This window comes from Nostoc sp. ChiVER01 (genome assembly GCF_034531155.1).
Classification (GTDB): Bacteria; Cyanobacteriota; Cyanobacteriia; order Cyanobacteriales; family Nostocaceae; genus Nostoc.
In genome coordinates, this window is the sequence record NZ_JAVRBS010000001.1 from 462962 (window position 1) to 520632 (window position 57671).

Annotated in this window: 49 protein-coding genes and 4 pseudogenes; 31 read left to right on the forward strand and 22 right to left on the reverse strand. The window is 41.4% G+C overall.

Features of this window, described 5'->3' with window-relative positions; all coding sequences use genetic code 11:
• The coding region (locus tag RMY00_RS01770) for an NACHT domain-containing protein (RefSeq protein WP_322645910.1) at positions 1-3084 on the reverse strand (3084 nt) is incomplete at its 3' end.
• Positions 3085-3592: 508 nt separating this feature from the next.
• Here RMY00_RS01770 and RMY00_RS01775 point away from each other — a divergent pair.
• From RMY00_RS01775 to RMY00_RS01820, 10 genes and pseudogenes are all read left to right on the forward strand, one after another.
• The gene (locus RMY00_RS01775; protein WP_322645911.1) at positions 3593-3718 is read left to right on the forward strand and encodes a hypothetical protein; all 126 of its coding nucleotides are present in this window, start codon (positions 3593-3595) and stop codon (positions 3716-3718) included.
• Positions 3719-4098: 380 nt separating this feature from the next.
• Positions 4099-4959 (forward strand): phycobilisome linker polypeptide, encoded by an 861-nt coding sequence (locus RMY00_RS01780; protein ID WP_322645912.1) that lies wholly within the window; start codon positions 4099-4101, stop codon positions 4957-4959.
• Positions 4960-5000: 41 nt separating this feature from the next.
• A complete protein-coding gene (locus RMY00_RS01785; RefSeq protein WP_322645913.1) occupies positions 5001-5750 on the forward strand; it encodes a phycobilisome rod-core linker polypeptide in 750 nt (249 codons plus the stop codon).
• Positions 5751-5978: 228 nt separating this feature from the next.
• Positions 5979-6737 (forward strand): phycobilisome rod-core linker polypeptide, encoded by a 759-nt coding sequence (locus RMY00_RS01790; protein ID WP_322645914.1) that lies wholly within the window; start codon positions 5979-5981, stop codon positions 6735-6737.
• 118 nt (positions 6738-6855) lie between these two features.
• Positions 6856-7386: a phycobiliprotein lyase gene (locus tag RMY00_RS01795; protein WP_322645915.1), complete on the forward strand. Its 531-nt coding sequence runs from the start codon at positions 6856-6858 to the stop codon at positions 7384-7386.
• Between the two features lie 238 nt (positions 7387-7624).
• Positions 7625-8248 carry a chromophore lyase CpcT/CpeT gene (locus tag RMY00_RS01800; RefSeq protein WP_322645916.1) on the forward strand — a complete coding sequence of 208 codons (624 nt, stop codon included), beginning with the start codon at positions 7625-7627 and terminating at the stop codon, positions 8246-8248.
• Positions 8226-8588, forward strand: coding sequence for a CpeR family transcriptional regulator (locus RMY00_RS01805; RefSeq protein ID WP_322645917.1), 363 nt, complete (start codon positions 8226-8228; stop codon positions 8586-8588). Before RMY00_RS01800 ends, RMY00_RS01805 begins: the two co-directional genes overlap by 23 nt.
• Positions 8589-8907: 319 nt before the next feature.
• Complete coding sequence (locus RMY00_RS01810) at positions 8908-10035, forward strand: hypothetical protein (RefSeq protein WP_322645918.1); 1128 nt, start codon at positions 8908-8910, stop codon at positions 10033-10035.
• Positions 10036-10229: 194 nt separating this feature from the next.
• Entirely contained in the window at positions 10230-10736 is a 507-nt protein-coding gene (locus RMY00_RS01815) for a class I SAM-dependent methyltransferase (RefSeq protein ID WP_322646023.1), read from the forward strand.
• Positions 10732-10851: pseudogene (locus tag RMY00_RS01820) on the forward strand (transposase); the annotation flags it as partial. The gene RMY00_RS01815 and the pseudogene RMY00_RS01820, both read left to right, overlap by 5 nt.
• Positions 10852-10887: 36 nt before the next feature.
• Here RMY00_RS01820 and RMY00_RS01825 read toward each other — a convergent pair.
• The 3 genes from RMY00_RS01825 to RMY00_RS01835 all read right to left on the reverse strand — a co-directional run bounded on the left by RMY00_RS01825 (position 10888) and on the right by RMY00_RS01835 (position 13805).
• A complete protein-coding gene (locus RMY00_RS01825; protein WP_322645919.1) occupies positions 10888-12339 on the reverse strand; it encodes a lipopolysaccharide biosynthesis protein in 1452 nt (483 codons plus the stop codon).
• A 527-nt stretch (positions 12340-12866) separates the two neighbouring features.
• The gene (locus RMY00_RS01830; protein ID WP_322645920.1) at positions 12867-13271 is read right to left on the reverse strand and encodes a hypothetical protein; all 405 of its coding nucleotides are present in this window, start codon (positions 13269-13271) and stop codon (positions 12867-12869) included.
• A 126-nt stretch (positions 13272-13397) separates the two neighbouring features.
• A complete protein-coding gene (locus RMY00_RS01835; protein WP_322645921.1) occupies positions 13398-13805 on the reverse strand; it encodes a hypothetical protein in 408 nt (135 codons plus the stop codon).
• A gap of 469 nt (positions 13806-14274) precedes the next feature.
• Between RMY00_RS01835 and RMY00_RS01840 the strand changes: the two genes are divergently transcribed.
• The 3 genes and pseudogenes from RMY00_RS01840 to RMY00_RS01850 form a co-directional block, all read left to right on the forward strand.
• Complete coding sequence (locus tag RMY00_RS01840; protein WP_322645922.1) at positions 14275-15447, forward strand: GNAT family N-acetyltransferase; 1173 nt, start codon at positions 14275-14277, stop codon at positions 15445-15447.
• Between the two features lie 54 nt (positions 15448-15501).
• On the forward strand, positions 15502-15777 hold the full coding sequence (locus RMY00_RS01845) for a hypothetical protein (protein ID WP_322645923.1): 276 nt from the start codon (positions 15502-15504) through the stop codon (positions 15775-15777).
• 106 nt (positions 15778-15883) lie between these two features.
• Positions 15884-16135 (forward strand): annotated as a pseudogene (locus tag RMY00_RS01850) (IS5/IS1182 family transposase); the annotation flags it as partial.
• Here RMY00_RS01850 and RMY00_RS01855 read toward each other — a convergent pair.
• Together RMY00_RS01855 and RMY00_RS01860 are read right to left on the reverse strand one after the other, a co-directional pair.
• On the reverse strand, positions 16134-16610 hold the full coding sequence (locus RMY00_RS01855; protein ID WP_322645924.1) for a hypothetical protein: 477 nt from the start codon (positions 16608-16610) through the stop codon (positions 16134-16136). The pseudogene RMY00_RS01850 and the gene RMY00_RS01855 sit on opposite strands and share 2 nt — an antisense overlap.
• Positions 16611-16987: 377 nt before the next feature.
• On the reverse strand, positions 16988-18055 hold the full coding sequence (locus RMY00_RS01860; protein ID WP_322645925.1) for a GHMP kinase: 1068 nt from the start codon (positions 18053-18055) through the stop codon (positions 16988-16990).
• A 441-nt stretch (positions 18056-18496) separates the two neighbouring features.
• Here RMY00_RS01860 and RMY00_RS01865 point away from each other — a divergent pair, with 441 nt between their 5' ends.
• Positions 18497-19027: an isochorismatase family cysteine hydrolase gene (locus tag RMY00_RS01865; RefSeq protein ID WP_322645926.1), complete on the forward strand. Its 531-nt coding sequence runs from the start codon at positions 18497-18499 to the stop codon at positions 19025-19027.
• A gap of 190 nt (positions 19028-19217) precedes the next feature.
• Here the strand turns inward: RMY00_RS01865 and RMY00_RS01870 are convergent, their stop codons facing one another.
• The 4 genes from RMY00_RS01870 to RMY00_RS01885 all read right to left on the reverse strand — a co-directional run bounded on the left by RMY00_RS01870 (position 19218) and on the right by RMY00_RS01885 (position 24338).
• Entirely contained in the window at positions 19218-20414 is a 1197-nt protein-coding gene (locus tag RMY00_RS01870) for a DUF4159 domain-containing protein (protein ID WP_322645927.1), read from the reverse strand.
• A 172-nt stretch (positions 20415-20586) separates the two neighbouring features.
• A complete protein-coding gene (locus RMY00_RS01875) occupies positions 20587-21663 on the reverse strand; it encodes a phage tail protein (RefSeq protein ID WP_322645928.1) in 1077 nt (358 codons plus the stop codon).
• A gap of 51 nt (positions 21664-21714) precedes the next feature.
• The gene (locus RMY00_RS01880) at positions 21715-23919 is read right to left on the reverse strand and encodes a putative baseplate assembly protein (protein WP_322645929.1); all 2205 of its coding nucleotides are present in this window, start codon (positions 23917-23919) and stop codon (positions 21715-21717) included.
• Positions 23920-23921: 2 nt separating this feature from the next.
• Positions 23922-24338 carry a GPW/gp25 family protein gene (locus RMY00_RS01885; RefSeq protein WP_322645930.1) on the reverse strand — a complete coding sequence of 139 codons (417 nt, stop codon included), beginning with the start codon at positions 24336-24338 and terminating at the stop codon, positions 23922-23924.
• Positions 24339-24681: 343 nt separating this feature from the next.
• Between RMY00_RS01885 and RMY00_RS01890 the strand changes: the two genes are divergently transcribed.
• Together RMY00_RS01890 and RMY00_RS01895 are read left to right on the forward strand one after the other, a co-directional pair.
• Positions 24682-25332 carry a hypothetical protein gene (locus tag RMY00_RS01890; protein WP_322645931.1) on the forward strand — a complete coding sequence of 217 codons (651 nt, stop codon included), beginning with the start codon at positions 24682-24684 and terminating at the stop codon, positions 25330-25332.
• A 285-nt stretch (positions 25333-25617) separates the two neighbouring features.
• Positions 25618-25812, forward strand: a complete 195-nt coding sequence (locus RMY00_RS01895; RefSeq protein ID WP_322645932.1) for a hypothetical protein — start codon at positions 25618-25620, stop codon at positions 25810-25812.
• A 145-nt stretch (positions 25813-25957) separates the two neighbouring features.
• Here RMY00_RS01895 and RMY00_RS01900 read toward each other — a convergent pair whose 3' ends face one another.
• From RMY00_RS01900 to RMY00_RS01920, 5 genes are all read right to left on the reverse strand, one after another.
• Positions 25958-26146, reverse strand: coding sequence for a hypothetical protein (locus RMY00_RS01900; protein WP_322645933.1), 189 nt, complete (start codon positions 26144-26146; stop codon positions 25958-25960).
• A 99-nt stretch (positions 26147-26245) separates the two neighbouring features.
• A complete protein-coding gene (locus RMY00_RS01905) occupies positions 26246-26794 on the reverse strand; it encodes an FHA domain-containing protein (protein WP_322645934.1) in 549 nt (182 codons plus the stop codon).
• Positions 26795-26808: 14 nt separating this feature from the next.
• A complete protein-coding gene (locus RMY00_RS01910) occupies positions 26809-28935 on the reverse strand; it encodes a substrate-binding domain-containing protein (RefSeq protein ID WP_322645935.1) in 2127 nt (708 codons plus the stop codon).
• A gap of 366 nt (positions 28936-29301) precedes the next feature.
• Positions 29302-29991 carry a response regulator transcription factor gene (locus tag RMY00_RS01915; RefSeq protein WP_322645936.1) on the reverse strand — a complete coding sequence of 230 codons (690 nt, stop codon included), beginning with the start codon at positions 29989-29991 and terminating at the stop codon, positions 29302-29304.
• A complete protein-coding gene (locus tag RMY00_RS01920; RefSeq protein ID WP_322645937.1) occupies positions 29985-31169 on the reverse strand; it encodes a HAMP domain-containing sensor histidine kinase in 1185 nt (394 codons plus the stop codon). Before RMY00_RS01920 ends, RMY00_RS01915 begins: the two co-directional genes overlap by 7 nt.
• A 2325-nt stretch (positions 31170-33494) precedes the next feature.
• Between RMY00_RS01920 and RMY00_RS01925 the strand changes: the two genes are divergently transcribed.
• The 4 genes and pseudogenes from RMY00_RS01925 (at position 33495) to RMY00_RS01940 (ending at position 39068) form a co-directional block, all read left to right on the forward strand.
• Entirely contained in the window at positions 33495-33671 is a 177-nt protein-coding gene (locus RMY00_RS01925) for a hypothetical protein (protein WP_322645938.1), read from the forward strand.
• A gap of 318 nt (positions 33672-33989) precedes the next feature.
• Positions 33990-36197 (forward strand): hypothetical protein, encoded by a 2208-nt coding sequence (locus RMY00_RS01930; protein WP_322645939.1) that lies wholly within the window; start codon positions 33990-33992, stop codon positions 36195-36197.
• Between the two features lie 118 nt (positions 36198-36315).
• Positions 36316-36631 (forward strand): annotated as a pseudogene (locus RMY00_RS01935) (ShlB/FhaC/HecB family hemolysin secretion/activation protein); the annotation flags it as partial.
• A gap of 202 nt (positions 36632-36833) precedes the next feature.
• Entirely contained in the window at positions 36834-39068 is a 2235-nt protein-coding gene (locus tag RMY00_RS01940; RefSeq protein WP_322645940.1) for a hypothetical protein, read from the forward strand.
• 82 nt (positions 39069-39150) lie between these two features.
• Here RMY00_RS01940 and sugE read toward each other — a convergent pair whose 3' ends face one another.
• Both sugE and RMY00_RS01950 read right to left on the reverse strand, forming a co-directional pair.
• Positions 39151-39471, reverse strand: a complete 321-nt coding sequence (gene sugE, locus RMY00_RS01945) for a quaternary ammonium compound efflux SMR transporter SugE (RefSeq protein WP_322645941.1) — start codon at positions 39469-39471, stop codon at positions 39151-39153.
• Positions 39472-39794: 323 nt separating this feature from the next.
• Positions 39795-41783, reverse strand: a complete 1989-nt coding sequence (locus RMY00_RS01950) for a S8 family serine peptidase (protein WP_322645942.1) — start codon at positions 41781-41783, stop codon at positions 39795-39797.
• A gap of 602 nt (positions 41784-42385) precedes the next feature.
• Here RMY00_RS01950 and RMY00_RS01955 point away from each other — a divergent pair.
• Together RMY00_RS01955 and RMY00_RS01960 are read left to right on the forward strand one after the other, a co-directional pair.
• Positions 42386-42970: a hypothetical protein gene (locus RMY00_RS01955; RefSeq protein ID WP_322645943.1), complete on the forward strand. Its 585-nt coding sequence runs from the start codon at positions 42386-42388 to the stop codon at positions 42968-42970.
• Positions 42971-43143: 173 nt separating this feature from the next.
• Positions 43144-43503: a Rieske (2Fe-2S) protein gene (locus tag RMY00_RS01960; protein ID WP_322645944.1), complete on the forward strand. Its 360-nt coding sequence runs from the start codon at positions 43144-43146 to the stop codon at positions 43501-43503.
• Between the two features lie 231 nt (positions 43504-43734).
• On the opposite strand, the gene RMY00_RS01965 is transcribed toward RMY00_RS01960, so the two are convergent.
• Positions 43735-44268: an Hsp20/alpha crystallin family protein gene (locus RMY00_RS01965; RefSeq protein WP_322645945.1), complete on the reverse strand. Its 534-nt coding sequence runs from the start codon at positions 44266-44268 to the stop codon at positions 43735-43737.
• 546 nt (positions 44269-44814) lie between these two features.
• Here RMY00_RS01965 and RMY00_RS01970 point away from each other — a divergent pair.
• The 3 genes from RMY00_RS01970 (at position 44815) to RMY00_RS01980 (ending at position 48664) form a co-directional block, all read left to right on the forward strand.
• Positions 44815-45669 (forward strand): glycosyltransferase family 2 protein, encoded by an 855-nt coding sequence (locus tag RMY00_RS01970; protein ID WP_322645946.1) that lies wholly within the window; start codon positions 44815-44817, stop codon positions 45667-45669.
• 708 nt (positions 45670-46377) lie between these two features.
• Positions 46378-47796, forward strand: coding sequence for a sensor histidine kinase (locus tag RMY00_RS01975; RefSeq protein ID WP_322645947.1), 1419 nt, complete (start codon positions 46378-46380; stop codon positions 47794-47796).
• A 76-nt stretch (positions 47797-47872) separates the two neighbouring features.
• Positions 47873-48664 carry a response regulator gene (locus tag RMY00_RS01980; protein WP_322645948.1) on the forward strand — a complete coding sequence of 264 codons (792 nt, stop codon included), beginning with the start codon at positions 47873-47875 and terminating at the stop codon, positions 48662-48664.
• Between the two features lie 88 nt (positions 48665-48752).
• Here RMY00_RS01980 and RMY00_RS01985 read toward each other — a convergent pair whose 3' ends face one another.
• Positions 48753-49904, reverse strand: a complete 1152-nt coding sequence (locus RMY00_RS01985; RefSeq protein ID WP_322645949.1) for a S8 family peptidase — start codon at positions 49902-49904, stop codon at positions 48753-48755.
• Positions 49905-50156: 252 nt separating this feature from the next.
• Positions 50157-50543, reverse strand: coding sequence for a Nif11-like leader peptide family natural product precursor (locus RMY00_RS01990; RefSeq protein ID WP_322645950.1), 387 nt, complete (start codon positions 50541-50543; stop codon positions 50157-50159).
• A gap of 432 nt (positions 50544-50975) precedes the next feature.
• On the opposite strand from RMY00_RS01990, the gene RMY00_RS01995 reads away from it, so the two are divergent.
• The 6 genes from RMY00_RS01995 to RMY00_RS02020 all read left to right on the forward strand — a co-directional run bounded on the left by RMY00_RS01995 (position 50976) and on the right by RMY00_RS02020 (position 56776).
• On the forward strand, positions 50976-51182 hold the full coding sequence (locus tag RMY00_RS01995; protein ID WP_322645951.1) for a bacteriocin: 207 nt from the start codon (positions 50976-50978) through the stop codon (positions 51180-51182).
• Between the two features lie 240 nt (positions 51183-51422).
• Positions 51423-52991, forward strand: coding sequence for a cache domain-containing protein (locus RMY00_RS02000; protein ID WP_322645952.1), 1569 nt, complete (start codon positions 51423-51425; stop codon positions 52989-52991).
• Positions 52992-53176: 185 nt separating this feature from the next.
• Positions 53177-53989: a MinD/ParA family protein gene (locus tag RMY00_RS02005; RefSeq protein WP_322645953.1), complete on the forward strand. Its 813-nt coding sequence runs from the start codon at positions 53177-53179 to the stop codon at positions 53987-53989.
• Positions 53986-55194 carry a DUF7005 family protein gene (locus RMY00_RS02010; RefSeq protein WP_322645954.1) on the forward strand — a complete coding sequence of 403 codons (1209 nt, stop codon included), beginning with the start codon at positions 53986-53988 and terminating at the stop codon, positions 55192-55194. The genes RMY00_RS02005 and RMY00_RS02010 overlap by 4 nt, the downstream gene beginning before the upstream one ends.
• Before the next feature lie 3 nt (positions 55195-55197).
• Positions 55198-56280 (forward strand): cyclic nucleotide-binding domain-containing protein, encoded by a 1083-nt coding sequence (locus RMY00_RS02015; RefSeq protein ID WP_322645955.1) that lies wholly within the window; start codon positions 55198-55200, stop codon positions 56278-56280.
• 85 nt (positions 56281-56365) lie between these two features.
• Positions 56366-56776 carry a hypothetical protein gene (locus tag RMY00_RS02020; RefSeq protein WP_322645956.1) on the forward strand — a complete coding sequence of 137 codons (411 nt, stop codon included), beginning with the start codon at positions 56366-56368 and terminating at the stop codon, positions 56774-56776.
• A 10-nt stretch (positions 56777-56786) separates the two neighbouring features.
• Here RMY00_RS02020 and RMY00_RS02025 read toward each other — a convergent pair.
• A pseudogene (locus RMY00_RS02025) lies at positions 56787-57299 on the reverse strand (SDR family oxidoreductase).
• A 2-nt stretch (positions 57300-57301) separates the two neighbouring features.
• Entirely contained in the window at positions 57302-57469 is a 168-nt protein-coding gene (locus RMY00_RS02030) for a hypothetical protein (protein ID WP_322645957.1), read from the reverse strand.
• Between the last annotated feature and the right edge of the window lie 202 nt (positions 57470-57671).

Genomic DNA, 57671 nt, shown 5'->3' on the forward strand with positions numbered 1-57671 from the left:
AATTGCATCTCCCGTTAACTCTAATTGAGTAAGATTGCAGAGACTAGCTAAGGGGCTAAGGTCGCTAATTGCATCTCCCGTTAACTCTAATTGAGTAAGATTGCAGAGACTAGCTAAGGGGTTAAGGTCGCTAATTGCATCTCCTGTTAACACTAATTGAGTAAGATTGGAGAGACTAGCTAAGGGATTAAGGTCGCTAATTGCATCTCCCGTTAACACTAATCGAGTAAGATTGGAGAGACTAGCTAAGGGGCTAAGGTCGCTAATTGCATCTCCGATTAACACGAATTTAGTAAGATTGGAGAAACTAGCTAAGGGGCTAAGGTCGCTAATTGCATTTCCCCATAACCTTAAATCAGCAAGATTGAAGAGGCTAGTTAAGGGGCTAAGGTCGCTAACTGCATGTCCGATTAACAGTAATTCAGTAAGATTGAAGAGACTAGCTAAAGGGCTAAGGTCACTAATTACTATGCGGTTTAATTCTAATTGAGTAAGACCATGAATATTATTAGTTTCAAAAACTATTTCTAACTTAGTCAAATTCGCCAGATTTTTGAGAGGGCTAAAGTCTGCTAATAGTGGATTTCTTATGCTCAGAACAGAGATATTGTTAAGATACTCAAATCCCTCCCATGATTTTAAATTAAAAACGTATAATTCATTGAGATGAGATAATACAGTATGAGCATAACTACTCCGATCAAAGGCATCCCAAGCTTTGCATAATTCTTTAGTTAACTCATAACGAGTATTTGTTGCATAATCTACATAATCAGCCAACACCTGCATAGCAGTTGAACTACCAATCTTGGCTAATGCTGCGACACACCGAGCCATTTCTTCTGAAGAGTAGTTTGGTTTTGGGGCAAGCAAGCGTGCGATCGCATCCCCAGCTTTAGCAACCATTACCACCTCGTCATCATCTTTGGGAGGTAACAACGCCTCCGCTTTTTCAATTACTTTAGCACGCACTTCTGGATCGACCTCTACGGTTGTTTCTAAACACGCCACCGCTAACAAATGCAAATAATGGCGTTTCTCTGGCATTTTGTTACCCATTGCAAGCAACTTTTTTAGCAATTTTTTACGCTCTATGGGGCGAGCTAACCCTGCCGCCACAATAATTGCTTCCCGCCATTGGTCGTTATCAGCGCGCTCTAGTAGTACATTGAGGCTATCTTCATCAAGTGCTGCATTTGCTGCAAGAAACTCTTGAAAAGTGCGGTGTGCAAAATCAATTTTCCCTGTTACTGGTTGCCGTAAAAGTGCAGCTCTCTCCACAAACAGAGCGCGTATCTGTTGCCCAGTAACTTCTTTGGGAAAGTCCATCCTTGGTAGGCGACGCGAGAAATGTGCATCAGCTCGGTCTATTTCAACGTCAGAATAATTGTTTTCCATCATCCAATAGGCAAAAGATTGAATCAATGCCAATTTCTGACTATCAGATAAACCCCTGGGGTAAGAGTCATCAAGTTCGAGTCTTATTTTACGCCCGCGATCGCGGTTATTCAATAACATATCAATACATTGTTTGTAAAGATTGATACGTTCTGTAGGCAAATTTTCACGCCGTTCTCTATGCAGGGCACAAATCATCGCACATAGTAATGGTGTGGTTGCCAGTCGTCTCAATTCAGGACGTAGATGCAAGAGACGTTTGAGGTCATTAGCTGTACTGGACAAGTCAATCTGTTGATCTTCTGGGCGACAAGCATCAAGTAGGGCATTATGCCACTGAGTAACAAATTGCTCAATATCACTAGGACTCATAGGCTGTAGTGACAGATTGAGAAATCCTTCTTTCTCTGTCCACCTTTCCCACTCGTGCCACGTTTCTCCTTGGCTGTCCTTTAATCCAGTAGGACGTGATGTAACAATATAACGTGCATAAGGATAGGTTGCCATTAAGTCAGCAAGAGCATCAAGAAAATCTTGGCGCTTGTGCCGTGGTAGCTCATCCACCCCATCAATTAATACCAATGCATATCCATCCTTAAGGCATTGGTGTACCCAACCTTTGGGCATAGTATCGGTAATATTAGGTGCATGGAGTTTTGGAAACTCTTCTGGTGTGGGGAAATCTGTATCTACGAAAGACCTTAACCGAATAAAAAATGGTGTTAGCCAATTCCAAGACTCCAAGACAGATGGAAAGTCTTGTTTGGCAGCACGTACCGCTAGCCATTGAAGAAGTGTACTTTTGCCAGCACCAGCCTCACCCCGAATCACTATCTTTCGGCAGGCGACAAGCGTCTCATTTACCAGAGATGTCTGTAACCTTGTGGTTTTATCATCTTTTTGACTATGAACTGCTATTTCTTCCGTTAGGCTTCTACTAAAAATTTCTGCCTCTTGATTCTCTTCTTCTCGTCCATGCTGTGTTGCTGACAGAGTTATATAGGCTGTGCTGAGGCTTTGTTGAGTGGCTATGTCGTCCATTGGCCCCATACCAAACACCTCCAGCTTATCTAGTTTGCGGATGATAGCATCTCGATATTTTGTCTCAAAATCAGTTTTTTCTCGTTGAGACTGCTCCTTTAATGTTTGGTGATGTGTGATAATCTCTTCCAAGCGATGCAAAGTTTCTGTAGTCGCAGCAAGAGTAAAATTTTGCAGTTGTGGTGCTAGTTCTATGATGCCTTTGCTTACTTCTTCCAAAATCCGCTCATAGAGAGCAGTTTCATTGCGATCAAAGTGTTTGCAAGCCTTTGGATAAGCACTGCGGAGATTTGGCGTTAAGCGTTTTGCATCTAGATTAAAACTCATCAGCAACTCATTCGTTACCTCAGCCCGTTGCAATGTTTCCGCAATTTCCGTTTTAATCGCTGTGCGACTGTTTTCGCTCAGGTTTGCGGCTTCCAGGTCGAAAATAGGCTCTACCTGTTCTACTATCTGCTGGGCAATCTTTTCAGTAATTCTTTGTGTTTTTTCTTGGTCACTCGGATTAGTAATAAAATTTTTAATTTTGTCTACTATATTTTCTTTAACTGCCTTCTCAGATGAGAGATTTTGTAACCAAGTAGAAAATATGAACTTTGCAATAGCAGGGCAGACGATGGAAATAAGGGATTGCATTACAGCCATGAGTATGAGTCCAATGTATAATTCGTTATGTAATTCAATTTCTATACAAGTGATTAAACGTTTTCATTAAAAATTAAATATATATTGATTGGCAGAGATAATTTTATTGTCATGAGGATATTAACGTGATTAATTTACATATTAAACATTTATGCTTTGTAGTACCAAATAATTAGCTAAAAGCTATACAAACCCCGAATTTCTCAAAAGGCTTGAAGAAATAGGGGTCGACAACTGCCAAAATTCATATTGCAAAACAATTCCAGTAGTTCTAAGTATTTTTGTGGTCAACATTTACTTACTGCGAAACTTCGCGCATTTAACGTAGACCCAGCATCAGAAGAATTAGAAGAACTACAACGTGCAATTAGTAGTGCTTCCCCTTACCAGGAGATTTTTGCAACGGTTTATAAGTGTTTATCTCGACTACCTTAGTCATGACATTATTGCAAGAAAGCATCATGGAGATACTTATACAGTGAAAGCATTAATTGAACTGGCTGCCTAAGTGGATACCACCAACATCGGTAGTTGGACTGCTCTAGCGATCGCAGCAACCAGAGGCGATCTGGAAACTATGACAGATAATTTTATTGGAATAAATTTATTAATCCGCGCCGGGGCGACAGGGTGAACTATGGACAAGGGAGAAGAGTTTTCCCCTCTGCCCCCCGCACCCCGCCCCTCTGCCTCTTTTCCATGCCCAATGCCCTATCCCCATTAAAATCAAAATCGTTTGTGCAAACTGAGTGCAAATTTCTCTGATTACATTAAAATTTACAAATCTTGATGTTCATCGTTACGCGCTCATAAGAAAATGATCATAATAAAGCGAGATAAAACGCCTAAAAAGCTTGAGCATCTAGGAAATAACAACTTCCATGCTTAGAAAAGCTGGCAATTTGAGTTGCAACAAATTAATCCAGCAGTTTGATTGGACTGGGTGAGCAATCTGAAATTTATTTATAAATCGAAACAATTTTCTTAAACTTTCGTTAACAGGAGAAACAATTAATGCCATTTGGACCAGCTTCACGCCTGGGAGTAAGTTTATTTGATGAAACCCCTCCCGTTGAGTGGGTATCAGGTCGCTCACAAGAAGAAGCAGAAACAATCATTCGGGCAGTCTATCGGCAAGTATTAGGCAATGCCTATGTGATGGAAAGTGAGCGGCTCACTGTGCCCGAATCCCAATTTAAGCGAGGTGAATTGAGCGTCCGCGAGTTTGTTAGAGCAGTAGCTAAATCTGAACTCTATCGTTCTCGCTTTTTTACCAGTTGTGCCCGCTACCGGGCGATCGAACTCAACTTCCGCCATCTGCTGGGTCGTCCACCGCTAGATTTAGAAGAAATGCGGGTACACAGCACCATTCTTGATACTCAAGGGTTTGAAGCTGAGATTGATTCTTATCTCGATAGTGATGAGTATCAGTCTACCTTTGGTGAGAACATTGTGCCTTATATCCGAGGCTACAAAACCGAAGCTCTTCAAAGTATGGTGCAATTTACTCACACCTTCCAGTTGGTGCGGGGTGCTTCTAGCAGCAGCCTGAAGGGTGATCTGTCGGGCAAAGCTCCCAAGCTTAATTCCTTAGTAATTCAAAGCACGCCTACAGCAGTAATTTCACCTGCTAGTTCTGGGGCAACCTTCTCTCCACCTCCTACTGGTGCCCGTACTCGTCTTGGAGTCGATGCTAGTGCTGGTGGTAAAGTTTACCGCATTGAAGTCACAGGTTATCGTGCCAAAACCTTCAATAGTATTTCCAAGTTTCGCCGTTCCAACCAAGTCTTTCTGGTGCCTTACGAAAAGCTCTCTCAAGAGTATCAGCGCATTCACCAACAGGGCGGTGTGATAGCAAGTATCACTTCTGTATAAATTCGGGTGCAAACTTAAAAAATTAAGGAGCATAAATTTCAATGGCATCCCAGACAATTCTTGAACTTTGGCCCGCTAGTGACTTAGAGGAAGTTCAAACTATCATTCGTGCAGTTTACAAACAAGTTTTAGGCAACCCTCATGTCATGGATAGTGAGCGGTTGGTGACAGCAGAATCGCAATTGTGCGATCGCTCCATCACCGTGCGGGATTTTGTTCGCGCCGTCGCCAAGTCTGATTTTTATCGTACCCGCTACTTCGAGTCTTGCGCTCCCTACCGTTTTGTAGAACTTAACTTTCTGCACTTGCTTGGTCGCGCACCCCAGGATCAACGAGAAGTTTCCGAGCATATTGTTCGCACTGTCGCCGAAGGTTATGATGCTGAAATTGATTCCTACATCGATAGTAGTGAATATCAAGCAGCCTTTGGCGAAAACGTAGTACCCTACGATCGCGGTAAAAGCAGCGAAGCCAACTTCAAGCAAGTGGGCTACAATCGAATGTTTGCTATTGATAGAGGCCCTGCTCAAATTGATAGCTCAGTCAAATCTGCACAATTGGTCTATGCTATTGCTACCAACAGTGCCAATGCCATTAATGCCTCTTCGTCTACCGTCATTGGTTCTGGCACCGAAAAACGTTTCAAAATCGTAGTGACAGGTTCCAAATTCGACGGCCCCCGCCGCATCAGTACAACTGAGTACATTGTTCCAGCTAGTAAAATGACCCCGCAAATTCAGAGGATTCATCGTACTTCTGGCAAAATTGTCAGCATTACTGAAATCGCATAGCGTTTTCCAGGGTAGGCAACAATACTTCTCGGTTAATGGGAAAAGGGCAAAGGGAAAGGGGAAAGAAAAAAGCTTTAACCCTTACCCTTTTCCCCAAACCCCATTCCGAGTTAAAAATGCTTAACCGAAAAGTATTGGGGTGGGCAATGCCCACCAAGACAATTAACTTTTTTAATTTACAATTTTTCAAAAAATCACACGAAAATCTTAAATTTAGGAGGCATTAACATGGCACTTTGGATAGAAACCGAATCTGTTGAATTACGCCCCAACGCTACTGAGGATGATCTGCAAGGCGTGATCCGAGCAGTGTATCGGCAAGTTTTGGGCAATGCTCATGTATTTGATAGCCAACGGCTTACCAGTGCAGAGTCTCAATTGCGGAATGGTGACATTACTGTTACTGGCTTTGTCAGAGCCGTAGCTCAATCTGATCTATACCGTTCGCTGTTTTTTGAAACTTCTTCTCCCTATCGTTTTATCGAATTAAACTTCAAACATTTGCTCGGTCGCGCCCCGCAAGATCAAGCTGAAGTGGCGGAACATGTCCAAATTTACAACACTCAGGGTTACGCAGCAGAAATCAACTCCTACATTGATAGCAATGAATATATCAGGAGTTTTGGCGATAATATTGTACCCTCTGCCCGTGGTAATCGTACCCAAGCTGGGGTCAAGAATGTCGTTTTTAACCGTAGCTTTGCCTTGATGCGGGGATTTGCTGCCAATGATTTGGGCAAATCAGCAAAATTGATTAGCGACATTGGCACTAACCTAGCTACCAAAATTGTTTCCCCGCCTCGTGGTTCCGGTGCTATCAGCAATACAGGGAAGCGGTTCCGCATCGCTGCCTCCAAAGCCAATTCTGGTGTTCGGGTGAATAAAAGCATGGCAACATTTGACGTGGGATACAACCAGCTAGCCAAAAAAATTCAGAGCATCCAGAAAACAGGAGGCAAGATTCTTAGTATCACCGAAATAGCTTAACGCTACTAATGGAGAATTTCCTAGCCTCTAACATTTTGTATATGGATGATCTGTAAGGGTAAATTGGGAGATTCTCCAATTCAAAAGCAAATAGCTAAAAACACAAACCAAAGAGTTGATGAATATTACAGAATTTGTTAGAAATTCTATTGGGCGTTGGCGATCGCAACGCAGTGCCCATCATTTAGCATTCGGTCACTTTGAAGCCGTACAGTCTGAGATAGATATCATTGCTCTCCCAGATGATGATCCGGCAGTAATTGACTTGTGTAAAAGCTATAACATTGATCCTCAAACAGTTGTTTCTCCTTTTCGGATGAGTTGGGAAGGCCAATCAGACTGGGATGACAATGAAATCAAAGGTAGTTGCGTCCTAGTTCCTATCCCCGATCCAACTCATCCCCATCGTGGTAAACTTTTGCGCGATCAAGGCTATGCCGAAACGATCGCAGCAGCTGGCGATTATTACTTAACAGAAGACAGCACATTCGTGCTAGTCACCACCTACGATCACGCCGCCGCCGAAGAAAAGATATGGTTTGTCAACCCCAATGTCCGTTGTCGGGTTTCTCTAATTAAAACCAGCGCTGGTACAGGAGTTGTCACTGCCTCTTTTTCTTCCGAAATCCGCCAGAATATTCACAAATAAACTAGATATAAAAATGGCTTTCTAAATATTTTTGGTCATATATATACAACGTCAGAGCGTGCAGTTTCAATATGAACTGACCACGTTAGTTTCGTTATGTCATTAGTCTTGCAATAGACACTTTTGCCATAGCTTAAGGTCATAATTTTGAATTTTGCAGAAAGTGCGGTCTTGGGCAAAGTCTAAGAAGTAACTTTACAAAACAAATTCTGTATTGTTTATTTATCCTTATCTACTTATGAATTCTTCACCACCACATATCCGCGACAGTACATCGAATCATTTAATTACCCTAGCTCGTTGGATGTCAGGGGATTTCAGCAATTATAAACAGGCATTTGAAAATCCTAAAGATTACGCTCATATTCACGTATTATTTCGTCCATTACCATTTGAATTCTTCTCAGGAATCGGGCTTTATTCAGAACAGGTTTATGACTATGATTTGTGGAGACCTTATAGACAGGGAGTACATCGCTTAGTAGCTCGTGGCGATGAGATTTATATCGAAAACTACAGTTTAAAAAATGCCCTTTTCTATGCTGGTGCAGCCCGTGAGTTAAGCATTCTTAAAACCATCACCCCAGATTGTATCGCACGTAGATATAACTGCTCGATGATTTTCAAACGCGAGGGAGATAGATTTATAGGCGCTGTTGAGCCTGGAAACTTATGCTTGATTGAAAAAAATGGCTGCCAGACTTATCTCGATAGTTACGTTGAAATCACAGAAACTACTTGGGTAAGCCTAGATAGAGGGCTAGATGTCAATACACACGAGCAGGTTTGGGGATCTACCTTTGGGGCTTTGCGATTTGAAAAGCGGGAGGGTTTCGCCCATGAAGTCCCAAACATCCTATGATCTTTCCCTGCCTAATCTGGCCATTAAAGCGAATATGCTACCCCCAGAAGCGCAGAAAAAAATGCAGTGCTGGATTCGCAGCAGGCATTTAATTTGTTCAGGTCATTTCTTTGTTTTTGAAACCGTAGATTATAGTGCTATTGAGCGTTTTTCCCAATGTGTGGGAGCGTTAGGAGGAACTATTATTTCGGTTGACCCAAGTAATAAAATTTGGATGGGCGATCATCGTCAAGTGATCCTATATCAGGCAAGAGCCAGTTTGCATACACCCTGCCACAATTTGAAACAATATTGGATAAAATACGGAGGCTTTCGCACCCGATTTGATGAGCAGGCTTAAAGTTAGTAATCGCAAAGTTTTCCTCAAAAGCGATCGCCAATCATGGACTACGTGGGAGCAATGCGATTTTGTGAGGTGGGCAAGCAGGGGAGGCAGGGGAGGAAAAATAAATTAAGTGTATTTTGAAATATTTATAGTAGCACATGTTACTAAATTCTCTCTTTACTCCCCCTGCTCCCCCTGCTTCAAAAAGCGATGATTTCACATTTTCGCGTTGCTCCCGGACTACGTATACCTTAGTTACTAATAATATAAAATATAAAAGTAAGATTACTCAGAATAGTTTTATGGTTTCTCATACTGTGGCTGGACGGGGTAAATGGCTAAAAAGCATTTAGAACTTAGAAGGAAGAAGTACTTCAAACTAAGTTCACAAATAGCTCAGTTAGATAATGCACAATTGCGTTATTTGTTTGACAATAGTGAGTCGAATGAGTCAAGCACGGGTTGGGGGATGAATCACACCATCGTCCTTGGGAAATCCAAGGTCTTTGTGAAACGTATTCCGGTTACAAACATCGAATTTGACAACCTGTTCTCCACCAGAAATATTTATAACTTACCAACTTACTGTAACTACGGCTTCGGTTCCACTGGTTTTGGGGTCTTCCGGGAACTTGTTACCCATATCAAGACAACCAACTGGGTATTGTCGGGAATAATTGCCACCTTCCCATTGATGTACCATTATCGGATTATTCCTTTCTCTGGGCAGCGTGCAGATGTCGATAGTTCACGTCTAAAAGGTTACGTGGAGTACTGGGGTAATAGTGCCAACGCCGGAAATTATGTGTTAGATAGAGCGAACGCCAACTATGAGTTGCTTTTGTTTCTAGAGTACATACCGCATGTTCTGGAAACATGGCTGCTCTTAAACCCCAACAAACTTCAAAAATCCCTGGACGATTTACGCACAACGATTAACTTTTTGAGAACGAAGGGAATCATCCACTTCGATGCACATTTTCGCAACATCCTCACTGACGGTAAACAGATATATTTGACCGATTTTGGTTTGGTACTGGACAAGAGTTTTACGTTGACTACAGATGAAGAGTTTTTCTTTAAGCAGAACACATTTTACGACTATGGAGAAGTCCTGCGAAATCTTGGTCATCTTATTAGATCGTCCTATGATTTATGTTCAAAGAACGATAAACGCAAAATTATGGAAAAATATGGTATAAAAGAAGGCTTAAAACCTTATGAACTGAGGTCTATATTACTCGACAACATCGAGCAGATACATGCTGATGGGGTGATGAAGTTAGATGAGTTCTATGTTGCCAGCATCGTCAAGTACCGCAGCATCATTGCGCTGATGCAAGACTTCTTTTCTGATATGTGGGAAAATAACAACAAGGACACAAAACTTCCTCACGCAGAACTACAGCTGCTGCTCAAAGAGACAGGCTTTCTTCTTGGTGTTGGAACCCACGCCAGATAGCTGCCATCATTGGATAAAAATATACATATTTTGAGTATTTGATCAACTATCAAAACTGTGATTCTTGCAAATAGTCGAAATCCTGCATCTTGCTGCATTATCGCTTATGTTTTTAAAGTATAAAAATGTTCGTGCTATTATTTGAGCAGCGTTGTATGGAAGAGAATGAGAAACGAATTCTTGACTCATGGCAAATGAATGCTTTGTTATGGACACAAGCAATTCGTAATAAACAGATTTATAGTCGTGCGATCGCCACAGATGCCGCTATAGTCAAAGCAATAAGCCAACTTAATCCAAAAACATTTTTAGATATTGGATGCGGTGAAGGATGGCTGTCTCGACAGCTTTTTTCTTTAGGATTTGATGGCTGGGGTGTTGATTTTTGTGCCGATCTCATTGAGGCAGCAAGGCACAGTGGTGATTCTCGCTTTGTTGTCTGTTCGTACTCGGATCTTGCATCACAAAGATTTAGCACCATCAACTATTTCTCTTGCTTTATTTGCAACTTTTCAATTCTAGGCGAATGCGCTGTTGATGAGATTGCCAAGGCAGGCCATAATTTGTTAGAGGACAAAGGCAAAATAATTATTCAAACGCTTCATCCGATAATTGCTTGCGGTGATACATACTCCAATGGGTGGCGCGAAACTTCATGGCAAGCAATTGCAGACCAGCCATTTCACCCTACTCCTGGTTAAGGGGCGTAAGCGCCATATCGTTGTAGACTCTCAAGGATTATTAATTGGCGTTTTAGTGACCGAAGCTAATGCCTCAGAACGTTTAGGTGCAGTGGCTGTACTAGATGAAGCCTTAGCCTTAACTGAACTGTATTAAGTTATATTTACTGCCTTAACGAGCAATATTCACTACTTGCCAAAATAGTTTTGGTGCAATCAAGTAAATTGATAAAACGTATACGATGATACCTACAAATATGGAAACACTTAGTAATGCTAAAGGACTGATTAATGTAGAGCAGAAAAATTTAACAAGACTGATAGCAATCAACATTAATATTGTACCTACTAAAGGTATAAAACCTTGGCGTAAATAAGTGCCTATATCAATGTTGATCAACTTCCGAATCACCCAAATATCAATAGGAGCCATTACATAACTTCTAATAACATAAGCTGCTGCAACAGCAACAATTCCCCATTTAACTGATATGGCGAAAGCAATTATATTAGTGATTGCTTGTAAAAAATATAAACCTAATTCCCAAGAAGGTTTTCCTATAGCCATCATTAAAGGAGTGTTGAAATAAAAATAAGCATAAATAACTCCCATAAGATTTAAAACTTGCATGACTGGAATACTTGGTATCCACTTTGTTCCAAATATAACCACCACTATTTCAGGTGCTAATACCACAGTCGCTAAGAAACCTGGAAATGTAATTAAGCTTGCGAATTGGATTCCTTTGTAAAATGCGTTACGTAATCTTTCCGGTTCTGCTTGTAACCGAGAAAAAGTTGGTAAAGAAACTTTGACAACCACAATAGTTAGTAATTGTGTTAAATTTAGCAGCAACCGATAGGCAACGCTATAATATCCTAGTGCTACAGAACCTAGAAAATAACCAATTAACATATCGTCAGAACGACGATTTAAGAAGTTAAATAAGCTCATACCCATGACATTCACTCCAAAGGCAAATAGTTCTTTGAAGTGTTTTAGCGAAAATTTAAATCCTGGTCGCCAGTCACTTACGCACCACAGCACTAAAACTTGGGCTAAGTTATTGGCTAATTGCTGACCAACTAAGCTCCAAACTCCAAACCCCATGAATGCCATAGTTACGCCTACTATACCCCCAACAACCCCTGCTATTAATGAGCGTATAGCCAGGGATTTGAAAGCTAGTTTTCGTTGAAAAATTGCTTCTTGAACGCTACTAAAACCAGTAATTATAAAGCCTAAAGATAACCAGCGAATTATTGATGTAATCTGTGGCTCTTTGAATAAATCAGCAATCAATCCAGCACAAGCAATACTTAATATCGCTGCTAGCGCATTAACTCCTAAATTACTCCAAAAAGCAGTATCTAAATGCTCTTTTTCTAGGTCTTGACGTTGCACAATTGCTTGAGAAAGACCTTGGTCAGCAAAGATTTGCAAAAAATTTAAAAAGATAGTAGATAAGGCTATTAACCCAAAAGTTTGTGGGCCTAGCAAGCGTGCCAATACTAAGAAAACACCAATGGTTATAACTTGTCTTCCCCAACTGTCCAGAGCAGACCAAAATACTCCTTTAACAGCTTTTTGTCGTAAATTCGATGAATCTTTATTTGATTGCATTACAGAGGTTAGCTTTAGAATTACCTATGATGTAACTGTGAGGATGCACTTTAGTTTAATCCTCCAAACAAAATTTAATTTTAAAGCGTTGTTTACTTTTAATAAAGTCTTAACATTTATAAATAATTTATCAAAACTGAATTTAAATGAAGTTTATCTAAAGTAATCATGAAATTATAATATAATTTATTTAACAAATTCACTCTTAATTATTTATATGAGCAATTAAACCAATAATTTATGAAAAATCTTTAGCCTGATAATAAAATGTTACATAGCAATCTTATCTGATTTATGAACCATCTAGTGCAATACGGTTCAGTTAAGGCTCAAAGTTGTGTAAATTAAGAATTGTAATCAAGACTAGAAAGAAACTATAGTGCATCTCAAAGACTTCGCACTGTTGTCTCCAATAATACAAAGCAGTGAGCTACTAAAAGCGATAGAGACAGCCATACCGATAGCATACCTTGGCTTTTTGTCTAGTTAAAATATATTTTCCTTGCTCACTCAGGCTATCAAACCACTCAAACCCATAAAAGCCCATATCTGTAATCAGTAAACCACCCACTGGTAGGCGCTATTTGTATTTCACCCCACCAGTTGGTTTCGTTACGTTTGGCATCGGCATCGAAAAACGCCGCAACTGGGCGGTGGTTGAATGCTTCTACTACCATCAGCATTTTTCCCCCTAAAACTGCACCTGTTTTTTGTTGAAGTTGCCCCAAGTGTTTTTTGACTGCCTCCAAGGTTGACGCATCCGCAATCCATACTGCACCGAACTCTTCTACTACTGATGCCCAAACAGGTGCTATTTCATTTCTGCTTTTTTTAGCTACTAGGCGCTCTATTACTTGCTCAAATAGCTTAATAAATAAATGTGCTGGTAAGCTCTCTAGCTGTTGAGATAATGCTTGCCGACTCACAGACATTGCCTTTACCCACAATAATCCTTCCACTTACAAGCAGCGCAGCACATCTGTTAAATAATTTATTTGTCTGTACACCAAACTTAGCACTATTGCTGCCATCACTGGTAGGGTTAGTAAACGCGATGCCTACGGCGGGCTACGCCTACGCAAATTTCGGTCTTTGTCTTTTATCTCTTTGAGATTGGCAAATGTATTTGGACTGATTAACTCTAACAGCCTTGATTCTATTTCTTGGCTTGATGGGGCAGGTACAGTGACTCCATAGCGAAAATCTGGATTCCCTTGTTTTTTACGAGGTTTACTCATGACTAGTTTCAACACCACTGTGTTGAGTTCTACCATTGAATTTCTTCTACTTGACAAGACTCTAATTTTCTTAACTTGACACCAATGGCTAACACCCCATCCCGCAGGAGTAGAGGTTTTCCCCAAAACCAACAGCCACGGATTACCTAATTCTGTTTGAGTGTCGTACAAAGCAGTAGCATCACTCGCTATTACTACATAGCGATACTCACGTTGATGATGTATCAAAGAAAATGCTTGACAACAGGTCAGATCAATTAAATTTTTATTATTTGTGAAAAGTTTGTGTTAGTTGCTGTATACTCATTTTTATCTTTCAATTTCGCGCTAAAACACCTAATCGGTGTTCTGAATCATGGCGAAAAACCAAGTTTTGTCAGATTACAACCCAGAATGTTTTCTTGTAAAAGTCCTTAAAACAAGATTGATCATACATTGTTTTATTAGTGAATCGTTATTCTAGCAGGTCTTGGGAGCAGTAATAGACTTATTGATGCTATCACCTATTAATAAAACCATGAAATATGTCCGAACAACAAATGAACGGAGAGGGACAACACGAAAAACTTGAAATCCAAAAGGGTAAATATCATTCTGCAATATGCGAATTAATCTTCACCAAGTGATGATAGCAAAGTCTTAATGAATTTTAATGTGCAAATTGCTTACAAAGACTGTGTAATAGAGATTTATAACTATGGTATTGTTCACACAATCAAAACTACTAACTAAGGAACAATTACAAATAAAGATTGTTGAAAACCTTGAAGAACTCAAGCCTCATTCAGAGAATTGGAATCAGCTTGCGTTTGATTCTACTCAACAGTTACCAATGACTTCTTATGCATGGGTATCATCATATTTTGAACACTATGTGGAAGTTGACGAATCGTGGTTTTGTGTATTTGCTTATAGGAATTCTGATCTGGTAGGTGTGTTGCCGCTAATTGTAACTTCACAACGGTTATTTGGATTCAATTTTTCTTTCTTAGTTACACGTAGGTCTTCGCAATCATGTTCGCTTGATATTGTAGCCACATTGGGGCTAGAAAATATAGTTATTCCAGCCCTGATTGATGCTGCGATAAAATTTTGTCCTCATCATATAGGAATAGTATTTAACCGTTTACCAGAAAACTCACCTACTATTGCTGCTTTAGAAGAGATGTCAGATATTACCCTCATTAAAGAGCTTGATTGGATGAAGGGAGCGCACTTAAAAGTAGCTAGCTGTTTTGAGGAATATCGCAAAACCCTTAGTGGGAATTTAAAAAGTACTATCAAAAGGTCGAGAAAGAAACTGTATCAACTAGAAGGTGTAAAAACTATTTTCCTCCAAGGAAGCGATGCTACTGAAAAACATTTACCTCAATTAATAGAAGTGGAAGCTGCTAGTTGGAAAAGGACGAAAGGCAAATTAATTGCAAATTCATCAATAGATGTATCATTTTACAAAAATCTTACACGTAGACTATCAGAAGCTGGTTGGCTTGAATGGCAATTGCTTGAAGCAGGAGGTAAAACAATGGCGATCAATTTAGCGATTAAGTTAAAGCGTTCAACCATTATTTGGAAATTGGCTTACGATGAGAGTTATTCCAAATTTTCTCCTGGCACTATTCTTTTTGAAGAAGTAGTTAAGTCAGCTTATACAGATAATGTTGAGGAGATTAATCTAGTTAGTGATTTTCCTTGGTATGACAATTGGAATATGGATAAACGCCCACACTATAATATAAAAGTATATTCGCATCAACCTATTTCTCTAATATTTGGATTGATACCTGCATATATTATTAATAAGCTGAAAGTCTTTAAAATAAGATTGGTAAAGCTGTATAAATTTTTAGTGCTTAAGTGTAATAAATAAAGCCATTGGAATTAACCAAAATTCCTATTAGGGCACTATTTAACACTCAAGGAAATGTTTCACAGAGGAAAGGCGATCGCATTCAAACTAGACCGCCTACCTCACGTTTATTACTTTAATCCTGACTGTTCTTTACTCTTGAGCTTGTCATGCTCAAAAGTAACGGTGATTTTTGAACCATCAGGATTTTTCCAGACAAATGTTGCTACTGTTGCGATCACTGTGGGGAATAATGCTTTTATCCGTAGAAAATCACGTTATTTGTATCATATTCGGAATTTTTATCTAAGGAGATTTGCTGAAAAAGAAAGAAAAGTTGACATTTACTAGGTGATCAGACCTTAGAAGTATATTCAGGTACAAGAGAAGAAGGTAAAATAGCCCAAAATCCTTGCATCACAGTGGTCAGGCACAACATTGTGTATTAGAAATCACTATGTACCGTCAAGAAGAATCAACTCTAATTCCAGCGTCAAACTTTGAACTGCCATTTGAAGGAAAGTTATCATTAGATAATCGTTGGGTACTCATGGCGAGTTTAATACCTTGGACAGAATTTGAAGAGGAATATTCTTCCTTTTTTTCTGGTGAAATGGGAGCACCAGCAAAATCGTTTCGGATGGCATTAGGCGCGTTAATAATCAAAGAGAAGCTAGGGATAAGTGACAGAGAGACAGTAGAACATCTTAATCTACATAATCTGTTAGTATTTGCTCTTCAGTAGTGTGATCTGAAGCTATTGGGCGGCTACCATCTATTTCTAGAGTATCCTGAACTTGCAAATTACTCTTAGTGATTGGACGTTGACCGTCTATATCAAGAATCTCCTCAACATTTAAATCACTAGGGTCAATTGGACGCTTACCGTCTACATTTAGCATCTCTTGTTCTTGAAAATCGCTCTTAGTAATCGGGCGTTGCCCATCTATATTAATTGTTTTATCATAATCAGTTTCATTCTTCCCAATTGGGCGCTGACCATCTATATTAAGTGTTTCTTTTATTTCAAAATTACTTGGATCGACTGGGCGTTGACCATCTATATTAATTGTTTTATTTGTCTGTATCAGTTTATTAGATGATGAAGACATATCAGTTTCATTCTCTAGCTCCTGCCGACTCAGATTATTTTTATTATTACTAACTTCGTTTGTGTTATTCATGTTTGCTATCGTGATTATAAAACTACTTATCTACTACCAACATGACCTTAAAAAATTTTTATCTCTAAGCAAGATACGCTAAAAATTAGGTAGAGAGCATAAAAATTATGATTTCTCTAACAATTCCTTTATCTAATAATAATACTGAAGTAGAAGCAGAAAATCCTCTATCACAGCACAGAATGCATCTATAACTTGAGACGGATTTATCATTTATCAGCGCTGATAAATTTCTTAGAAATCTTGTGCGCGGCTGGGCATTGAATGGGTTAGTATCCACACTTTCCGCAGCAGGTGCTTGGCTAACCGGGAGCAAGTTGATGCAAATTACTTCTCAAAAGCTTGACAAACATCCTAATACTGCTTTTTCTCCTCAGCTAAGTCAATCTAGGAGTTGGTAGTCTTGAAATCGTTAACTGTAACGCTTGCATTTGAGGAAAATCGCGTTTAATAATCTCGATAGCTTTTCTTTGACTCTCTTGATTTTTAACGATCAGTTGTGCAGTGCCATCGCCTTGAGAACCCACACCTTTTCCTCCGAAGATATAAGGCTGAAGTGGCTCGTGATGGAGAAGTAAATGCAGCCTTTTCGCAGTTAATTGATTGGGACAAGCCGGAACTACGTACCGATCAAATTCAGCTTGGGCTTTCGTCATGAAAGCTCCAATAAGCTGGGCATCTCCTCTTTGTATTGCTTCAACTGCTGCCTGGGTAATTTCAGAGCTAATAGAACCAAAATATTTTTGGACATTTTGCTGAATTTCATTAGTAGCGAAAGGATAACATTGATTCAATGCTTTTAGTATTTCTTGTGTGTTTTTGCTACCGCCGAGATCGACAATCACAAAAAACAAATCTTCACTAACTTTTAGTTCAAGCAGGTCGATTTTTTCACCATCAAATATCATCAATATTGGGCGATTTCCATAAGCACAAGCCTGATCCATACGACCGCAAAGACTAGGAGTAATTCTTTCTCCCAGGTAAGCAAACTCCATTTCTTCACGAATTGTCAATTTCAAGTCATACAAACGATTAAAAGCCCTCGCAATCAGAACACAAAAGGCAGCACTCGAAGATAATCCTTTTTGAATGGGTAAGTCGGTTAGATAATTATCAACCTCAAGCCCACCGACACCATAGTGAGTAAGAAATTGATAAGCTGTACCAGCAGCATAACTAAAAAAACCACCCTTTACTGCTATGCATTTCAGGGTATTAGATTCCATAGGTAATCTCAGTGGGCCATAACCTCTGCCATCATTGAGAGAAGCACGAATAATTAACTCGGTAGAATTAGGCAAAACATCAGCATAAATTCCTTGATTAGTACCAACAATTAAGGTGTAGCCCTTTTCGATCAGAGGATTAATACTACGATATTCTCCTGCCCAATCGCTATGTTCTCCGAACAAGCAAAGACGGCCTGGAACAAAAATTCTCATTTGAAGTTTCCTGTTGTTAATCGAGGTATATACTATCCTTATTAACTTGAATTAACAACACGCCATTCATCACTTCGATAGTCCAGATCAGCAGCACTTTCGTCAATCTTAGGAGAATCTATTGTTGCTGTTCCCAGACTCAACACGGTTCAGATAAGCTTTTTTCTCCCGCCTGCTCCCCCTGCCTGCCTCAATGGATAAATTTCTTAACTCATCAGCACCCTATCATCAGCAAGTATATCCTGTTGTCCGCCAGGGCATCTGTTCAAAGTCGCAGATTTCATTTTTTATAATGTTTTTTTATTTAATTAGGACTTACGCAAAAAGTGCTAAAAAGCTTAATTTATCGAACCGCCAAGACGCCAAGAACGCCAAGAATTGTAGAGTTTGCGTAAGTCCTATTAATGTGATAACTCTTAATCTAAATAAATTCTGGCACAAATGAACGAAATCCTTCTTATAATAGATATGCAAAATGGTTTTATGTCTGAAAAATGCAGACATATTATTCCTAATGTGATTAAGCTAATTGAACGATTTTTAATGGCTGGGAAAGTCGTTGAATTCACAAAATTTATCAATACTGCTGACAGTAATTATGTCAAACTAATTCAATGGTCAAGGTTGATACATGAACCAGAAACGAGCATTATTGATGAACTTCAGCCATATATAAATAATGTTTATCAAAAATATTATTACTCAGCATTTACGGAAAAATTTTCGACTTTCATTTTTCTTAATAAAATCAATAAAATATATCTTTGTGGAGTTGAAACTGATAGCTGTATTTTGAAGACAGCAATTGACTCTTTTGAGCGTGGTATTGAACCAGTCATTATTGAGGATGCTTGCTTTAGTGATGGTGGTCAGCAAGCACATGATGCGGGTATTTTTTTGCTGAAACGTAACATAGGAAAAAACCAAATTATAATGACTGATGAGATTCTTGAGAAGATATCATCAAAATAAACAGAAACCTAAGTGAGTCTTAGAAATCCCCGACTGTTTACGGCGGGGAGGATGGGAATTATACAACAGCGCCCCCTTCATATTGTGTCCGGTTAAAGACCTATTATTAAGATTGCAAGGGGGCGGGGGGCAGGGAGTAGGGGGAGAAAGGGTTTTCAGGTTTTTGCACAGATGCGAAAATTATGACTAATCAGCCGGACATGATATCAGACTGTAAATCTATCGTTTGTTTGCGTTTCCAAGCAAAATGTAGGATATTTATTCCTAACTCTTGAGCGGTTCTTATGTCAGTTCGCGATCGCTGCAATTCTTCATCTAAACCCCATAATCCGCCCAGATTGCCGATCGCCAGAATAATTCCCCCGCCAGATAAAAGTTGAATTCTAGTTTGATCTATTATTGGCAACGCAGAAAATAGAAACGGCTTTATCCGCAAGGGATGGTCACGACGGGCTTCTTGTAAAGACTTTAGTGGTGTTTGCAAATGTTGAGCTAGTGCTTGGACTGATTGAATCAGTTCTGTACTTTCAACCGAAGCATCAACCAGCAAAGTACCCCCCGACTTCAGGTAGCTTTCAAGTTTCGAGAATTGATGGTTATTTAGCGATAAACCCTGATGCCCAGTCAGATATAGCAGATCGTAGGGGTGGATATCTTCATCCCAAGTGACTCGATCAACAGTTTCTGCACCTTTTAAGGATGGATAGATATCTTCAACAGCACGCAGTAAGTAGGTGAGATTGAAAAAATTTCGGCTACAGTCTGGATCGTCAGAGTTAATTTCAGCAATTTGAACCAAACCTTGGGGCCTTGCCTGGGCTTGACGGCGATAACGTAAATCTAAATCGCCGTATCCCGGAAAAAAGATATCGGCAGGTGTGCGAATCATTTCCTGCTGCGATCGCCGCAGCAAAATCCGACAAAGCTCCACATCTGAACGTTCAGGGGGACGGCTTCTCTCGTCAATTCTGAAGGTTTCCTGTACAACTTCCTGATCGGGGCTTCCCCCCAGGCGATCGGGATCTCGATACTGAGCAACCAAATAAACAGTGACAGGTTCCGATTCCTTTAACTCAGTTGCGATCCGAAAATTGATTTGATGAGGCACAACAATCGGATTCCCTTCTAAATCGATGGCAATTCCCGGCTGAATTTGCACCCAGCGATTGTCTCGATATTGAGCAGCAACTTCTTCTGGGGCTGGAATGACCCGTACTCCTAACCCGCAAACAATCCCTGGCTGATTGATTGACTGATAGTGAAGATTTTGGCGTTTGCGCTGATAGTCATGGGCGCGTTGCCAACGCTCGGCAGTTAGCAGCAAACCATCTCTGACTTGTTGGCGCTGCATGGGGGCAATAGTAGGGTTTGGAAAAGGATGACCCACAAAAATTTCTCCAATTCGATTGAATAAGTTTCAGATGAATGCTCAGTAATGGTCTGTTTTTATCTAGTACGCCACGCGGCGGAAATAGAGTAACTATTTAAGATCCCTAAAAAGCTGATTCCATAATACTTTTGACTTTTGACTTTTGACTTTTGACTTCCGCCTTGCGGTACTAGTCTGTTTCTATCCGCAAGCTGTAGGAGCAAAATGCAGGTTTCTCTTGCTCGATTATTCGCCGAACCAGCTGCTCATCAATTGGGCTGTTTGGCTGGGCCCGCAAGCGGACATCAAAGTGATAAGGCTTGCCACCGCCTATAACCGCATCTTCTCCCACGTAGGCTAGTCCAAATACACATCCTTGACCAAAGGGTTCGGTAATGCAGATTGATTTATCTTCTTCCCGGTCAATTTGTTCGTCGAGTGGTAAACCAGTATATAAATGTAAATAAAATCGAAGTCCCTTACGGGTTCCTCGACAGCGATAAATTTCTACAGCGCGTCGAATCAGCCGCCTTTGATGGTTTAAATCTAGCTGTGCATCAATTGGCCAGTCTACCCAGTGAGCTAGAAACGGCAAGAGCGTCTGAGGTGCAGTTAACGGGTCTAGATGCGCCCACATTGAACTGAAGCTATTGACTACCGGCTCGAACGCTTGCTCAAAGATTTTGATGAAGCGATGAATGTAGTCAACTTCTTGATAAACTATCGGCAAAAAAGCAGTATAGTTGCTCCGTGGTCGAACATTTAGCTCAAAATTGGATTCTTGAATCGGATGTGGACTTGACCCTTGACTCAGGCTTTGACTAGCATAAATCGACAGACAACCTCGAAAGTTGAGTTGGTTTCCCTTGCTTCCCTGAAGGACATCTTCACCCTCAAAAAAATCGTTAGGAATCAAAAACCATAAGTCAGCATGTCTGCTTTTCTTGGCAGCTACTTCTAGCGTTACGAGGTTGATAGCAGCCTCCATTACAGTGCCTGAGAGTTGCGCTACTGAGTTCTGTTTGACTGTCCCAAATTCAGGGGCGGTGGAAGCATCTATCTGTACCTGACACCATTCCAAAGGGAACGTCCCATCTAGCTTTAAGTTGAGTTGTTGAGGTTGAGACTCCCAGTTTTTAATCTCAAGGGCAACCCGACAGAGTTCTCCTGGGTAAACGACAATTTCAGATTGCTGTTGCGAACCTTCGATGGCTTCAGTTCCCAGCATCAGACTGCCTCCTTGGGAGGTGGTCGCAGAAATCTGCATAGGAGAGATATGAAGACTGGCTGATTTGGAGGTAAGTACTGGCACCATACCCTAAATCCTCATCGCAGATTTGTCTGTGAGAATATTGACACTATGTCCTGTGCGTGCCTGCGGATCTGCCCAAGAGCAGAGTAAACCCAAGGAGCCGGGATCTATGTAGTTTACAGGCATTGTTTGCCTCTGCCAAGATTCCCCATTTTTTTGAATAGGAAACAGCAGGATAGCGCCCAAATATTGAATCCCTGGTGTTTGCTGAAGGAGAGCCATTATGTCTGACGGATAAAGGGGGCGACCAAAGGGCCAGCCTGTCATCTCTACGCCGCCAGTTAAAGGATTGAGGTAGCGATAGAGCGCAACTTTGAGTTTCTGGATAATCTCGGCTTGAGCGCTTGGGTTATTATAGGCAGGCTCTAGGGTAACTTCGGCTTGAACCGATACGCCAACATAGTTGGGCTGCTGTAGCTGCAACTGAATGCCTAGCAAACGTCTTTCATCTAGATAGTGCAGAACCCGATCGCACAGAGCCGAATTTAAATTGAAGTTTTCTGGAGCAATCCCGTGTCCTAAGTCAATCAGATCGGTATTGGCTTGAGGCACAACGCACACGCTGACGCTCCCGGCAGTTTGGCTGGCAGACATCGGTAAGCACAATGCGCGAGCGATCGCACCACCGCTACCTTTGAGAGTTAAGGCTTCAAAATCTGAAGCAGTAACAGCTCGATCGTGCGATCGCAGCATTTGAGGCGCTCTCAAGACGGCCCGCTCTAGAGACTCGGCATTAGCACCGTTGACGGCAGGATGATAATTGGTCACGCGGTCTACATAAGGAATTGCCGTCTTCATAAAATTCAGCGTATTTGCCTGTACGTTTCCCTGTTTACCGCCCCCGGTACGATAGGTAAACATAATTTCAGCACCACGGGGAGGAATTGCCCCATACTGTTGCTCAATCATTTGAGGCTGAAGGTCTCGACTAGGCGATCGATCTGCTGGCAGCATTTGTTGTAAATAGGCACGAGTTTGCGTTTGCTTCTTAAGCGTTTGAGGTTCACGAATCAATGGCCCAAACTGAATAGTGCCTGCCAATACATCAACGACATAATGCCGATCGTGGGGTTTTGATTCAGCAAAGTCTTCAACCTCCTGCCAAATTTCAGGGGGCTTCCCAAGAGGAAGAACAAGCAGTTGCTCTTCTCCCCGGCGCTCCAGAATAGGCGCAGTCTCTACTTCAAAGCTCTGCCCCGGCTTCCCGTCGCTGATACCTAATATTTCCTCCTGGATCAGAACGCATTGGCTAGCTTGCACTGATCCGCCAATAGCACGCATCTCAATTGTTTTAATTCGAGGAGAATTTGAATATCCCGGCTGACGAGGGCCAGGTTCGATGAGGGTGCAGCGAATCCAACGACCTCGGTAGCCATCAAAACTAGATGTAGGCCAGCGTTCGGGCAGATGTAGAATCACATCACCGCTCTGCTGTGAGCCATCTCCCGTGTTCTCATTAAAGCTAAAGCCATTGGTGGTGTCGTCTGCTTCCTGCAAGAGTACCTTTATCCATGACTCGCCGTCCCAGGCTTCCCAACTGCGGGGAGGATGGTTCGGATCGATACCCGTAGGTGTACCTTGCGCTCCTGTGAAGGCGATCGCCAAAACATTTCCTTCTAAGGGGGTATCAGGCTCAATCACTAGATAAAAGCTATTACCAGACTGCGGCTTTTGTGGAAATAGGTGGAATTCGTGAGTCACTGCAAGACTGTCATTTTCATGATGCCATTCTCCAGTGTGGTCATGGAGCGATTGAGGAGTATTACCCGCCTCTGGTGCAGACAATATATGTTTTAAAGTAGGTTGAGCGATTAACAGGTCTCGATCGGTGGTAAAAATAATAGCTTCTTGAGTTTCAGTGCGCTCTGTTGCAACTTCTGTTCCGCGTGGAATGGTGTAGTTTTCTAGTAAATGAGTGCTGAGGTAGAAAGTCAGCCTAACTTGAGCTGGGGTTGGTGGCTGTAGACGGATTCCTAATAGTTCTAGAAAGGCTATATAGTTTTTACGAGGAACCTGATTGAATCGCATCAGCATCTGGTCGGTGAGCCAAGCAAATAGCTCGACTAAAGTAATACCAGGATCGCTGAGATTGTGATCTGTCCACTCTGGACAATAGCGAGGAATACGCAATAGGCATTCTTCTACTAAATCGTCAAAGTTGCGATCGTCCAGACGAGAACTGGGAAGCCGAGGTAAAAAGTCAAAATTCACGATTACTCCACCTCTGAAGCTAAATAGAACGGGTAGACAAAACTATAGGGGTCGGGATGAGATTTGAGGCGATAGTCAATGATAATATTGACACGCCCTACGATCGCATCAGGATCTGCGCGAACTTCATCAACGTCAATTCGAGGCTCCCATTTTTGTAATGCTTCCAATACGTAGATCCGAATTCTTAATAAAGTATCTTTATTTAAGGGAGCAAAAGCTAGTTCTGATAGGCGACAGCCAAAATCAGGACGGTATAAACGTTCGCCTAAATCGGTACGCAAAATTAACCAAATAGATTCTTTAACCTTCTGAGCTTCAGAACTTAGCTTGATTCCTCCCTGCACATTGGTCTGCAATGGGAAAGATAAGCCTGTACCCAAATACTTTTGTGGCTGCTCGTTTATTAAGTTTGCCATCCTCATTGTCTCTAAACTTCGCTTATAAAGTTTAGGATATCTGGCGATCGCAGAAATTATATCAGCCGAAGGTCTATATGCTCAGAAAAGGGCTAAAAGTACAATATAAATAGACAATCACAGTCAGATAGTTTCTGAAATACAGAGTTTTTTCGGCAAAAATTTCTATTCCGTCTTCATACCTTTGTCTGATAGACCTTAACAATAAAAATCGATAATATAGTGTAGATAGACGAGGCATAATTTGTCAAATAATTCAACATAAATTTGAAATTTAGTCTAGCTTAGAAAGGTATTTGCACATAGAAACAGAAAATTCAATCACTAATACATCGAGGATATTATGGACAGTGGTAAGTATATTTCCAGACAGAAAAATAGCAATAGAAGAGAAGAAAGCTCACAAGGAATTGAACTTCAAAGGTTAGGATCAAACGGACATATTCAGAGCAGACCTGGAAGTAGTCAGAGTAGCATCTCTCTTCCCGAATCTCTACATGCTCCAGAATTGCAATTAGAATTAGTAAAGGAGGAGGTAAGGAATATGAACTTTCAATACGGTCAAGGTAGTGATTGTAGAAAGTTGGCGATGGACACAATTAATTTAGCAAAAAGCAAGGGCATTCAAGCCACGCTAAAAGAATTGCAGAAAGCAATGTTGGTAGACAAAGGAAGGATAAAAGGAGACGCCCGACAATCCAATACCGCAGGCAAAGAAATGTGGTATTTTGAAGAACATTTTTGGTGCGACATTCAGGGGATTGAATACGACCCTTTGTTCGATAAACGGGGTACACCGGAAATGGATCTTGAGAAAGGTGATCGGCTATCTTATAGGGACTGCTATATCTCGGAATTTGCTTCGGGAAAAGCTATGGTTCATAGTAGTCCCCATGCTGGGATCGATGCCGATACAGTATTTCGATCCTTGAAAGAGGCAAAAGCATTTGTTAAAGAAACATATATGAACTATTCAGGCTCAGAATCAGAATAGTCGTGAGCATGGCATCAGCATCTTTATACAAGGGTGCGACAAGCAGTGATACCAATTCACAATTCGCAATGACGCTCGTTCCTCGCTAACGCAATGGGCTACGCTAACGCAATTCAAAAAATTAGATACAGCAATACTTTCAAGGTTTGCATCTGTATCAGATTTTTCGTGAAATGGTGTGAGATCGTCGCTCTGATAGTAGTGGGAGCGCCTGAGTTTGTAGTGGTGGGGCACAGCTAAATTTAAACCACTCTTTAATATCGTTTCAACTATGAGGTGAAAATCATGGAATCAATTGGATACTTTTTTGGTAGAATTTTCGGCGGATTTATCGATAGGCTATCGGATCAAATAAAATACAAGATAACCGATATTGCTGAATCTAAAATCAGAGAAACGGTTGATAAACCATTTAATAAAAGTACAACAACTAGCCAGCAAACAACAACCGATAGTCAAGAACGAAACACCAAACTTTAATAAAGAGTATGTTATTTGATTGAGACAAAATTAGGACAATCAAAACTGTCTATTAGCCCTAAATAGGTAATGATAGATAGCCCTAAAGCTGTAGCAATTGATTATAGCGATGGATGAAATACCAGATAGCTACAATAATATAACTTTATAATTTTTTGGAGGATGACAAAGTTTCTTTAATCAAACGTGAAACTATTGGACGTAAAGTACAGTTAAATCTCTCAATGCCGTTAGTTTTAGCACTAGTTTTGCTAATGGCTTTTTGAATTACGAAATTATTGCAAAGAACAGAGCGATCGCTCTGTTCTTGAGTGTTTAATAATATTTCAAGCACCCTGGCTTCTGTTTTATCTAAGAAGAAAGTTATAAGACTAATATTCTAACTCTAGATTCACGCGCTAACTAAACAAGGATGAGTTTCATGCATTGCCATTTAATTTGAAGTATGATTCAACTCAACTTGCAAGCAAATCAACCCATCCTGACCTAGCTGTAATTTATCTCCATGACTCAATGGATGAGGTGCTCCACGAGATAATAATTTATCATTGAGGTAGCTACCGTTTCGGCTATCATCAACAATCATGTAAGTTTGTCGAGCAATATCCCAGTAGAGATGAGCATGGGTACGAGAGATGATACCTGCATGGGGCAGTCCTGTTAAATCGATTTCAGGTCGCATTCCGTTAGAGAGATTTTGACGACCAATCACGCCAGATTCCCTAAGCAATAGAAAACTTTGTTTGCTGGGATGAAGCAACTTTAACTGAGGACGTTCCTGATTATTGATTGTTGATGATAGCTGGGGCGAGGGGGTCGAGGTTTGAGTATAGCGGGCTGTCGAGGCTACCATAGCAGGGGGTGGTTGTACTGCCTGTGCTAATGAAGTACCGCACATTGGACAGATTTTAGCGTTGTGCGGTAATACCTGATTAAAGAAAGAGCAGCTTGGCTCTGGACAACGATGAGTTTGGATTGCCATAGTAATTGCACTCCTTAACGATTCAGAATAGATGACGATAAAGTGTAGTTTTTGGGTGGAGTTTGTAGCGGCACAAGACCTGCTTGCTGAAGGAGATACTGCCCATCTTGAGTTTTGAGAAAATTAGCAAAGAGCGGCCCTGATACATTCCCAGGCAAATTATTATCTCTAGGATATGCAATAATCAACGGCGTGCTGAGTGGATAGGTAGCTGTATGAAAAGCCGATATATTAAGTAAGGGCTTTTTCTCCAGACAGAGATTGTCTGATGGAGAAATAGGTTGCATTACGCCGTTGCTAGTCTCTTTTAGCAGAGGCTGTACTGGGTCTAGATTTTTTTGGGCAATAGCTAGGGGGTAAATTTTGCATTGATCCCAGGTTTGGGTCAATAGTCCGAAACTAATTGAGCCAGCCTCAGTTTTTTGCGCCTGCTTTTCTCCAACTGCGATGGAACGCAAGGTATTAAAGGTTGAACGTTGCTCAATCTTGCTAAATTGGGCAATCAGACTCGGATCGTTGCCTAAAACTTTTTGTTGGAACAAGCGTAATGCTTCAGGTTCCATCGGTCGATAGGGTTTGATCGGCAGATCAGGAAAATCTGAACCTAGCTGTTTCCAGTTAGTAAGTTGCCCTGTAAAAATTTGCTGCAATTGGGCAAGACTGATCTTACCTTGCAATGCACTTGGTAGATTTTGACTTTTATAGGCAGGTACATAAACTAAAAGACCATCGTAGGCGATCGTTTCCTGAATTAACCCTTCGGGTAGTTGGGTTGATAAACTAGCGATCGCAAAATTTGCCTTGGTGTTCGCTTCGAGAACTTCATTGAGTGGAGACCGTTGAGGGGCATAAGTTCGGTAGTTAAAAATAGCTGCTATATCCAACTTGGGCTGAGTTAGGAATACTCTCAGTTTGCGATCGCTCGCGGGTTTCTTGTCTAAAACTATTGTCCAAGTTCCCAGTGCTTCTCCCGTATACGGATACTGTCCTGGCTGAATACCATTAACATCTGCAAACGATGGCAAAAGCTGCTTAAAGTTAGCCATCTCTGCATTAGAATTTGATATAGATCGGGGCAATAGCAACCACAATAGTCCTCCCAATAGAGGCAAAGCAAGTAAACTCAAAAGCCAATACTTTCGATTCGGTTTCGCTGGAGACTCTGGGCTAAAATTTCCATGAAAGCCATCAGCCGTTTCAGGTTGAGGCAGTTTAATCAAAGCCTGACGCGCCTCTGCCGCAGAGTTAAACGGGGTGTCTAACCCTAGTAAACGATGCAGAAAATCTCTCAGGGGTGGATCGTTCTGGGGCCAATGTTGAGCCTCGCGTGGATTTAGCGGTGCGTTAAACCCAGAGTGAATCTCTTGAGCCGTCCAGAGAGCAAAGGCGACCGATCCAAGATCGATTAAGTCTTGTTCCGGTAACAGCATTTGGCGCGGCGCAGGGATAAAAAGCTGCTCCCAGGATGCCAGATCGCAGACATAGACGTAGCCGCTATCACTTATGAGCAGGCTGTCAAGCCCTAAGTTGCCGTGGGCAGTTCCTATGGCAACAGATGCAAAACTTGATGGCTGACTATGGAGGAAATGTAGCGACTGGAGCATTTGATTTAAAACTTGTCGCACTTGCGATGCAGAAAAGGCTCCTGTCTCTGTCAAAGTTTGCTTCAGGGTAGGAAGTGCCGCGATTTCGCCTGAAAAAATCAGATAGACGCGATCGCTCAATGGATCTGCAATAATTTCTGATGGGCTGACCAGCCGAAACTCCCGACCCTTCGGGGTGGTCAAATTGCCCTTTGCCACTTGACTCAAGGCTGTTCTGCGCTGTTGTGCTTCCACAGCATTAAAATATTGCTTAGGCAGTAAATACTCTTTCACCACAACGGATTGACCATTGCTGATCTGAGTTCCTCTGTAAAGCCGTCCCATTCCCTGAGACCTAAGTATTTCAGAAATGCGATAGGTGCCTAAGCTGCCCCGGAGTTCAGTTTGAATTGGTAATGTAGTGGGGAATCCGCATTCCAGACAAAACTTAGCACCCGGTATTTTTTCAGCAGTTTCTATTGGCTTTTGACAGCCCAGAGGTGCATTTTGGGTACATCGGTAGAATTTAGCTAGTGCATTAGAATCAACAATAGGCATAGAATCTTCTCGATAGTTAGGGCTAAACCAAAAGGGAGCATTCCAAATATGCAAGTTTATTTTTATATGGGATTTTGGCTTAGAACAATAATCAAATAACGAACCGCCCTTCGGGTGACGCTCCTTCTCTGCGAGACGCTACGCGAACGTCGCTAACGCTACGCTAACACCAGTCGCCTACGGAGGAGCCAGTGCGGTCTTGGGGTCTCCCCAAGTGGAGCATCTGGCGTTGGAAACCCGCCTACAGCGCTGGTTCATCAAGGACGCCAAGAGCGCCAAGGAAAGAAGTTTGTACAGGGTTTTTGTGTCAGTCCTGTACCTTTTGGCTTGCATTGGGATGCTCTCAACCAAAATGATTGAACCCAATTACGACTGAACCAGATTCATCTTGATGGCTGCTACAATAGCTTGTGTCCGGCTTGTTACCTGTAGCTTCAGAAAAATATTAGTGATATGAGTTTTAACAGTAGACACTGAAATGTAGAGTTGCTTCGCAACTTCATCGTTTGAGGCTCCTTGAACGAGCCAATATAAAACATCGCTTTCTCTCTCGGACAGAGTGCAAGGCTGACCAATCTGTGAAGGTAACGAGGCTTGGGCTTTTTGGAATTTTCTAAAGAACCCAGTGGCAACTTCAGGTGGTAAATAAATTTGGTTCTGCATAATAGTAGCGATCGCATCTAGCAACTGCTGTGAAACCTGACCCTTAAATACATAGCCATCCGCCCCCGCCTGCATAGCCTGATAAATCCAGTAGTCTTCTTGATGACCTGATAGAACCAAGGTTTTACTCGATGTATTGTTATCTTGGAGCTGCTGTAATAGAGAGAGGCCATTTCCCTCAATTAATTCCATGTCAATTAGAATCAGGTCGGGAGTATGCTGCTCGGCAAGGGATAAAGCCAGAGCCGGACGATTCGCTTCCCCAACCACCTTAATGCCTCGATCCTGAATCTGGGAGAGGCTTAGGAAGGTTCTGATTCCAGCCCGAAATTGATCATCATCATCAACTAAAAGCGTCGATAGGGTTTTGGTTTGTTCTACTTGGGTTAACATGCGGTATTGTCCTCTGATAAGTTAATGCATGGAATCAATCGAGGTAGGCTTATCGAAAATTCTGCACCTTTTTTGGGAGCATTTCTTGCCCATAATTTCCCTCCGTGGTCGAGTACAACTTTTTGGGCAATAGCTAACCCTAAACCTGTTCCCTCCGAGCGGCGGGTATAGAAAGGCTTAAACAACTTCTGTAAATCCTCGGTGGATAGACCTGGGCCTTCATCTCTCAAGGTCAGTAAAACATCGCCCTGTTGCTCTTGCCAATCAATGAAAATTTTTGCCCCTTGGGGACTAAAATGAATGGCGTTACTCAATAAATTGCTGATAGCCTGTTTGATTTGGAGTGGATCGAGTTTTAAAATAAGTGTGCGATCGCTGCAACAAACCTGAATATCTTTCTCCGAAATCCAGCCTTGAAATTCTTCTAGTGTTTTATGGACGAGGTTACGAATATCTTGCGGTACAATCTGCAACTTTTTACTACTTGCACACTGCACAATTTCAGTGAGAGTTTGATTTAAGCTGTGAGCAGTCTTGCAAATAACTGAAGCTTGTTCTTGCTCTTTACTCGGAGCCAAAAGATGAGTAAGATTATGGGCATAGAGACTAATTAAACCCAAAGGATGACGTAACTGATGCCCCACTCGTTGAACAAGATGCTCTAAAATTTGAATCTTCTGGCGGTGTTGCCAGTTTTGTTGATGTTCGTCTAAATATTCACCGATACTAGCAGCAGTTCGCTTAATGAATTGCCGTTGAGTATGAGACAAAGGCCCCTTAGCAAATAATAATAAGTATTGATTAGGCTGACTTGATTCACCAAAATGACAATAATAGAAGCCTTTTTCTATTGTCTCTGCATCAATCGGCTTTAACGCTAGAGCAGATGAAACATTAGCTAACCAACCTTCATTCTGTAAGTAAGCTAGAGTCTCTTTCGCAAAAGAAAAAGGCATTTGAGAGGTTTCAATAACTTGTTGGCGATCGGACATCTGTGGATCTTGATAAACCACTCTCGTCCATTGAATCTGCGGTTGAGCTGCTAGTTGCTCGATCTGTAGCTGCAAGAAATGCTTTAGTTTCTGGGTGTAATACTGGGGAGTGCCCTTTTCGGACTGAGGACTTAGATTTTTTAAGAGTTTAAGACCTATGCTTGGATTATTTGTGAGACTATCCATACTTTCCTCCAAATTATATGCTCTACTTCTGGTTGTGTTGCAAAGAGTGAATTAGATAGTAAGTAAGGTAGAAAAGCCTTGTTGTTGACGATCGGCTTTCCATAGTGAGCAGTGGGATTTTGTGAGGTTCTAAAAATTAGGGGTATAAATCACCTATTTAATAATATGAACGCAGCAATATAGCTGTTTTTATTGAGAATCTAACTTTTAACTAAAAATTAAAAACCGATTTAACAAAACCGCATTATTCCCTTAAAGCTTTGGACGTTTTCAAGATTTCTTACTTGGAATTGGTAAAGTAAGAAATTCAGTGAATGCAGTCAGTTTATATTGTGATTGACTATTAGGACTTCAAGCGATGTCATCTCAATTCCGTAATTCTGTTGAAAATTTTGCACCCACTAAAAGAAGCTACGGTAGATCCCTTGTGGGAGAGTAAATAGGGCGAACGCACGGGATTTCTAAAACCCCTGCTGAATAAGGATCTTGACGAAAAAATAAGCTAAATTTAAAAACGCCGTAACCCTTGCTATTAAAGGATTCTTAGACTTTAGATGCGTTTACCCTGGGGGGTAGGTTTAAAATCAGGAAATGAAAAAAACTTATCCAGATGAATATTGATCACAAAATTTTGACAATAAATAGTTATTAGTGATGTTTGTGAGCAAGCATAACTAACGACTTCAAGCCAAAGCCGAACTTACGCTTCTGTATCACTCATTGGGATAACTTAAATCAGAATATGCAGCTTTTAAGATGATTTTTGCTATTTTGGCTAATAAATGACAAAACGACCCAGAGTGGAATGGCACTAAGAAAAGCTCTAAGCTATGTGGAATAAGTGTTTCGGCTTTTATTAGTACTATTCTCCTCACTCCCCTCGACTCTACCCTCGGCGGTCATCCGTATAATTATAAATTTTTTCTTATAAAAATTAATTTCAATTTAAAACATGGTAATGTTCTACAAAATGCATTTTTGAAAATTGAAAATTGAATTAAAAGCTTTTAATTCCTATTGACTTTCAAGAAGTTGAATTTGATATTCAATTCTCGATGAGAGAGAGTTTTTGTATTGCAAATATTTATAAGAACTTGAAAGGCCGCAAGTTCTTACTAAATGGCTGTCATACAGGAGAAACCTTTGTTAACAACAATACCTTTGCCAAAATCAGAGCCTACAAAAATTTTGGCAAAAACGGCAAAATGACTCATACATAAGCGTTTAGCTTATAAGGTAGCTAGCAAGCTCAAACCCTTGATACTCCGTGCAATACATTAAAAAATGCTTGCGGGAAACCTTGAAAGAATTTTTAGGACTTATTGTTTTTGCCCAGCCTCGGAGAAATCGGAGTTTATAGATTAACTCACCCTCGTAAATTGGCAAAGGTATTGTAACAACACTTTTATTATTTTCATAATTGCGGGATAAACACCATGAAACTATTGTTTGGATCACTCGGCTGGTCGGTCTCTCTGGTCGGATTCTGTTTGGTGGGAATTGCTGCTAGCCCTGTACTGGCTGACCCGCCCGTGTACACTGAGACTTACGACAACATTGTGCCGCCCGTTGACTGTGAGGGCTTGGATTTGCACGATGTTTCGTATTCTTTTACCGTTAACGATTCGCCTAGCTCAGACTGTAAAGCTGGTCTTTACTTCGGCCCAGGCGCCACCAACAATATTAACCCACCTAACATCGAAGGCAATGCGTCCGGCGTACTTCACCTTACGTTTGACAAGCCTACGACAACGTTCGGATTTGGAGTAGCGCAAAGCGTCCTTTTCAGCGCTCAGTAGGTAATTGTCGATCTTAACCGCCCAGGGAAAGAGAAGCTCCGTCAGGAAGCCCAGCTCACTACGACCAAAGATCCTTTTTTCGTTGGTGGACGCTACGACTACAATGGCCCGGCGGTCAAGTCTGTTACAATCCGCTTCTCCAATACTGGTGGTCGCTTTGCCCTGGATAATGTGAGCTACTCCCGTCCACCGGGTCAGGTGGGTCAATGAGGAGCAAAATAGGGGTATATCTAGCGATCGCGATTCGTGAGACAGTATCACGCCAAAATGCGTAGTTAGTTAAACTTCTAAAAGACTCGTATATACACAAAATGACAGAATAACCTCCTACTGCTAACAGTCAAGTAGGAGGTTATTTTCTCAAATCTATAACTGAAAAGTAGTCATAGTAAGCATTACACGCCAAATGGCGAAATTTTTTAGGAATCGTTGCAATACCCAATTTAACCCCCCTTTTTTAAATGCCCGAATTTACCCCAAAACCAGGGCGCTGATGCGTTGTTTCTGGTTAGCCTGATAAATCACCATGAAAATTGGCGTTGCAGAACGGTGGGATGAATTGAGGCAAGCTCTTGAGGCAGGGGATGCAGAGGAAGCAGGGGGAGAATTTTGGAAGTTGCTAAATCATCCCGCAACTATGCAACGCCTGAAAATTTTCATCGCGTTGTATGGGCTTTTAATCCGGTCAGTATATTGGTTTTAACTAAAATTTTATTTATGTAGCTGTGATCGCTATTTTTTGTAAGTGTTGTGAAATGGAGGCAGTAACTGTGCGGGTTGCCCAAAAAACCCCGATCGCCCCGGTCGAAGTGAAGCACGGGTTCGCAAACGTTGCCCAAAAGCTTACCCTTTAATGACGAAACCTCGGCATGAATTACGAAATATGAGAGCAAACTGCTTAAACCACAAGTATTTCGGCTTTTCTTAGTGCCATTCGACCCAGAGTGAATTAGACAGAAGTCGGATTTATTCCAATCAAAGTTGTTATTCAATATTAAAATAACCCATATATCTCTTTATTATGCTTGCCAGCTCAATTATCGATGCTAGCTTGACCAAGCAAAATATAGCCTTTCGCCCCGGTGGGCCATCAGTTTCATTTGGTGTTTCAGTCATCAACCGCAGCAATCAGTTTGCGTCGTTTCAACTTGAAATTAAAGCGGCGGGAGCAGGTGAGCAGAGTAACTGGTATCATCTTTCTCCAGATGTATCTACAGCTAAATCACCGGGCGATCGCACTGATTTTCAAGTTGAGATTTTAGACTCTCCCATCCCTGATTTCGTTGGGATCGTCAATCTAACGGTGCGGATTTTTTCGCCCCAGCTCTCTGAAGAACGACGATTAGTTCTGCGATTAACGTTAGAACCTAGTGGTGAATTAAATCTACTGCGGATCGCACTACCTGCAAAGCGGTTTCAAGTTTATCCTCGTAACGTCGTGGATATTCCCGTAACTGTCAAGAATGTGGGGTCACAGCCTTCAGAAGTGCGCTTGCAATGTGCAGAACTTGAGTCTTCCTGGCTAGTTGGTAGCTCAGAACAGTATATAGAAGTTCCAGCAAATGGAGAGACAACAGCAACTTTCCAATGTCAGCCCCCTAGAGCAGATCGAGTTCCGAGCCGTGATTATCTTTTTGTCATAATTGCCAAAAGTCATCTGAGTTCTACCGTTGAAGTGCAAGGAATTTTAGAAGTTCTGCCCGTTGGCTTCATGCAGTTTGAAGTCCAGCCTCAGCAGCAATGTATCCCGGCTAAAAGACCCTGGCTCCCGAATTGGCGATCGCGTAGCAGTACCTTCCAATTGATGTTTAAGAACAATAGTAATCTGGTGCAAACGCTCGATCTTGAAGTCCGAGGCCAAGACGCGAAACGATGCCAAATTGAGGTTAGTCCAGAAAAACCCGTTCTCGCATTGGGAGAAATAACTTCTACAAACCTAACCCTCTCTCCCCGTCGTCCCTGGATTGGTTGGTCACGAAAACTCAAGTTTGAACTCAAGCCTTGGCTATCAGACCCAAGATTAGGGAGTAGCGATCCAGCAACCCAGATTTTATTTTTAAAGGTTTTCCCAATTGTACCTCTATGGTTATTAGTAGCATTGCTCTTAACAATTGCAGCTGCTGTATTTAGACCAACGCCCATCACTCATTTGGCTGGCGTTAATGCCGTGCGACTCAGTGGCACGAGTGGCAGATCGCCGCTTGTAATGAGTGTCTCAGACGATTGTTCAATTCGCACTTGGGGCGTTACAGATTGGGGAACGCTAACTGCTCAGGGTAGCTTGAGCAAGGGGACATTAGCCAAAACCTGCACCAATGCTCAACCTAAGTCTTCTAAGGGACTTCTTGCAATTACTCAGCAAGCAATCCGATCGCTAGCATTAATTCCGGTGAAAAATAATCAGGTCTTTGCAGGTTTAGAGAATGGAACCGTTCAGGTTTGGGATATCAATACTGGCAAGGGACTCTATACGCTCAAAGATCCCAAAGACCAGACAAGCGATCGCATTTTGGACTTGATTTTTACTCGTAATTCTCTGACGCTATATACTAGCTATGGAAGCGGAACTATTCGGAGTTGGCAAAGACCAAGGGATGTCCGTTTTGACTCAAAGCCTGCCAAGGTTTTGAAGGTGCCCGATCACTTCGCATATCAAGCCTGGTCTTTAGCACTCAGTCCAGATGAAAAAATCCTTGTGAGCGCCGGACAGTTTAAGCGGCTTGTCTTGTGGGATGTCGCAAACTCGCAACCCCGGCAGCTAAAGCTTTCAGACAATGCTCAAAATCGCGGAGAAAACGACTTTTTCTGGGATGTCAGCTTTGCGCCCAATACTCCTATACTAGCTGCCTCTGATTCTGATGGTTACGTTACTCTTTGGGACTTAAGTAAATGTCAGAAAGCAGCGCAAAAAGGGTCGCTTAAAGAGCAACTTCCTCAGCAAAGCTGCGAACAACGGGCGAGGTGGCAGGTTTCAAAAACATCGGTTCGCAGCATTTTATTTACTCCAGATCAACGATGGCTCATCAGTGCAGGTGATGATGGTCAGATCCTGGCCTGGCGTCTAACCGCAAACTTCACTCCCGATCTGACTCAAAAACCGAAGCAGATCGCAACCCTGTCCAGCAGAATTACTTCCTTAGACTTGATTCCTAAAGAGCAAGGAGTTTGGATTGCCAGTGGCTCTGATGATGCACAAGTTCGCCTCTATCGCTTTAACCCAGATGAATAAAAGTTTCTGACAAAAAATAGTGCAGTGCCATGATTGATAAATATACCCAGAATTTTATAATGTGCTACTTATCACTGAATATACTTATATTACTCAGCAGTATATCTTTAAGTCCACAGGTGGGCAGGATAGCGTTCGGGGATACCGTCAAGATTATCTGCTGACAGAGAATGGCGCTGTTGTTTCTGCGGAAGTTCAAGTACCAATTCTGCACTTACCCCAGATAAATAGCACATTACAGGTTGTCCCGTTTGTAGATTTTGGTGTTGGCTGGAATAGTTCTGGTAGAGAGAATCCGGTTGTGTTGGTCACAAGGCGATCGCTTCACCGTTCGTCTTGACTAGGGCGTTCCTTTAGTATTTGTTAACTCATCAAATGAGAGAACATTACAAGAAAACCGCCTATATTTTAGTTTACTTTATAATCCTTTTTAAAATAAAGCAATAAAGAGCTATCTGAACGTTAAACAGCAAGAATAAATATTAAGTTGACTGCAAACCAAAGAAGCCGAATTTATCAAAACGACAACCATTTTTTCTAATTTCGATAAAGCTGCATTCTGAACATTTTCTTTTTTTGTGTAACTACCATTCCATTTGGGCAACGCCATAGTCCTTTACTGAAGATGCTGTAGAGATGTTGAATCTTATCACACCACTCAAAGTTATACTGAATCCTCCCACCCGCCTAGAAGGTTTTCCAGGGGAGAGCGTTACCCTTGACATCAGTCTGATTAATCAAGGCGAGCAGGGAGCCACAATTGATGTGTTTGTCGATCCCACGACTCAAACCCTACTGTCATGGTGTCCATCTGCAAGAAAGCGGGTCGCCCTCGACTCCCAACAAGCTTGTGAAGTCAGCCTGGTCTTTGAGATTCCCTCAGACGCTTTACCAGGAAGTTATCCCTACACGGTAGTAGTAGATGCCCCAGAGCATTATCCAGAAGAGACTCCGATTCATTATCCAGCCCGTCTTGAAGTTCTAGTCAAAGAGCAGACTGTTATACGGTCACAAAACCTTACCTTTTCACTTAGCCCAGCAACTAGTCCCGTTCAGCCTTTACTAGTTCAGCCCAACCAGCACCAGAAGCTATCAGTAATCGTGAACAATCACTCCAATCGAGTGGATCGGTTTCGGCTCTATTGTCTTGACTTGGATAAAACGTGGTTCACGATTCAATATCCTTCTAATGAACTGAGTGAGTTAGGTATCGTTTCCAGTACCGATGGTTTGGAGCTTAATCCGGGAGGTCAAGGCGAAATCATTATTGAGTTCCATTATCCAATAAACATGCCTGCTGGTCATTATTCACCGACTCTCCAGCTCACTTCTGATAATGCTCCAGAGCAGGTTTTTTTGGATCTGGTGTATTTAGAGGTAAAGCCAAAATTTAACTTGAGTGTTGAACTGGAGACTATTCTTGGAAAAGTCAGTCACAGTCCAGGACAGTATCGACTCACACTGACAAATCACGGAAATTCAATTCGAGAATTAGCCGTAAGTGCTAGCAGCCGAGATGAAACGGAATTGTGCAACTATGTTTGCAGTCCGTCTTCTGTCAATTTGTTGATTGGGGAAACAGCAACAATTAGTCTAACTGTTTATCCTATACAGAAATGGCGACGTCCCTTCTTTGGGTATGGCTTAGAGCTACCGTTTCAAATCCATCTTCAAGATATTCAAGCATTACCGACGCCAGAAAAGTTACCGATGGGGTTATTAGTCTGGAAAGCACGCCCTTGGTGGCAATTTCTACTGTTGCTGCTGGCAGGGGTTGGTGCATTGTCGGGACTCGGCTTTTTGATTTGGTTTGTGTTCTTTAAACCCACTCCAGAGCCAATCCTGGCAGAATTCAAACCGGATAGTGCTAGTTATACGGAGGGAGGCAGGGTACGCTTAAACTGGACGATCTCGAATTCAGATAGGCTTGAGCAGCTGGTAATTTCTGCAACCAAAGATCAAATTGCGAGCAGTCCCCAAGTTTACGACTTTCGTCAAGGCTTACCGACAGAACTGAACCGTTATTGCCAAATTCACGATCGCGATCGCAATTTAACTTGTACCAACGTCGATACAGGTGCCCGACTGGCGGGAAAATACACCTTCCAACTTCAGATTAAGGCAAAATCCGCAGAAAAACCTATTCAGCAGAAACTTGATGTCGTAATTCAACCTAAGCCACTGCCTCAGGTGGCAAGCATTACAGCACGCCAGTCTCAACTCGAAAAAGGGAAACCCTTAACCCTTAGTTGGAATATCAAAAATTTTAGCCAACTCGTTCAGCTTCAGGTTATTGGTCAACTCAAAGAAGATAAACCAACGCTCCTCAAGACTTATGATTTTCAAAAACAAATTCCTCCAGAACTAACAAAGCAATGTCAACCTCCAATCAACGAAACATTGAGTTGTTCCAACGTGGATATAGGGCTTCCAGCTAAACCAGGCGACTATACGATTAGCCTTCAACCTGTGTCTAGTGGAAGTCAAAAACAATCGCCACTCTCTAAAGCAATTCAAGTCCAGTTAAAGGCAACACCCCTTCAAATTATTGACTTTACGCTCAATAATCAAAGTTCAGAAACGAATCCCTCAATGTTCTTAAAAGTTGGACAAGTTGTGACTCTCAACTGGAAGGTACAGGGGGATGGTGCTAAGGTTAAACTCGAACCTTTAGGTGATGTCCCAGCTAGCGGTTCTAGGACACTGAAAGCGACCACAAGTCTTTCTCAAATTGTCCTCACGGCTGAAACCGAACAAGGTCAATCAGTCAAACGTGCGTTTTTGCTCCAAGTTGATACGCCAAAACCGCTTCAGAAGCCGACTAATACAGATTCTTTAAAACTAAAGCTACAGATGACAAAGCAAAATTAGCGAGTTCAACACGAACTTTAGTTGACTTAAAATGTCAGCTTTTTTGATGGCTGAAATTTATCCTTTCTTCTGCCCAGCAGGATTAATGGCTTGATACTAACCTGAGTCCCAGTACACCTGCCAAAATTAAGCCAATGCAAATAAAACGCTTTACTGAAGCAGGTTCACCAAATAAAACTACCCCTAATAAAGCCGTACCCATTGCCCCTATCCCAGTCCAAACGGCGTAAGCAGTACCTACTGGTAATGTGCGTAGTGCTATCGATAAAAAGAAAAAACTCAATATCATACAAACAACTGTGGGAATACTGAAAGCCAGCTTAGTAAAGCCTTGTGAATATTTCAGACCAATTGCCCATGCAATCTCTAACAACCCTGCAACCAATAAATATACCCACGCCATTGTTTATTTTCCTGCACATTGTAGAAATTAAAGCTTTTATCTTCTTAACGATTTTTTCTTATATTAAATATAAAGAAATATTACAGAAGCTGAATGCATGACACAAGACAAGCTATTCCAGACGTTTAAATTTCAACTCGCCACGAAATTCACGCAAAAAGGTTGGGTTTTGCGATCGCAAAATCCAACCTATAATTATCCTTAATATCAATTTCATGTGAAGCTGCACAAAATGATTAACCCTCTATTCTTGGCGTTCTTGGCGGTTCGTTTTTAATTCTATGCATCTTCATAAAGAATTGGTATAAGTCAATACACTTGGTCTAAAATCCAATTTCAATGGTGAAACTGCGAATCTTTCCTGTATCTGCGTCAGCCTGATCTGCAACTTCTAGAGTCCAGGTTCCTTCGGGACTTTTACCTTTTAAAGCAGCAAGTTTAAGGGTATTTATCTCATGATAAGTAGTTTTAATATTATCTGTAGCTCCGCCCTGGCGATCGTGCAGAATTACAGGAAGTACGCCTGTTTGCACTGGGGGAAGGAGAGTAACTATAAGATCCCCAATAAAAGTATGCTCGATGTCTACATTAACTTTGATAGATTTTATCAGGTTAGTACTAGTGATCGCCAACGATAATGTTGATTTTTGTAAGTCGTTAATTGGGACATCTTGCACTGCCTGAAATCTGCTGATGGGTGATGTTTCAGGTGGCTTGGCCAATTCTACAGCTTTCAAAGCATTCATTCGACCGTAACCGTAGAAAGGACTACGACCATTAGTATCATATTTACCTCCAGCTTGATCAATGCGATCGCAAGAGCGTTTAATAATATCTCGCACTTCGTCCCAACGCAGATTTGGGTTTCTGGCAATAATTAGAGCTGCAACACCAGCCGCACCCGGACAAGCACTAGAAGTTCCGCCGAATTGGTTCGTGTAGTTGCCTGGAACGTCACCCAAATTCCGATTACCCGAATTATAGCCAACTACACCAGAGCGATCGCTTGTCCAAATTCCAGGGGTTTGAGAACTATCGCCATTATTGCTGGGGAAGGCACACCAGACCGCCTGACCAAAGTCACTGTAAGCGCTTCTCGTGCCGTAGTCGTTACAAGCTGCCACAGCAATCACCTTTTGATAGCTGGCGTAGCCATCATTATCGACGCTTTCGTTACCATTACCAGCCGCGAATAAAATTACACAGCCCTTGCCGTTACGTCCCTTATTAATTGCAAACTCCATAGCAAGGCGTGTAGAATCAGGCAGAGGTACTTTCTGCTTGTGTAAAGGATCATTGGGTTCATACCAAACACCATCTGCGGGCCCCCAGCTACAAGAAATTACATCAGCACCATTTTGAGCCGCCCAAACAAAAGCATCTGCTTCATCCTGCGACCCCAGCGCCGAAGCTAAACGAATCGGCATCAGCTTTGCACCGGGTGCTACACCAGATGCACCAAAGTTGCCGTTTCCACAAGCTACTCCTGCACAACTTGTCCCGTGGTTATCGTCGTTTCCGGGTCTGGGATTGTCAGTTTTACGTGTGACATCACGCGGGGCAACAATTTTTCCAGAGGAACGGAACTCTTCATGCTCAAGATCCACACCGTCGTCAATAATTGCAATAATCGTCCCAGTGCCATTGCTCAATTTCCAAGCTGCCTCAACGTTGGCATGGGCCTTAATTACCTGACCATCAATTGTTGTTTGCTTTAAGTGCCACTGTTGCGGAAAAACCTGACGTCGACGTGATTCACGCACTAGTTCAGGATGGCACAGTTCAACTGATTCTTCATTCAAAAGTCTTTCGGCGATGTCAAAGATAGCTATACCAGTATTTGTAGGAGCATTGACAAAATAAGCATTTGGTGCATATTCCAGTTGGCGTTTAATTGTTAAGCCGTAACGTCTTAAGACCTCTTGGCAGACAGTTAACTCTTCTTCATTATTGAATTTAAGGAAAAGGTTTTCGGTGTAAATTATCGGTTGACTGGATGCTGGATCGATCAGAACCCGTCCGGCAAATTGGACTTCAGACTCATTGTTGAGGATATCACGGGCGCGATCGCGCAAAGCCACACCTTCAGTCGGAACTTTCGTTCGCAAAATTTCTACACCTGCTTGCCGAAACCGTGTTGTTAACTCGAATTGATTCAGGATGCTGCGAGCTGTGGGTGATACTGGTGCAACTTCAAAGGGTCTGGCACCAACAAGATTACTGCGGCTTTCGGTACGCACTACAACGTGTTCCTCACTGATAGCAAGTTCATATTGTTGGCCATTCTGCCCACCATAGCGAACTTGAACCATAATTTTATCTCCTGGGATATTTGAAATATTACTATCTTAAAAATTAGGCATTTAGATGGGAAAAACTGCATCATACGTTATGTTCTTGCAGTGTGCGCTTGGGATTTACGTTTAGTTTATGGATGCTTCTGATTTCTTATGTTATATGTGTATTACGGTTTCAAAAGATACAACTCAAACAGAATTTAGTTTATTTAAGTTCATACAAGCCTTTGATTCGTCTTTCCAGAAAAGAGGGATTCAAGGTCAATGAAGAGGAAAGGGGGCAGGGGGCAGGGAGCAGGGGGGAGAACCCCATAAATAAATTTAGGGGCAAGAAAACGGACGCATTATTTCTCGTGCTACGCATCGACGCTCGATGACTCGCTAACGCTGCGCTATCGAAATAAATATTTTTGCCTTTGGGCATAAATAAATTTAGGGGGTTGAAACCCAAATGGCAGGGGAAATGAGCGAATCTTTCTCCCCTGCTCCCCTGCCTCTTTGGTCAGGCTGTTTTAGGAATCTTCAATATGAATAAAGGCGTATAGCTCTGCATTCATATTGAAGATTTGTATTCCACATCATTGAAAAACGCTATAACATCATTAGAACTTGAAAAAATGTTTTATTTCCCGGCAGAATATTTTCTACAGGTGTACTCTTTACCCCTGATTCCTGAAGTGAGATTTCAAAAAGATTACTTTTCTGAATATCCTGAACAAATTCGCGTTGGCAGTGATGCCTACGCCGGGCTACGACTACGCAATGTTATATCTTACACTCGTAAGCCTGGATATTATGCAATACATTACAATCAACCCAAGACCATAGTAACAGGAGCAATTTTACAACTTAACGATGGTAAGATAGCAGTTTTTCCAGGCGAACCCAATCAATCAGAACAGGGAACACTAAGTCCAATTTACACCTTACAATCAAATGGTTCCCTAGCAGTACCAACCGGGCTGGTTTTCATCCGCTTTGCTGAAAGCGTTGATGTGAAGTCGCAACGCGAGGTAATTAATCGAGCCGGTTACGAAATAGTAGAAAGCCTTCCCTATGCACCTCATACCGCTTGGTTACGTGCCCAATCAGGTAATATTGTAGATGCGATCGCTAGGATTCCTCAGTTAGAAGCGATACCTAAAGTTGAAAATATCGAACCTCAGATGCTTATGGAAAGAGGCTTGAGACTAGGGTATTGATTTCTTTAGAAATGAGCCTAAGATTTTTCATTAATATATCAATCCTATGCTGATAACAAGAGAGCTAAAAGCTGCGGGGGTGAAAGCTTTTTGACTCCCTAGTACTGAAAGGCGATCGCAGTGGTCACAATTGCGAGAAACTGAAAACAGATTAATTAGGAGAGGAGAACCTAATGAGTTGGACTAAAGTTCTTGCAGTCGAAGCACTTTCACCAGGTACGCGACAAGTGGTGAAAGTTGGCAACCGGAAAATTCTGGTTTTGAACCACGAAAATCAGCTTTATGCAGTAGATAACAACTGTCCCCACTTAAAATTACCGTTGAAAAGTGGGAAAATCACTGAAGATGGGGCAATAGTTTGTACCTTCCATCGCAGTGCTTTTGATCTGCGTACTGGTGAGGTAAAAGACTGGTGTTCTTGGCCACCTGGTGTAGGTAAAGTACTCTCAATGGTTTCGCCACAAAAAGTATTGCCAGTATTTCCTATTCGTGTGGAAGAAGGTAGCATCTGGGTTGATGTACAAGAGGAATAGCGCTATCTATTTTTTAGGAGTTAATACCAATGCAAAAAAATGCGCCAAATAGATCATTTGTAGAGACGCGATTCATCGCGTCTTTACCCAAGGATGTGTTGCAATCATGAATTGAAATGGTATAACCGACAAAAACCCCAGCCAATAACTTTAGCTGGGGTTTTTCTCAAAATGCAACTATTTCAGAGATAAAGTAACTATTGAATCAGAGAGAACATTTTCTCAAGTAGCTTAAACGTTTTGTTGTGATGTAATATTGGGTTGTGTATTACCATTGCCAGCTTCTATAGAAGCTGTAGCACTTTGAGAATGCCCTAAATTCACTTTAAATACCTTGTTTTGCTCTTGCTCCAGTTTAGGTAAAGTCAGAATTAAAATGCCATCTTTCATATCTGCCTTAACTTGTTGATTCTGAACTTTGCTTGGTAGAGGAACTACTCTAGTAAAGCTGCCATACCGAAATTCAGAATGAACTTTAGCGTTAGATTCGGAATGTTTTTCGTAACGATGCTCACCAGCAATCGAGACTGCATCTTGAGTAACTTGAACATCTAGGTTTTTAGCGTCCACGCCTGGAATCTCAACTCTTAAGATGAACTCTGAACCATTGTCAGATAATTCAATAGCAGGAACCCACGCTGTTCTTGATGATGCAGAAATATCAGAGTTACCGCGCTCGGCTGCTGTAAGCTCAGAGAACAGTTGATCCATTTGACGACGTAGAATTTCCATTTCACGGAATGGTTCCCAACGAATGAGTGCCATATCTCAATCTCTCCTTAACTTTTTAATTGACTTTTGAGTAATCAAACTTAGTTTTAGAGGAATGTAGAGATTTCAGATATTTAATCAATTATCGAACCTCTACGTTTTGAGAGAGAAGCTTTGTTTGTTTTGTTTCATCTCTCTAGAAACTAATTTAATAAAAGAAAAATCTAAAAAAAGTTGGGTAAACCGTACAGACATAAGTTGGATTTACCGTATCAAACAAAAAAAGGATGGAAAGCTTGAGAATAGTTGATGTCAAAGTATCTTCTTGGCGTAGCAATTGACTTATGCACAAGAACGAACAGCGACTTCTCCATTCATGAGCAGTGAATGCCAAACAAATCGCGGGCAAGCAATGTATAGTTTAAAACAAGCTTCTTCAGTGTCGTGTTCTTGTCGCAGACAGAGCTATTATATAAACTGTATAGGACTTAGGCAGAAAGGCAGTTACGTTATAAACTTGTGCAAATGGGGAACTCTATGATTAGAGATTGATCGTTTAAATTATTTTTTGTTTGGAATATCCACAAGAGGCGCTTGTTAATGATTAGTATAATTACACCAGTTTATAACGGAGAGAAATTCATAGAATCTTGCATTCAAGTTGTCATTGACCAAAACTGTTTAGAAGTGGAGCATATCATTGTCGATGGAGGTTCAAGCGACAAGACAATAGACATTATTAAGAATAAAGCCAATCAATATCCCCATATCCGATGGGTTAGCGAAAAGGATCGAGGGCAATCTGATGCTCTCAATAAAGGAATTGCTATGGCACAAGGAGAAATTATTGGTGTTTTAAATGTTGATGATTTTTATGAAACAAACGTTCTTAACCGCGTCTGTGAAATTTTCAAAAATTTACCAGAGCCTAGCTTGATTGTTGGTAACTGTAATGTTTGTAATTTGGAAGGTGAACTAACTTTTATTAATAAAGCTAAACAATTAAGGACGATTGATTTATTGTTAGAACGACGAATTAATGACGATGGAATTATCGATGCTTCTTTTCCGTTAAATCCTTCTGCTTACTTTTATCACAAATCATTGCATCAGCAAATCGGACTATACAAAGTAGAAGAACATTATGCAATGGATGTAGATTTCCTTTTGAAAGCGGTTAGATCATCTCATGTTAAGTATTTCAATGAGACTTGGGGTAATTATAGATATTATCCAGGAACCAAAACATTTGATGATTCTGCAAAAGGAATGAGCTTAGTGCGAATGAGGCAATTGTTTAATGATTATATGAAAACATTACCACTAATAGAACAATGGCAAATTTGGTTAGCTCGTAACATTAATTTTAGTTTATTAAAAATATTTTATTTCTCTAAGCATCCAGAACAATTATCTGAATCGATTAAGCAGCGATTAACTAATATCAATTCCTGAAAATCCCAATCCATATATAGAGTTCTTATTTGATTTTGAAAATACACGTAATGGCGCTACAACGCAGCCAAACAAAGAGGGATGCTTACCGTGAGCTACGCTCACGGTAAAAAATACTAGTTTATAATCCAGTTTTTCAGAAAATGCACAAAAGCTGATTTTTAGAGAACACGATAAACTAAGCTAATTGCTTTACTATTAGCTTTTATTGTATCGTCCTGGTGACTATATTCCATTAGAGTTGTATATAGAGGGGTAAGGAGGCGAGCGACGTTCGCCTCCTTACCCCTCCCTTATCATTGTTAACAAGATAATTTTGAGTATTTTAACTGATTGACAAAAAAATTATCTTAACCTCTCACGGATAACAACCTTCTAATTAGCAATCCTAAGCAAAAGTCAGTTTTTTGCTCAAAAAGCTAAGTAAACTTTTGTAACCAAAATCCGATACTCGCGTAAAAAAAGTTGCAGTAACAAGAGAAACAAATAGGGGCTGTATCGAAACTACATAGGTTATGAGTATAAAAAACTCCACCCATAAAAGAATAGAGGCTACCATCGCTTTCAATGAATTCAAGAAAATAAAGTCTGATTTAAAGGATTGAAATGCTTTCATAAATTTGCAGGAAGCGGTAATTCTGATTCGAGCAGCTTAGTGATGAAAATTCATATTTAAAAGCTTATTCAGTAATTGCAGTGACTTGAACTATGTTTATTAGCAACCGCATTTTAGAGCAAAATAATTTTCCAATCAGACTGCTACTAGAAAAAGAGTTACAGCATACTAAGTCCGTAATTGTTGATATGGAAGATGCAGTTTTCTGGGTAAAGCCAAATGCGCGGTTTCTCTACGCTAATGATGCAGCGTGTAATTTGGTGAGATGTTCTCGTGAAGAATTACTCTCTATGACTATGCACGATATCAAACCAGACTTTTCGCCAGCAGTTTGGTCAAAGCATTGGAGAACTATTAAAGAGCAGGGCTACCTATATTTTGAATCTTTATATAGAACTAAAGAAAAGCAGACCTTTCCCGTAGAAATTACTATTATCTATTTGGAATACAACTCTAGCGAATATGGCTGTATCTTTATCCACAATATCAGTCAACGTCAGCAGGCGTCTATTGTTTTACAAAAGGTTAATGAAGTATTAGAGTGCAAAGTGCAACAGCTTATAGCTGAATTAAGAGATGCTAACCAGAAATTATACCGAGAGAAAATTTTGCGCCATCAGGTAGAGACGGCTTTAGAACAAGAAAAACTACTCATTGAACACAAAGCGCACTTTTTCTCTATGCTTTCTCATGAATTTCGCACTCCGTTAAATGTCATCTCACTATCCGCTAGTTTACTGAAACGTCATCTTCATCGGTGGACTGAAGAGAAAAAATTACAATACTTGCAACGCTTGGAAATGGCAGTGCAAGAAATCAGCCAATTGATGGATGAAATTTTTCTCAACGCTAGGCCAGAAACAGAAAAGCTCAAGTTTGAGCCAAAACCACTTAACCCGATCCAATTGTGTACTGACATATTGGCAGAAATGAATTTGAACGAAAGCAACGCCAGTTGCTTGATGCCGGGAGACCCTTTTGAAGTTTTTTCCCGGGAAGAACCACACGACTTGCTACTACCAAAAGAATCCCCCGTTGTGTCTCCCAAAGGAGAAGTTTCGAGTAAAAAAAGCTTCTACTCCAACAATGGACAAAAGAAAAACTTCCCAATATTCGCGTCCCCGGAATCCCCTCACAACGTAGTCACCTTAATTAGCCAACGTGATTGTACAGTCTGTGCAGATCAAAAATTGTTACAGCCTATTCTCAGGAATTTACTCTCAAATGCAGTCAAGTATTCTCCAAGTGGTAGCACGATTGATTTAATAGTTTCTCGCCAGGATGAAGAAGTGATTTTCCAGATTAAAGATCGAGGAATTGGCATTTCTGTAGGAGATCAACAACGACTATTTAAGCCATTTCATCGCGGTACGAATGTCGGTAATATCCCCGGTAATGGATTGGGATTAGCACTTGTCAAAAAGCTTGTAGACCTGCATGGTGGTCAAATTTCAGTTGCCAGCGAGGTTGGGATAGGTACTACATTCACAATTGCCCTACCGGTGCAGTGACAATCTCTGCAACAGGACAGCCAGAAAGTCTATGAAAATTGATAATTCATCTGACGCTTAACATCAAGAGGACACTATGACTAAAATTCTAGTGATTGAAGATGAGCAAGAAAGCCGAGATATATTTTTAGACAGTTTAGAAGCAGAAGGGTTTGAAGCGATCGCTGCGGAAAATGGTCTTGTTGGTATTCAGCAAGCACAAGAACACTTGCCTGATTTAGTGCTTTGCGACATTCTGATGCCAGAACTAGATGGTTATGGTGTCCTGAATACATTGCGCCAAAACCCTTTAACAGCAACAATTCCCTTCATTTTTCTCAGTGCCAAATCTACAAAAACTGAGGTTCGTCAAGGGATGAATTTGGGAGCAGACGATTATCTTACCAAACCCTCGACAGTAGAAGAATTGTTGGAAGCGATCGCTACCCGATTAGAAAAACAAGCAACCATGCGCCAGTGCTATGTTGCTCAGTCCCCACCAGTTCCAGAACTCCAAAGTACTGATGCAGACACATTAGCAAATTCCCAATCACTCTTGCCTACTTGTCCTCAACTTAAAGAGGTTTTCGACTTTATCGAAGCCAATTATTATCAATCCATTACCCTGTGTGACGTAGCCCAAGCAGTAGGTTACTCCGCAGCTTACTTAACCGATTTAGTACGACGCCAGACAGGAAAACCAGTGAATCATTGGATTGTCGAGCGCCGGATGGCAGCAGTGCGTACCTTACTTTTAGAAACTAACCAATCCGCAAATCAGATTGCTGAGGTTGTGGGCTATCAGAATGAGGGTCATTTCTTTCGTCAGTTTCGCCAGTATCACGGGACTACCCCTAAAGCTTGGCGAAAGGCGCAGCAAATCCAGTAGTTAAAAGCTGAACTAGCGCCTCAGTAATCAGAAAACCCGTTTGTTGCTCAAACTAAAGGCTTTGAAGCCCCACTACTGACTGGGTTCACTACAATCTTGAACTTTTGCTAAGGAGTTTCAGGCGCAAAGCAACAATTAAAACACCGACACCTAGCAAGCTTAAAGTTGCAGAAGGTTCGGGGACTGATTTGGGTTCCACACCCAGTGCGACAATAGCCTTGTCTGCCTGGATCAGTCCGAAGCCAAGTCTGGAGTCGAAGCCTAATGAAGGGCTGTCAGCCGTATCTCTTAGAGCATCATAGATTTCAGTAGGTGTTGCGCTTGGATCGCCCTCTAGTAACAGTGCTGCAACTGCGGCTGTGAAAGGAGCCGATGCCGAGGTACCTAAAAAGGTGTAGAAGTCGGGGTTGGCATTAAGAGGAGAACTTCCACCTAAATTGAAGGAAATTGCTAGCCCATCCGGAGCCACAACATCCGGCTTGAAAGAATCCGGGTTGCCTTCTGAAGAAAATGGTTCTAGCTGACCCTGCTTTACAACAACATCGAACGTTTTACTTGAGTAGGATTTTGCGTTCCCGTAGTACACTGCTCCAACGGTCAGCGTATTAGGGTTATTTGGATGCCCATATATTGGAATACCAGGCACTCGGCTATCGGGGGGAAGATAATTATTATCGGCACTAGTGAAGTAAGAAATCCCCCGGTTAACTACTGTGTTAATTGCCTGGTTAATTGGCCCGTCTGGAGGCTCCAAATCTAGTAGGTTTAAAGGTGCATCAGGAGGAGTGATCGGAGGGTAAAAATAGCCCCAATCATCCACAATTATATCTGCACCGGCAGCTGCTAGAGCCTGAATGCCTTGACCAAAGCTATCCGTGTTGCTCAAGCTTGTGTGAAACGCTAAGTTAGCCCCTGGAGCCACAGCATGGATGATCTGTAATAAAGCGCGACCCTCATCCGTGGTACCAGGTTTAGCATAGTCATTTAGCACGTTAACATTAGATGGTAAGTAGCCATCGGCTATATTTGTAGCATAAGTATCCTGGTTGTTAGAGGTATCGAAGGTCTTTGCTGTGGCGAAGCTATCTGATAGTACGCCGATAGTGATTCCAGTGCCATCTAGACCGTAGCGATCGCGCAAAACATCAACCCCTGTAGCTTTGGCTGCTGCTTCAATTGGTAGGGTAAAGCTAGCCGCCTGTACCTTGGCAACAAAGCTCCCAAGTGCAGCAGTTGTCACAATCATCCCTGACGTAACGATTGTTTGCAGGAGTTTCAAATCTCTCGGAAAGGTTTGTACAATCTGTCTAAAATTGCTAAACTTTCCTGATCTGAAGGCAATATTTTTTTTTAGATTCATTGAAAAAAACTTTTACTTCCAAAAGTTACATTGAGAATAAAGAGCAGCTAAACAAGTATACTTAGCTGCTCTTTAGCTTTGGTTATTATTTAGAAGTCTACCAGAGTAGAACTACTACCTAGACTGATGGAGCTATGCTGGGCCTTGGGCACCACCGACAGCTCCAATCCCTGCCTTCTTAGCTAAATCCCCTCCGGAATCGCCATCGACTAACGCAGTTCCTGCTCCAACAATGGCACCTCCAAGAGCACCGAGACCAGCACCTACTGGCCCTCCTGCTGCTCCTGCTACTCCTCCAGAAACTGCTTCTAACTCGGCATCGCTTAGACTGCTACCAATAGCAGCTGCTTCAGTAATTTGATTGAGCAACTGCTGAGATTCTTCTGGAGTGAAATTATATCCTGCCGCTCTTATAGCTACAGCACGTTCCTCATTAGTTTTAGGGCTTTTAAGTTGGCTTCGTAAATTATCATCCGTAATCATTGCATTAAAAAACGCCTTGGCATCTTGGATAGACATATCTTTCTCCTTCAGTAAATAACATTCAGTTTGGTTAGAGATTGAGTGTTAACTCTAAGTTGCATTTTGATCGCTGTTCGTGATTCTCAGCAAACTTTGCTCAGACATTTCATCTTTTTATGCTTTAGCAATCAAGTTAGAAGTGCTGAACCTGTAAAAAGACTAACTGAGTTTTGAAGGTAATTACCATACACTATCTTTTGATGGAACTAATAATTTTTTTGATATCAAGGTAAAAAAAATTGTTAGTCTTACATAAATATTGTGTATTAAATTTAGCTTTTAGATATCTTAATCTATTAGATATTAATCTAACCTTCAGTTCGCTCAAATAAAAAGTTGATGAATTTAATGAAAAATGCAAATAATTAACTTTAGTCACCGATAATATTTCGATACAGTAAAATAAAAAACTCAAAGGGAAAATATACCATGATGAACAATTCAATTAATCATAAAAATAAAATTGATGCCCAACAGCAATCTAATGAGTTATCTGATGAAGAGCTTACTTCGGTTTCTGGTGGTATAGAATTAGGCAAAGTAGTAGACGCTGCTAAGGACTTTGTTACTGACGTTTACAAAGAGGGCAAAGACTTAGTTTCTGATATTGGGGAAAACCTTGATAAACATTTCTAAAGGAATTTAATTAAATGTTTTAAAACTCAATGGTTGAATCTTTAAAAACCTGATTTTCAAATAAAGCAAAACAACTTTCAGGCATCTTGATTTTGAGGAATTTTTTTACCAAACTCAAGTCGAGTTAATGGTAATTGGTAATTCAAGCTTCTCTTCTATTAAATGAAGCGATCGCATCCAGTGGTCAGATAGCTGGCAGGATGAACCCAAATCTACTTACGCCCTAGCAAGAGGTGTAATATGAGCAAAACAACAAGTAATTCTCCTGCTTCAGAGAAAGAATCACTTCCCAACCAAGGAATCGACAATGTTTTGGATGCTCGGTTTCCTATCCTACCGGGTTCTGGTTGGCAAAATCGGCAAGCCTTTTTAAAGGTTCTTGTTAAGGCGAAGCAGTCCCTATTTAACCCCTCTGCCTGGTCTATCAGAACGAAACTCTCGGTAGCACTTCTCTGTGTTGCTCTTATACCGATGAGCTTCACCACCTATCACAACCTCCAAGAAAGCCTTAAGAGTGCAGAGGACAGCGAATATCGCAAACTGGAACTCTTAGCCACCAGTAACGCTAGTCGCCTCGACCAGTTAATTATCGATATTCAGCGTGTTGCAGTCCAAGTCAGTACTGATAAGGATGTAGTGGGTTTTCTGTCTGCTACTAATCCTCAGAAGCAAACAGCCTTCCGTTCTTCGATGCAACGAACGCTAAATAATGTCTTTAGCTCTAACCCCGACTATGATGTTCTCTACATTATAGATACAAAGGGGCGCTGTCTTGCTGCTACTGACCCCACATTCATTACTCAAAACTATGCTTTCCGTGAATACTTCCGCTTTAGCATTCAGGGACGCCCTTACGTTTCCAGCATTATAGTTGGTACAACAAGTGGACGGCCAGGCATCTATTTCTCCAATCCTATACGGTCTGAGAGCGGCAAGATTGTCGGTGTGGGGGTCTTAAAAATCAAGGGAGAAGACATCTGGGCGATTGTAAATGCGTTGCAGGCTAGCTCTCAAAGTTATGCCTTCTTGGTTGACGAGCGTGGCGTAATCATTAGCCATCCTGATAAATCGCTGCTTTATCATAGTTTAGTCCGCTTGCCAGCTAACAAACAACAGCAGGGCGAAACCGATAGGCTTTATGGCGTCAAGCAAATCAAAAGCTTGGAAATTCCAGAGTTAGCAGATGCGATTGTTGGAGCTAAACAGACAAGTCACACCAGCTATCATTCCCCAATTGAGCAGACACGCCAGATGATCGGCTTTGCTCCCTTACAAGAGCAACCTTGGGTGTTAGGGGTAAACAAAGCTCACGCACAATTTGATGCTCCCTTGAATGAACTCATTTGGCAGAACAGCTACAGCTTACTGGCAGTAGGAGCGATCGCAACAATCATCGCCTTGATTTTAGCGCAAAGTATTGCCAAACCGATTCGTGCCTTAACAAAAGCAGCACAATCACTGGTAGAACAGGATGATTTTGATACTCATCAGTTAGCTAAAGTGTCTGACGCAAATGATGATATTGGTCAACTAGTGCGTGTTTTCCTGCAAATGGCCCAAGAAGTGAAGGCGCGAGAGCAGAAGTTGAAACAGCAGGTGATGGAATTAAACGTTGAAATCGACGAAGCGAAAAAGGTACGTCAGGTAGCTGATATCACACAGACTGATTACTTCCAGCAACTCCAACAAAAAGCGCAAAAAATCAAAGCGCGAACAAGCAAAGATGATGAGACAGAAATCGACTATTTCCAACAGTTACACCAAAAAGCACAAAATCTTAAAGGTCGCGTTGTAAAAGTAGCTAATTGAAGAAATCCCCAAATAGCAACTATATCCAATACTTTTCGGATAAACCCAATAATCTCTCTTTTGGTCTGGGGAAAGGTTAAAGGGCAAAGGGGAAAGGTAAATTCAAACCCTTTCCCTTTCCCCTTTCCCCCTTAACCGAAAAGTATTGCAACTATATCAAATTCACATAGCTAGGGTATGGCATTATGTCCAAAATTATATCTATTCATTCGTTTCGTGGTGGTACGGGAAAATCAAATTTAACTGCTAACTTAGCAGCTACTATTGCACGTCTTGGAAAACGTGTAGGTATCATTGACACCGATATTCAATCACCAGGGATTCATATTATTTTTGGTCTAGACGAGGAAAAGATGAATCGTTCCCTTAATGACTACTTATGGGGACGCTGCGCGATCAAAGATGCTGCCTACGATGTTAGTAATACTTTAAATGTGGAAGGGGAGACATCTGTAAGCAATGGCAGCCTCTATCTAATTCCTTCCAGTATTAAAGCAGGAGAAATTTCCCGTATCTTGCGCGAGGGTTATGATGTAGGCAAACTCAACGACGGCTTTGAGGATCTAATCCGCTATCTCAACCTAGACTATTTGTTGATTGATACTCACCCTGGTTTGAATGAAGAAACCTTACTAGCGATCGCTATTTCTGATATTTTAATCGTTATCTTACGTCCAGACCACCAAGACTTCCAAGGTACTGCGGTAACGGTGGAGGTGGCGAAAAAATTAAAAGTGGACAAAATGTTGCTGGTAATTAATAAGGTGCTACCAGCAATGGATTTCAACGCTCTGCGAGAACAAATGGAAACAATCTACAACACTCCAGTGGTCGGTATTGTGCCTCTTTCTGAAGAGATAATTCAGTTAGCCAGCAGTGGTTTGTTTTGCTTGCGTTACGCTGACCATCCATTTAGCCAGACGGTGCAAGAAATTGCTCGGCAGATCATGGATCAAGTTGAGTTAAAGAAGGCATTAGTGGGAGGCGATCGCTTTTGAGCAATCAACACCAACTTCGTGCTAATGTACTTGCCTCTTATGGTGCTAGTGCAAGGGAGACAGAAGAATTACTTGCCTATAATCAAAACACCTTTGATCACAGTTTTTCAACACTCCCCGCCAAGTTTCCGCTTCCACCCGAACCCCATGTAGCCGCCTGGGAAGAATACGCCACTTTGGCTCAAGAGGTAGGAGTCTTTCAAGCTTTATCAACCAAATTGGTACAGTTAAAGTTCCCCATACTTAAAGGCATCAGTCAAACAGAGGCATATCGCTTTGCTACCCGTAAGGGTATTCCAGTGGATAGCATGATTGAGGCGACTAGTTTGATTTTGCAGCAACCCGAACAACTCCAGTTGATGATACATCAAAGCTTGGCTGGAGCCATCCCCGTTTTGCTGACCAGGAACCGAAAAGATTTTGTTTCTTTGTTACAGGCGCTAACAATGCGGAATGAACCCAAGCCAGTCCCTGCTTCTATGGGAGCTTGCATGATTATTGGTTTAAACAACTGGGATCGGGTTCGCCAGTATCGCCAACAATGGGAAGTTAGAAATTTTGGTAACTGCTCCGAAAGTAGTTGGTTAGAAGAATTTGGACGACTAATCCCGCAAAAGCAGCTTTATCAAGATCGGTTGATGATTTTGAGTGACGGTTTCTATAGCAATGTTTCAGCCAGCGACATTGGACTTTCGCAACCAGAATGGCGGCGTATTTCCCTAAATATTAGGCTGGAACATGAATGTACTCACTACTTCACACAGCGCTTATTTGGCTCCATGCGGAATAATCTACTCGACGAACTGATTGCCGACTACAGAGGTATTGTGGCAGCTATCGGACACTATCGGGCTGATTGGTTTTTGCGTTTTCTGGGGCTGGAGTTATTTCCAGATTACCGAGAAGGGGGCAGATTGCAAAATTACCAGGGTCAACCACCGCTTTCAGAGGGCGCATTTAAGATTCTGCAAGCATTGGTGAAGTCTGCTGCTGAGAATTTAGAACGCTTTGATGCTGAACATGGAGGCAAGTTAAGAACTCTTAATAGTCAACCGATTATGTTAATAGCTTTAACTTATTTGACATTAGAAGAATTGGCTGACTCTCAGGCGCACTCCTATATCCAAAAAATTCTAGACCAATGGCTGACAACTCTCACAAACAAGCAAGCGGAGCATCCAGAAACTGAACTTAAATTTATATGAGTTATGACAGAAGTTCTACTTAAGGAATTGAGTAATAGCGACATCAATTGGATGATCGCTACGGGTCAAAAAAAGGAAATACCTGCTGGCACTATCCTTGTGCAGCAAGGAAAAACCCTGGATACCCTACACATCATACTGGATGGAACATTCACAATTACTGTTTTACAAGCTACAAACAATCCTCTAGATCGAGCTTTTGCAGCAATGGAGGATAGCGAAACATTAGGACGAGAGATTGCACGGGTTTCAAGTGGTGAGATAGTAGGAGAAATCCCGTTTATTAATGTCCGCGCAGCTGTTACCACTGTTGAAGCAGCTGAAAATTCATTGGTAATATCGATTTCTCGGCAGCAATTGACCGCAAAATTGCAGCAGGATATTGGTTTTGCATCTCGATTTTATCGAGCGATCGTTATTCTACTAGCAAACAGAATCACTCAACTGGGTCATAGCAAACTTGTTAAGAGCAATACGCTCAGAGATATGCTGTTTATTTTGGAACAATTGCATGATAGTGACATCGATTGGATGATTGCTACAGGTACTAGCCAAAAAATTGCCGCTAACACAGTACTCATCCGTGAGGGAGGGCCTGTGGATGCACTGTATATCCTACTGGATGGAACAATGACAGTTTCTGTTTCTGAGGATGAACGTAATCCTTTAACTCGCGCCTTTGCGGCTTTAGAGGGTGACGAAACTACAAGCAGAGAGATAGCAAGATTATCAAAAGGCGAAATCGTCGGAGAAACAGCTTTCATTGATACCCGTTTGCCTTTTGCAACTGTTAGGGCTATTGGAGACTCGCTTGTATTGTCAATTCCTCGACAACAATTAGCAGCAAAATTACAACAGGATATAGGTTTTGCATCTCGATTTTATCGGGTGATTGCTACTCTGCTTGCAAATCGATTAGAGGGAATGTTCAGTCGGCTTGGTTATGGCAGACGAGTTTATAGCAAAGGTCAATCACTGGATGAAAATGTTGAATATGAAGATGAACTGGATTCTAATATTTTAGATAGCATGGCACTGTCCGGAACAAAATTTGATTGGATGTTAAGCCGTTTAAGAAAAAATTAGATTTATTTCGATACTGATAACTAATATAATTGATAACTGTTTTAACAGTAGTGTCTGTTTGTCCTATCTCCTCAAGATGCACACTATGAAAATCGACCGATTGCAGGAACTTAAGCAAAAACTGACGGACGTTGCAGACTTGTCCGATATTTGGTCATTTTATATGGATCATTTTGCGGATTGGCCGGAATTCACTGACCTGGGTGAACCTGTTTATAATGAATATTTAGATGCTGTCCTCCACACAACTTGTCAGCAGATGTTTGACAGGGCAATCAAGATTACTGACTTTTTCCTGATATACATAGCTCCGTATCATTTATTTCATGGAGCTTTCCAAGTTGAAGGGCGTATTGGGGGTGTGATTTATTTCCAGGATATAAAAATTGGGTTACTTGCAGTGTCGGCGGATTATCCCTCTACCGATGCAGTTAAGTATTCACGTTTTTCGGAGATAATTCAACTGTCAACACCTAATGGCAACGAGCGCAATTGAGATTCACTCTTTAATGTACAGTCAAAGAAATTCCGTTATCTTTGGGTTTTAATTTGAGAATAAATGGCACAGCTTTCAATACCCAATCTGACACGGGTGTATAATTAGCAGCTTCTTCTCCAAACCTAATTGAGAGCATATCTGTATGAATAATTCCTGGATTGAGAGGTATAGCTGCCATACCAGTCGGCAATTCTTGTGCCAAAGAACAAGTCAATCCTTCTATTGCCCACTTAGAAGCACAGTATGGTGTAACTTGGGCTGAAGTAGAACGTCCCTAACCAGAACTAAAGTTAATAATAATACCCCGTTTGTTTTTCACCATTGCTGGTACAAAATGGCGAATTATATTCACTACTCCTTTGATATTGATATCTATTAAATCGGAAAATTCTTCGGATGAGATATCCCATAAAGGTGCTGGATAATTAATAATTGCCGCATTATTAATCACTATATCTGGTGGTTCATATTTTTGAAGTACGTGTTCTGCCCATTGTTTTACAAGCTGTTCATTTGCCACGTCTACAGATGTGAAATCATTGGGCGCACTAAACTTATGTGGCGTATTTTAGTGATCGCATCTGATGAACGGGCGCAACCAATAACAGTATGTCCTTGTTGAATAAAACCCTGGGTCATGGCATAACCTAGAGCTTTGCTTATGCCTGTAATCAAGATGAGTTTAGTCATATTTTTCTGCTATTCCTGACAACAAGAAACAATTCGTGGGAAAAAATAACCACTACCTCTTGCTGTCAAGATAAATTCTGGGTTATTGGGGTCGGATTTTATCTTTGTCCGCTTTTCTAGAAATAGGTACATTTACTACAATAGTATCTGGATGAACCTCTGGTACAAAACTCCATAATTGTAACACTTCTAATCACAAAAA

Coding starts and splice junctions, on each gene's coding strand:
- RMY00_RS01780 (WP_322645912.1), top strand. CDS start 4,099: ATGCCATTTGGACCAGCTTCACGCCTGGGAGTAAGTTTATTTGATGAA.
- RMY00_RS01785 (WP_322645913.1), top strand. CDS start 5,001: ATGGCATCCCAGACAATTCTTGAACTTTGGCCCGCTAGTGACTTAGAG.
- RMY00_RS01790 (WP_322645914.1), top strand. CDS start 5,979: ATGGCACTTTGGATAGAAACCGAATCTGTTGAATTACGCCCCAACGCT.
- RMY00_RS01795 (WP_322645915.1), top strand. CDS start 6,856: ATGAATATTACAGAATTTGTTAGAAATTCTATTGGGCGTTGGCGATCG.
- RMY00_RS01800 (WP_322645916.1), top strand. CDS start 7,625: ATGAATTCTTCACCACCACATATCCGCGACAGTACATCGAATCATTTA.
- RMY00_RS01805 (WP_322645917.1), top strand. CDS start 8,226: ATGAAGTCCCAAACATCCTATGATCTTTCCCTGCCTAATCTGGCCATT.
- RMY00_RS01810 (WP_322645918.1), top strand. CDS start 8,908: ATGGCTAAAAAGCATTTAGAACTTAGAAGGAAGAAGTACTTCAAACTA.
- RMY00_RS01815 (WP_322646023.1), top strand. CDS start 10,230: ATGAATGCTTTGTTATGGACACAAGCAATTCGTAATAAACAGATTTAT.
- RMY00_RS01825 (WP_322645919.1), bottom strand. CDS start 12,339: ATGCAATCAAATAAAGATTCATCGAATTTACGACAAAAAGCTGTTAAA.
- RMY00_RS01830 (WP_322645920.1), bottom strand. CDS start 13,271: ATGTCTGTGAGTCGGCAAGCATTATCTCAACAGCTAGAGAGCTTACCA.
- RMY00_RS01840 (WP_322645922.1), top strand. CDS start 14,275: ATGGTATTGTTCACACAATCAAAACTACTAACTAAGGAACAATTACAA.
- RMY00_RS01845 (WP_322645923.1), top strand. CDS start 15,502: ATGTTTCACAGAGGAAAGGCGATCGCATTCAAACTAGACCGCCTACCT.
- RMY00_RS01855 (WP_322645924.1), bottom strand. CDS start 16,610: ATGAATAACACAAACGAAGTTAGTAATAATAAAAATAATCTGAGTCGG.
- RMY00_RS01860 (WP_322645925.1), bottom strand. CDS start 18,055: ATGAGAATTTTTGTTCCAGGCCGTCTTTGCTTGTTCGGAGAACATAGC.
- RMY00_RS01865 (WP_322645926.1), top strand. CDS start 18,497: ATGAACGAAATCCTTCTTATAATAGATATGCAAAATGGTTTTATGTCT.
- RMY00_RS01875 (WP_322645928.1), bottom strand. CDS start 21,663: ATGCAGATTTCTGCGACCACCTCCCAAGGAGGCAGTCTGATGCTGGGA.
- RMY00_RS01885 (WP_322645930.1), bottom strand. CDS start 24,338: ATGGCAAACTTAATAAACGAGCAGCCACAAAAGTATTTGGGTACAGGC.
- RMY00_RS01890 (WP_322645931.1), top strand. CDS start 24,682: ATGGACAGTGGTAAGTATATTTCCAGACAGAAAAATAGCAATAGAAGA.
- RMY00_RS01895 (WP_322645932.1), top strand. CDS start 25,618: ATGGAATCAATTGGATACTTTTTTGGTAGAATTTTCGGCGGATTTATC.
- RMY00_RS01905 (WP_322645934.1), bottom strand. CDS start 26,794: ATGGCAATCCAAACTCATCGTTGTCCAGAGCCAAGCTGCTCTTTCTTT.
- RMY00_RS01910 (WP_322645935.1), bottom strand. CDS start 28,935: ATGCCTATTGTTGATTCTAATGCACTAGCTAAATTCTACCGATGTACC.
- RMY00_RS01915 (WP_322645936.1), bottom strand. CDS start 29,991: ATGTTAACCCAAGTAGAACAAACCAAAACCCTATCGACGCTTTTAGTT.
- RMY00_RS01920 (WP_322645937.1), bottom strand. CDS start 31,169: ATGGATAGTCTCACAAATAATCCAAGCATAGGTCTTAAACTCTTAAAA.
- RMY00_RS01925 (WP_322645938.1), top strand. CDS start 33,495: ATGAAAATTGGCGTTGCAGAACGGTGGGATGAATTGAGGCAAGCTCTT.
- RMY00_RS01930 (WP_322645939.1), top strand. CDS start 33,990: ATGCTTGCCAGCTCAATTATCGATGCTAGCTTGACCAAGCAAAATATA.
- RMY00_RS01940 (WP_322645940.1), top strand. CDS start 36,834: ATGTTGAATCTTATCACACCACTCAAAGTTATACTGAATCCTCCCACC.
- sugE (WP_322645941.1), bottom strand. CDS start 39,471: ATGGCGTGGGTATATTTATTGGTTGCAGGGTTGTTAGAGATTGCATGG.
- RMY00_RS01950 (WP_322645942.1), bottom strand. CDS start 41,783: ATGGTTCAAGTTCGCTATGGTGGGCAGAATGGCCAACAATATGAACTT.
- RMY00_RS01955 (WP_322645943.1), top strand. CDS start 42,386: ATGTTTTATTTCCCGGCAGAATATTTTCTACAGGTGTACTCTTTACCC.
- RMY00_RS01960 (WP_322645944.1), top strand. CDS start 43,144: ATGAGTTGGACTAAAGTTCTTGCAGTCGAAGCACTTTCACCAGGTACG.
- RMY00_RS01965 (WP_322645945.1), bottom strand. CDS start 44,268: ATGGCACTCATTCGTTGGGAACCATTCCGTGAAATGGAAATTCTACGT.
- RMY00_RS01970 (WP_322645946.1), top strand. CDS start 44,815: ATGATTAGTATAATTACACCAGTTTATAACGGAGAGAAATTCATAGAA.
- RMY00_RS01975 (WP_322645947.1), top strand. CDS start 46,378: ATGTTTATTAGCAACCGCATTTTAGAGCAAAATAATTTTCCAATCAGA.
- RMY00_RS01980 (WP_322645948.1), top strand. CDS start 47,873: ATGACTAAAATTCTAGTGATTGAAGATGAGCAAGAAAGCCGAGATATA.
- RMY00_RS01990 (WP_322645950.1), bottom strand. CDS start 50,543: ATGTCTATCCAAGATGCCAAGGCGTTTTTTAATGCAATGATTACGGAT.
- RMY00_RS01995 (WP_322645951.1), top strand. CDS start 50,976: ATGATGAACAATTCAATTAATCATAAAAATAAAATTGATGCCCAACAG.
- RMY00_RS02000 (WP_322645952.1), top strand. CDS start 51,423: ATGAGCAAAACAACAAGTAATTCTCCTGCTTCAGAGAAAGAATCACTT.
- RMY00_RS02005 (WP_322645953.1), top strand. CDS start 53,177: ATGTCCAAAATTATATCTATTCATTCGTTTCGTGGTGGTACGGGAAAA.
- RMY00_RS02015 (WP_322645955.1), top strand. CDS start 55,198: ATGACAGAAGTTCTACTTAAGGAATTGAGTAATAGCGACATCAATTGG.
- RMY00_RS02020 (WP_322645956.1), top strand. CDS start 56,366: ATGAAAATCGACCGATTGCAGGAACTTAAGCAAAAACTGACGGACGTT.
- RMY00_RS02030 (WP_322645957.1), bottom strand. CDS start 57,469: ATGACTAAACTCATCTTGATTACAGGCATAAGCAAAGCTCTAGGTTAT.